This window comes from Paenibacillus phytorum (genome assembly GCF_013141715.1).
Taxonomy (GTDB): Bacteria; Bacillota; Bacilli; order Paenibacillales; family NBRC-103111; genus Paenibacillus_E; species Paenibacillus_E phytorum.
Window position 1 is genome coordinate 1 of the sequence record NZ_WHOA01000005.1, and the last position, 57,671, is coordinate 57,671.

The 57,671-nt window shown below is 47.3% G+C and carries 46 protein-coding genes (1 of these 46 running past the window's edge); 11 read left to right on the forward strand and 35 right to left on the reverse strand.

Annotated elements, in window-relative coordinates; translation table 11 throughout:
- Nucleotides 1-219 precede the first annotated feature (219 nt).
- The 13 genes from GC098_RS00605 to GC098_RS00665 all read right to left on the reverse strand — a co-directional run bounded on the left by GC098_RS00605 (nucleotide 220) and on the right by GC098_RS00665 (nucleotide 17,517).
- Nucleotides 220-1,203 (reverse strand): DUF1835 domain-containing protein, encoded by a 984-nt coding sequence (locus GC098_RS00605; RefSeq protein ID WP_171640002.1) that lies wholly within the window; start codon nucleotides 1,201-1,203, stop codon nucleotides 220-222.
- A 48-nt stretch (nucleotides 1,204-1,251) separates the two neighbouring features.
- Nucleotides 1,252-3,273, reverse strand: coding sequence for an NAD-dependent DNA ligase LigA (gene ligA, locus GC098_RS00610; protein ID WP_171640003.1), 2,022 nt, complete (start codon nucleotides 3,271-3,273; stop codon nucleotides 1,252-1,254).
- A gap of 62 nt (nucleotides 3,274-3,335) precedes the next feature.
- A complete protein-coding gene (gene pcrA, locus GC098_RS00615; protein WP_171640005.1) occupies nucleotides 3,336-5,687 on the reverse strand; it encodes a DNA helicase PcrA in 2,352 nt (783 codons plus the stop codon).
- Nucleotides 5,688-5,690: 3 nt separating this feature from the next.
- Nucleotides 5,691-6,386, reverse strand: coding sequence for a heptaprenylglyceryl phosphate synthase (pcrB, locus tag GC098_RS00620; protein ID WP_171640007.1), 696 nt, complete (start codon nucleotides 6,384-6,386; stop codon nucleotides 5,691-5,693).
- 180 nt (nucleotides 6,387-6,566) lie between these two features.
- Nucleotides 6,567-7,043: a DUF6130 family protein gene (locus GC098_RS00625; RefSeq protein WP_171640009.1), complete on the reverse strand. Its 477-nt coding sequence runs from the start codon at nucleotides 7,041-7,043 to the stop codon at nucleotides 6,567-6,569.
- Nucleotides 7,044-7,213: 170 nt separating this feature from the next.
- Nucleotides 7,214-8,044 (reverse strand): spore coat protein, encoded by an 831-nt coding sequence (locus GC098_RS00630; RefSeq protein WP_171640011.1) that lies wholly within the window; start codon nucleotides 8,042-8,044, stop codon nucleotides 7,214-7,216.
- A gap of 28 nt (nucleotides 8,045-8,072) precedes the next feature.
- Complete coding sequence (locus tag GC098_RS00635; RefSeq protein ID WP_171640013.1) at nucleotides 8,073-8,297, reverse strand: hypothetical protein; 225 nt, start codon at nucleotides 8,295-8,297, stop codon at nucleotides 8,073-8,075.
- Nucleotides 8,298-8,436: 139 nt separating this feature from the next.
- A complete protein-coding gene (locus GC098_RS00640; RefSeq protein ID WP_171640015.1) occupies nucleotides 8,437-9,369 on the reverse strand; it encodes a DUF4340 domain-containing protein in 933 nt (310 codons plus the stop codon).
- Nucleotides 9,366-10,754: a GldG family protein gene (locus tag GC098_RS00645; RefSeq protein ID WP_171640017.1), complete on the reverse strand. Its 1,389-nt coding sequence runs from the start codon at nucleotides 10,752-10,754 to the stop codon at nucleotides 9,366-9,368. Before GC098_RS00645 ends, GC098_RS00640 begins: the two co-directional genes overlap by 4 nt.
- Before the next feature lie 5 nt (nucleotides 10,755-10,759).
- A complete protein-coding gene (locus tag GC098_RS00650; protein WP_171640019.1) occupies nucleotides 10,760-11,476 on the reverse strand; it encodes an ABC transporter permease subunit in 717 nt (238 codons plus the stop codon).
- Complete coding sequence (locus tag GC098_RS00655; protein ID WP_171640021.1) at nucleotides 11,469-12,545, reverse strand: ABC transporter ATP-binding protein; 1,077 nt, start codon at nucleotides 12,543-12,545, stop codon at nucleotides 11,469-11,471. Before GC098_RS00655 ends, GC098_RS00650 begins: the two co-directional genes overlap by 8 nt.
- A 254-nt stretch (nucleotides 12,546-12,799) precedes the next feature.
- Entirely contained in the window at nucleotides 12,800-14,770 is a 1,971-nt protein-coding gene (locus tag GC098_RS00660) for a coiled-coil domain-containing protein (protein WP_171640023.1), read from the reverse strand.
- A gap of 194 nt (nucleotides 14,771-14,964) precedes the next feature.
- Nucleotides 14,965-17,517 carry a U32 family peptidase gene (locus tag GC098_RS00665; RefSeq protein ID WP_171640117.1) on the reverse strand — a complete coding sequence of 851 codons (2,553 nt, stop codon included), beginning with the start codon at nucleotides 17,515-17,517 and terminating at the stop codon, nucleotides 14,965-14,967.
- Between the two features lie 249 nt (nucleotides 17,518-17,766).
- Here GC098_RS00665 and GC098_RS00670 point away from each other — a divergent pair, with 249 nt between their 5' ends.
- From GC098_RS00670 to GC098_RS00695, 6 genes are all read left to right on the forward strand, one after another.
- Nucleotides 17,767-20,997, forward strand: coding sequence for an FG-GAP repeat domain-containing protein (locus GC098_RS00670; RefSeq protein ID WP_171640024.1), 3,231 nt, complete (start codon nucleotides 17,767-17,769; stop codon nucleotides 20,995-20,997).
- A 55-nt stretch (nucleotides 20,998-21,052) separates the two neighbouring features.
- Nucleotides 21,053-21,310 (forward strand): acyl carrier protein, encoded by a 258-nt coding sequence (locus tag GC098_RS00675; RefSeq protein WP_029194863.1) that lies wholly within the window; start codon nucleotides 21,053-21,055, stop codon nucleotides 21,308-21,310.
- Between the two features lie 7 nt (nucleotides 21,311-21,317).
- Nucleotides 21,318-22,517 (forward strand): hypothetical protein, encoded by a 1,200-nt coding sequence (locus GC098_RS00680; RefSeq protein WP_246358349.1) that lies wholly within the window; start codon nucleotides 21,318-21,320, stop codon nucleotides 22,515-22,517.
- A 400-nt stretch (nucleotides 22,518-22,917) separates the two neighbouring features.
- Nucleotides 22,918-23,829, forward strand: a complete 912-nt coding sequence (locus GC098_RS00685; RefSeq protein WP_312879967.1) for a hypothetical protein — start codon at nucleotides 22,918-22,920, stop codon at nucleotides 23,827-23,829.
- 157 nt (nucleotides 23,830-23,986) lie between these two features.
- Complete coding sequence (locus GC098_RS00690) at nucleotides 23,987-25,126, forward strand: MBOAT family O-acyltransferase (RefSeq protein ID WP_246358350.1); 1,140 nt, start codon at nucleotides 23,987-23,989, stop codon at nucleotides 25,124-25,126.
- Nucleotides 25,127-25,174: 48 nt separating this feature from the next.
- Nucleotides 25,175-26,143: a sugar phosphate isomerase/epimerase family protein gene (locus GC098_RS00695; RefSeq protein WP_171640027.1), complete on the forward strand. Its 969-nt coding sequence runs from the start codon at nucleotides 25,175-25,177 to the stop codon at nucleotides 26,141-26,143.
- A 183-nt stretch (nucleotides 26,144-26,326) separates the two neighbouring features.
- Here GC098_RS00695 and GC098_RS00700 read toward each other — a convergent pair whose 3' ends face one another.
- The 4 genes from GC098_RS00700 to uvrB form a co-directional block, all read right to left on the reverse strand.
- Entirely contained in the window at nucleotides 26,327-26,527 is a 201-nt protein-coding gene (locus tag GC098_RS00700) for a hypothetical protein (RefSeq protein WP_171640028.1), read from the reverse strand.
- A 390-nt stretch (nucleotides 26,528-26,917) separates the two neighbouring features.
- Nucleotides 26,918-27,076 carry a hypothetical protein gene (locus GC098_RS00705; RefSeq protein WP_171640029.1) on the reverse strand — a complete coding sequence of 53 codons (159 nt, stop codon included), beginning with the start codon at nucleotides 27,074-27,076 and terminating at the stop codon, nucleotides 26,918-26,920.
- A 271-nt stretch (nucleotides 27,077-27,347) separates the two neighbouring features.
- The gene (gene uvrA, locus GC098_RS00710) at nucleotides 27,348-30,230 is read right to left on the reverse strand and encodes an excinuclease ABC subunit UvrA (RefSeq protein WP_171640031.1); all 2,883 of its coding nucleotides are present in this window, start codon (nucleotides 30,228-30,230) and stop codon (nucleotides 27,348-27,350) included.
- 37 nt (nucleotides 30,231-30,267) lie between these two features.
- Nucleotides 30,268-32,265, reverse strand: a complete 1,998-nt coding sequence (gene uvrB / locus GC098_RS00715; RefSeq protein ID WP_171640033.1) for an excinuclease ABC subunit UvrB — start codon at nucleotides 32,263-32,265, stop codon at nucleotides 30,268-30,270.
- A 336-nt stretch (nucleotides 32,266-32,601) separates the two neighbouring features.
- Here uvrB and GC098_RS00720 point away from each other — a divergent pair, with 336 nt between their 5' ends.
- Both GC098_RS00720 and GC098_RS00725 read left to right on the forward strand, forming a co-directional pair.
- The gene (locus GC098_RS00720; RefSeq protein ID WP_171640035.1) at nucleotides 32,602-33,396 is read left to right on the forward strand and encodes a flagellar motor protein; all 795 of its coding nucleotides are present in this window, start codon (nucleotides 32,602-32,604) and stop codon (nucleotides 33,394-33,396) included.
- Entirely contained in the window at nucleotides 33,380-34,195 is an 816-nt protein-coding gene (locus GC098_RS00725; protein WP_171640037.1) for an OmpA/MotB family protein, read from the forward strand. Before GC098_RS00720 ends, GC098_RS00725 begins: the two co-directional genes overlap by 17 nt.
- A gap of 165 nt (nucleotides 34,196-34,360) precedes the next feature.
- On the opposite strand, the gene GC098_RS00730 is transcribed toward GC098_RS00725, so the two are convergent.
- The 6 genes from GC098_RS00730 to GC098_RS00755 all read right to left on the reverse strand — a co-directional run bounded on the left by GC098_RS00730 (nucleotide 34,361) and on the right by GC098_RS00755 (nucleotide 40,930).
- Nucleotides 34,361-35,644 carry a PDZ domain-containing protein gene (locus GC098_RS00730; RefSeq protein ID WP_171640039.1) on the reverse strand — a complete coding sequence of 428 codons (1,284 nt, stop codon included), beginning with the start codon at nucleotides 35,642-35,644 and terminating at the stop codon, nucleotides 34,361-34,363.
- Between the two features lie 123 nt (nucleotides 35,645-35,767).
- Nucleotides 35,768-37,231 (reverse strand): S41 family peptidase, encoded by a 1,464-nt coding sequence (locus tag GC098_RS00735; protein ID WP_171640120.1) that lies wholly within the window; start codon nucleotides 37,229-37,231, stop codon nucleotides 35,768-35,770.
- Nucleotides 37,232-37,322: 91 nt separating this feature from the next.
- A complete protein-coding gene (locus GC098_RS00740) occupies nucleotides 37,323-38,513 on the reverse strand; it encodes a murein hydrolase activator EnvC family protein (RefSeq protein WP_171640041.1) in 1,191 nt (396 codons plus the stop codon).
- A gap of 299 nt (nucleotides 38,514-38,812) precedes the next feature.
- Nucleotides 38,813-39,730, reverse strand: coding sequence for a permease-like cell division protein FtsX (ftsX, locus tag GC098_RS00745; RefSeq protein ID WP_171640043.1), 918 nt, complete (start codon nucleotides 39,728-39,730; stop codon nucleotides 38,813-38,815).
- Nucleotides 39,720-40,406 carry a cell division ATP-binding protein FtsE gene (gene ftsE / locus GC098_RS00750; RefSeq protein ID WP_047682153.1) on the reverse strand — a complete coding sequence of 229 codons (687 nt, stop codon included), beginning with the start codon at nucleotides 40,404-40,406 and terminating at the stop codon, nucleotides 39,720-39,722. Before ftsE ends, ftsX begins: the two co-directional genes overlap by 11 nt.
- A gap of 269 nt (nucleotides 40,407-40,675) precedes the next feature.
- The gene (locus GC098_RS00755; RefSeq protein ID WP_171640045.1) at nucleotides 40,676-40,930 is read right to left on the reverse strand and encodes a substrate-binding domain-containing protein; all 255 of its coding nucleotides are present in this window, start codon (nucleotides 40,928-40,930) and stop codon (nucleotides 40,676-40,678) included.
- Nucleotides 40,931-41,164: 234 nt separating this feature from the next.
- On the opposite strand from GC098_RS00755, the gene GC098_RS00760 reads away from it, so the two are divergent.
- The 3 genes from GC098_RS00760 to GC098_RS00770 all read left to right on the forward strand — a co-directional run bounded on the left by GC098_RS00760 (nucleotide 41,165) and on the right by GC098_RS00770 (nucleotide 44,323).
- Nucleotides 41,165-42,607: a VanW family protein gene (locus tag GC098_RS00760; RefSeq protein ID WP_171640047.1), complete on the forward strand. Its 1,443-nt coding sequence runs from the start codon at nucleotides 41,165-41,167 to the stop codon at nucleotides 42,605-42,607.
- A 120-nt stretch (nucleotides 42,608-42,727) separates the two neighbouring features.
- Nucleotides 42,728-43,432, forward strand: coding sequence for an HAAS signaling domain-containing protein (locus GC098_RS00765; protein ID WP_171640048.1), 705 nt, complete (start codon nucleotides 42,728-42,730; stop codon nucleotides 43,430-43,432).
- Between the two features lie 3 nt (nucleotides 43,433-43,435).
- Nucleotides 43,436-44,323: a DUF4097 family beta strand repeat-containing protein gene (locus GC098_RS00770; protein WP_171640050.1), complete on the forward strand. Its 888-nt coding sequence runs from the start codon at nucleotides 43,436-43,438 to the stop codon at nucleotides 44,321-44,323.
- 55 nt (nucleotides 44,324-44,378) lie between these two features.
- On the opposite strand, the gene argH is transcribed toward GC098_RS00770, so the two are convergent.
- The 12 genes from argH to secA all read right to left on the reverse strand — a co-directional run.
- The gene (argH, locus tag GC098_RS00775; RefSeq protein WP_171640052.1) at nucleotides 44,379-45,794 is read right to left on the reverse strand and encodes an argininosuccinate lyase; all 1,416 of its coding nucleotides are present in this window, start codon (nucleotides 45,792-45,794) and stop codon (nucleotides 44,379-44,381) included.
- A gap of 148 nt (nucleotides 45,795-45,942) precedes the next feature.
- Entirely contained in the window at nucleotides 45,943-47,181 is a 1,239-nt protein-coding gene (locus tag GC098_RS00780) for an argininosuccinate synthase (RefSeq protein WP_171640054.1), read from the reverse strand.
- A 39-nt stretch (nucleotides 47,182-47,220) separates the two neighbouring features.
- Nucleotides 47,221-48,180: an ornithine carbamoyltransferase gene (gene argF / locus GC098_RS00785; RefSeq protein ID WP_171640056.1), complete on the reverse strand. Its 960-nt coding sequence runs from the start codon at nucleotides 48,178-48,180 to the stop codon at nucleotides 47,221-47,223.
- Nucleotides 48,181-48,210: 30 nt separating this feature from the next.
- Nucleotides 48,211-49,407, reverse strand: a complete 1,197-nt coding sequence (gene argD / locus GC098_RS00790; RefSeq protein ID WP_171640059.1) for an acetylornithine transaminase — start codon at nucleotides 49,405-49,407, stop codon at nucleotides 48,211-48,213.
- Between the two features lie 27 nt (nucleotides 49,408-49,434).
- The gene (locus GC098_RS00795; RefSeq protein ID WP_171640061.1) at nucleotides 49,435-49,710 is read right to left on the reverse strand and encodes a hypothetical protein; all 276 of its coding nucleotides are present in this window, start codon (nucleotides 49,708-49,710) and stop codon (nucleotides 49,435-49,437) included.
- A gap of 43 nt (nucleotides 49,711-49,753) precedes the next feature.
- Nucleotides 49,754-50,524 carry an acetylglutamate kinase gene (gene argB, locus GC098_RS00800; RefSeq protein ID WP_171640122.1) on the reverse strand — a complete coding sequence of 257 codons (771 nt, stop codon included), beginning with the start codon at nucleotides 50,522-50,524 and terminating at the stop codon, nucleotides 49,754-49,756.
- A gap of 68 nt (nucleotides 50,525-50,592) precedes the next feature.
- Nucleotides 50,593-51,819, reverse strand: a complete 1,227-nt coding sequence (argJ, locus tag GC098_RS00805) for a bifunctional glutamate N-acetyltransferase/amino-acid acetyltransferase ArgJ (RefSeq protein ID WP_171640062.1) — start codon at nucleotides 51,817-51,819, stop codon at nucleotides 50,593-50,595.
- A 30-nt stretch (nucleotides 51,820-51,849) separates the two neighbouring features.
- Complete coding sequence (gene argC / locus GC098_RS00810; protein WP_171640065.1) at nucleotides 51,850-52,899, reverse strand: N-acetyl-gamma-glutamyl-phosphate reductase; 1,050 nt, start codon at nucleotides 52,897-52,899, stop codon at nucleotides 51,850-51,852.
- A gap of 457 nt (nucleotides 52,900-53,356) precedes the next feature.
- Nucleotides 53,357-54,226 carry a YitT family protein gene (locus tag GC098_RS00815; protein WP_312879968.1) on the reverse strand — a complete coding sequence of 290 codons (870 nt, stop codon included), beginning with the start codon at nucleotides 54,224-54,226 and terminating at the stop codon, nucleotides 53,357-53,359.
- A 40-nt stretch (nucleotides 54,227-54,266) separates the two neighbouring features.
- A complete protein-coding gene (gene speD / locus GC098_RS00820; protein ID WP_171640067.1) occupies nucleotides 54,267-55,085 on the reverse strand; it encodes an adenosylmethionine decarboxylase in 819 nt (272 codons plus the stop codon).
- Nucleotides 55,086-55,273: 188 nt separating this feature from the next.
- A protein-coding gene (prfB, locus tag GC098_RS00825) for a peptide chain release factor 2 (protein WP_171640069.1) occupies nucleotides 55,274-56,387 on the reverse strand; the annotation gives its coding sequence in 2 pieces (ribosomal slippage) (nucleotides 55,274-56,314 and nucleotides 56,316-56,387; 1,113 coding nt in all).
- Nucleotides 56,388-56,451: 64 nt separating this feature from the next.
- Nucleotides 56,452-57,671 carry the end of a preprotein translocase subunit SecA gene (gene secA, locus GC098_RS00830; protein WP_171640071.1) on the reverse strand. 1,300 nt of this gene lie beyond the right edge of the window, so the window shows 1,220 of its 2,520 coding nt (coding positions 1,301-2,520); the start codon falls outside the window, past its right edge; the stop codon is at nucleotides 56,452-56,454.

The window sequence follows — 57,671 nt, forward strand, 5'->3', positions numbered from 1 at the left end:
AAAGCTGAAATGCTCATTGACTTGCTAGCGAGATTTTGCAATCTCAATTGTAGTCACTTGCGTGACTGAATTTGCTGATTTGCTTCATTCATTTGTTCAGTTTTCAAGGAGCTTTATTGCGTTACCGTTTAAAGCGTTAATGCATCGCTCTTGCGGTGACAAGAAGTAATATTATCAGGTTTCAAAACGAATTGCAAGCAATTTTCTACATCCATTATCTTACATCTTCACAAACCCCGTAGAGATGCCGTTTCGGCGCCATATATCCTTTTTCCCAAGCAGATGAACGCCGCCAATCCAATCATCCATGCCATTCAGGTGTATATGATCCAGCTCACAAGTATGAACTAGTTTACCCATGTCCGTCCTATATAATCGCCATTTTTCAAATTGAGGCGGCAGTGCTTCGCTGTAACTAGGCAGCTTGTCTCCTCCAGTAAGACGGACCAGCGGAATCTCACATTTGCGAATACTATCTATAATAGCCCAGAACTGCAAATCACCGAGGCCGTAATGACTGGCCGTTTGGCCTACACTTTTAAACAATGACAGAATCGGCATTTCCTCCTCCCCTATCAGCTCCAGAATGAGCTGCTGGTTGGCTGACAAGCCATTTTGAGAGGATGGATAGCGTTCTGAATTGGCTTGAAGGGCCTTTTTAAGAAAAGGCAGTGCAGATAGATCCTCTTCCAATAAAGTCGCCATAAGAAGGGGCTCAGAAGCTGCGTAAGCTGTCCAGACCTTGCAGGCCAAAAGAAGCTCTTCTTCATTAACAGGCAACCACTTGTAGTGGAGCTGAGTAATTTGATCGACGTTTAATTGTCCTAATCCATAAAAGTACTCCACGCCAGGGAATTGGTTGATACTTAACAAAGATAGTTTAAAGGATCGATTAGGGAGCGAGAATAATCTCGATAGCAAATAACAAAGCATCAATTGGTCATATAAATCATGCTCAAACCACAGGACAATTCCATCTACATCCTCTGCGAGCTTGTCCAGCGCTTTTTCCTGCTGTAGGGTAATGGACTTGAACATTTCCTCAGGAATGCCGTGCTGGCGATTCATATAAGCCGCCCTCATAGATAAAAGGACACTATCAGACATCTGCATGCCGATAGGTCCTTCATATAGTGACTCGCGCCACACCAATATGTCTCCATCGATACCCGAAGCACGCAGCATCTCCAAATGCGTCTCCATTCACGATATGAAGTTTATTCGGCATGGCACTGTCCCCTTATTTGTCATTTAGCCTTCACCTAATAGCTGCAAAAGCTCCTGTTCATCCTCAATGATCCGAATTCCAAGTTCTTGTGCTTTCGTCAGCTTGCTTCCGGCGCTTTCCCCAGCGATCACGATATCCGTTTTCTTAGAAACACTGCCGGTAATCTTAGCACCTAACGCTTCCAACTTCTTGGCACATTCATCACGCCCCATGGTGGATAGCGTACCTGTGAGGACAACGGTTTTACCAAAGAACGGATTATCAGGACTAGCCAAAACAACCGCCGGCTCTTCGGCTATTGGGTTGACACCTGCAGCGAGCATACGCTCAATACTGGACACCATCACAGGGTCACGGAAGAATGAATAAATACTCTCAGCTACTATTCCGCCTACATCAGGAAGCCCGATTAGCTCCTCAGGCGTAGCCGCCATAATCTTCGTTAAGCTGCGATAGTAGTCTGCCAGTACCTTGGTCGTGGTTTTACCCGAGTTAGGAATGCCTAGGGCATAAAGGAACGAAGCTAGATCGCGCGATTTGCTTTTTTCTAGGGCATCAAGCAGGTTGCGGGCCTTCTTCTCGCCAAAGCGATCGAGCTTGACGAGGTCCTCGAATTGCAGGGTGTACAGATCCGCTGGATCACGGACATCCAGTTCTTGATGCAGCTGTGAGGCAGTCATTTCGCTGAAAAACTCAATATCCATCGCATCACGCGAAGCAAAATGCGCCATACGCCCAACCAGCTGCGGACTGCAGCCGAGACGGTTCAAACAGAATAGATGCGCACCACGCATCTCAAGCTCGCTTCCGCAGGAAGGACACTGCGTCGGAGCAACAATCTCCTCACCGTCATTCTCCTCGGTTACTTTACCGAGAATCTCAGGAATGACGTCATTGGAGCGACGGATGTAGACGAGGCTGCCTAAGGCGTGCTTGAGGTTTTTGCGCTCGATGTCACCGACATTATTGAGTGTGCAGTTCTGTACGGTTACGCCAGCGAGGTCCACGGCTTCAACGCGGGCTAACGGTGTGATTTTGCCTGTGCGGCCGACTTCCCAAGATACACTTTGCAGGATCGTCGTGGCTTCCTCGGCTTCGAACTTATAGGCAATCGCCCAACGGGGGAATTTCTCGGTGTAGCCGAGCACTTCTCTTGTGCGCATGTCCGTAATCTTGATGACACTTCCGTCAATCAGAAAATCAAAGCCAAGGCGCTCTTCGGCTATCTGCTCCAGCTCTGCACTTACTTCTTCAATCGTGCTGAAATAACGTGTGCGGTTGCTCACTTTAAAGTGGTTGTCACGAAGAAACTGAACCATATCGAAATGATTATCGAACTGGATGCCGTCTGAGTAACCCACATTATAGAAGAAAGCATTCAGCTTACGCTCTGCCGTCACTTTGGGATTCAGATTGCGCAGCGCTCCTGCTGCTGCGTTGCGGGCATTTTTGAGCGGATCCGTGGCTGTCTGATTATAGGCCTCCAGAACGGAGAGGAACATCATACCCTCACCTTGCACTTCAATGGTTCCCTCATTGTACGGGATTTCCAGCGGGATGGATTTGATCGTCTTGATTTGGGCTAAAATCCCCTCACCAACCGTACCGTTTCCTCGCGTGGAGGCTTGAACAAGCTCTCCTTGCTTATAGGTAAGGTTCAGGGTGAGCCCGTCGAACTTCAATTCCACCACATACGTCGGGTCTGGCAACGGGTTCTCTGGATTCTTGCTGTTGTAATCTGCAATTAGCTTAAGCACACGTGTGTGCCAAGTCTGCAGGTCTTCGGCATGTTGCGCTTTGTCCAGGCTCCAAAGCCTTGCCAGATGCTTGTGTGGATCAAAACCTTTGAGAATGTCGCCGCCCACACGCTGGGTTGGAGAAGAAGGCAGGGTAATCCCTGTCTCCTTCTCTAGCGCGGTCAATTTATTGTATAGAGCATCCCACTCGGCATCGGAAATCGCCGGTTGATCAAGCGTGTAATAGTTATGGTTATGCTTGTTGATTTCTTGGATGAGGGTTTTCATTGCCGCGATGGCATCTGTCATTACGGGCTCTTCCTCTCTAATGGGTAATAGGGTGGTGCGGTAAGTAAAGGAACTAGCGGCTCCTATTCTTTCGTAATAGGAGCGAACTTCGCGAGCAGGCGCTTCAAACCAACAGGCGCCGGGAAAGCAATTTGCAGCTCGGTGTCGTCACCCGAGCCTTTCACTGACACGACGGTGCCGATGCCCCACTTGCCATGCGACACTTTGTCGCTGGCTTTGTAGTCCGGCACCGCGCCGCCTGCGGCAGGCTGCGGAGCCCGGAACGCAGCCGGCTTCGCCCCAGCTGCAGGGCTTGGCGCAGCCGCGCCCGTACTAGGCCGTCCGAACGAGGACGGCGTGCCCCAAGCGGACGAGCCGGCGGAGCCGCGGCCCGCTTGTGAGGCAGTGGCGCTGCTGCCACTGCTGCCCCACGAGCTGGTCCGGCCAGCTCGCGAGAAGCCTCCACCGATGGAGCCGCCCATCGAGACATTCTCCAGGAGTTCCTTCGGAATCTCCTGAAGGAATCTCGATGGCGCGTTCGCCGCGGTGCGGCCGAAGAGCGTGCGCATACGGGCGCACGTGAGGAAAAGCTCTTGCTCGGCGCGCGTGATGCCGACATAGGCCAAACGGCGCTCCTCTTCGAGCTCTTCGTTATCGGCGAAGGCACGGCTGTGCGGGAAGACGCCTTCTTCCATCCCGATGATGAATACAACCGGGAACTCTAGACCTTTGGCGCTGTGCATCGTCATGAGGACAACGGCGTCTTGCTCTTCCTCACTTTTTTCTTTATCCATCGTATCGATATCGGCGATAAGCGCCAAATCGGTTAGGAACGAAATGAGTGACTTGTCCTCGTTACGTTTCTCGAAGTCCATCGTAACGGACAGGAACTCCTCAATATTTTCGAGACGAGCCTTGGATTCAATTGTATTCTCACGCTGCATCTCCACGCGGTACTGCGACATCTCCAGTATTTTCTCCGTCAGTTCAGTTACAGATAAGTATTCAACCATTCGGTTCAGGTTATCAATCATTTCGCGGAAATCAGCTAAAGCGTGCTTTGCCTTCGACGTGATCTCGAGTGAATCGACTTCCTCTAGCATGGCATATAAGGAAATACCTCTTCGTCCCGCCATTTCGGCCACTCTGTCCATCGAGGTGTCACCAATACCCCGCTTCGGCACGTTTACGATCCGGCTCAAGCTGATATCGTCGTCCGGATTGGAGATAAGGCGCAGATACGCCAAAATATCCTTGATCTCTTTCCGATCGTAGAACTTTACGCCGCCAACGATGGTGTATTGGATATCCGATTTAATGAGAATTTCCTCAATTACCCGAGATTGTGCGTTCGTCCGGTACAAAATGGCGTGATGACCGAACTTTTTACCATTGGACTTATTTTTATTAATTTCATTCGTAACGAAATAGCCTTCTTCGTGCTCGGAATCAGCTTGAAACAGCTTAATCCTTACGCCGCCCTCTTTATCTGTCCATAAGTTTTTGGGCTTACGGCCTGTATTATTGGCGATGACCTTATTGGCAGCCTGCAAAATATTAGATGTGGAGCGATAATTTTGCTCCAAAAGAATAGCTGTTGCATTTGGATAATCTTTTTCAAAATTAAGGATATTAGAAATGTCAGCCCCACGCCAGCGATAAATGGACTGGTCACTGTCCCCCACAACGCAAATGCGCTTATGTTTGGCCGCAATCATTTGACACAGCATATACTGCGCCCTGTTCGTATCCTGATACTCATCGACATGGATATATTGAAATTTATTTTGATAAAACTCCAGAACCTCTGGAACTTCATTAAACAAATGAATGGTTGCCATAATTAAATCATCAAAATCAAGGGAGTTGTTGCTTCTAAGCTTCTTCTGATAAAGCGTATAGATTTTCGAGGTCAATCCGTCGAAGTAGTCACCGATTTTATCTTCAAATTGTTTAGGAGAGATGAGTTCATTTTTGGCTGTAGAAATGGCCGCTTGAAAGGTCTTGGGTTCGAACTTCTTGGTATCAATGTTCAGTTCTTTGCAGCACGTTTTGATGACTGACAACTGATCACCGGAATCTAGAATGGTAAAATTCGAGGTGAAACCGATGCGTGAAATGTCTCTGCGCAGCATGCGTACACACATGGAGTGAAACGTGGAAACCCAAATATCACTCCCACTGCCGCCAACCAGCTTGCCAACACGGTCCTGCATCTCACGAGCCGCTTTATTCGTAAACGTAAGGGCCAAAATGCTCCATGGCGCCGCTTTGCGCGTGCCGATCAAGTAAGCAATACGATGCGTCAGCACTCGTGTCTTCCCACTTCCCGCTCCAGCCATAATCAGAAGTGGGCCGTCGACAGCTTCGACTGCTTTGCGCTGCTCGGGGTTCAACCTTTTTATCGCATCTAAAATATTGACTGTCTCGTTCATAAGTTACCTTCCTGTTCTATCAAAGTTCACGGTCTGAAGCGCCTGCTCCAGATCACTATAAATAATGTTGCCGACGACGATGGTATCTGCGACCTCCGCTGCTTGTTGCGCTTTATCTAGGCTGTCAATGCCACCGCCATAGAATAAACGGGCATTCTCCAGCACTTGTCGCGTCCGCCGTACCAGCTCCATATCTCCAAACACACCGCTATATTCCAAGTAAACAATAGACATGTGAAAAAGCTTGTCCGCCATGCGTGCGTATGCCGCAACATCCTTGGCATCTAAGTTCGTACGAGCCGATGTTAATTGTGCGGCCGTAGCTTCACCATTCAGAATAATGTAGCCTTCCGCTATAATTTCGTCCCAATTGAGCATAGAACCATATTCCTTCAACGCCTCGTGATGCTGCCCAACGATCCAATTCGGATCATCCGCATTCAGAACAATCGGAATTAGGAATAAATCGAACCCTGGGACGATGGCCTCTTGATTGGATATCTCAAGCACACAGGGCACCTCATACTGACGAATGCGAGATAGAAGATCTACCGTGTTATCAAAAGTTACCCCCGTTGAGCCACCCACCATGATCGCATCCGTCCCAGACTGGCATAGCCGATCGAGCGCTTCATCTGAGATGTCCCGATCTGGGTCAAGCTTAAATACATGCTTCCACTTACGTATATCGACGATCAATTGTTTCCCTCCGATTAGGCGGCAATACTGCCATACTATCAACAGTCTATGCTACGTATTCAGGTGTGTCAAATGCCAAAAGACGGGCTAAGCGCCCGCCTTTTCAAGGAATATGTACATAATGTTATCTGATCTACGCCCAAGCTTGATTTCCGGCTAAATACGCACAAATGTTCCCAATTATTTTACTTCAATATTAAGAATTTTCTCTACATTGATATCCGTATGATCATTCTGCTGAAGCTCGAATCTAATTTCATGTTTACCTGCCGCTAGATTATTTAGTGTTAACGGACCTGTTTTGGCAATCATCGTTTTCATCTTACCATCCACGTACAAGTGTAAATGTCCTTCTCCTTGTACTGCTTTTTGATCCATATGATCAGCTAATTGGAAATTACTTGTCTGATACGTGATCGTTACGTTTCTTCCCTCGACTTTAGTTACCTGTGCATCAATGGCTGGCTTGGCGCCTGCGGCCACCGTCTTCACACTGCTTTCCGTCTTCCCTTGAGCCACTGTAGTCGCTGCCTTGGTGTCCTTCAAGCCTGTTGAACCGCTACTAGCAACTTCCTCTTTGGAACCGCATGCTGTTGTTAATGCTCCTAGTACAATTAAAGTAGCTGCGCCGTAAATCCACGTTTTTCTCATCAGCATTAGCACCCTTCTCCCATAAGTTTGGACATCCTATGTTCCTTATATATGAGTGACAAGCTGGTTCCATACCATGATTATGAGAAAAGTGGGACAAAATAAATATTTAATAATAAAAAAGACGCCCTATAGCTAGAAGCTAGGACGTCTTGGTCTTGATGGATCAATGCGATTTAGAAGCTGTATTTACTTCCCTCATGTTGTTGCTTACTGAGATAAGAGCTTTCTCCTGCCGTCGAGGTCTGAGCACCTGTGTGACTGCGGGAAGCGTTGGTAGAACTTGCTGATTTACTTGTAATGCCAGTAATGCCAGCATTTTCAGCTGCGCTATATCCGGATGATGCGGCATAACCCTGAGATTGACCGTAGCCGGTTTGTCCATAATTCTGATCTTGAAAATTTTGTCCTTGCTGGTTGCTAATATAGGCTTGCTGTTGACTTGTCTGGTTTGGTGAAGACTGTGTATGGGTTGAATATCCTTGCCCTTGATTATTGTGAACCGCATTAGGATATTGAGAGGCACTAATCATGGGTTGGATAGGTGTCTGTGTTTGATATAAAGCTGCAATCTGGTTCTGTTGTTGACTCTGCTGCGGTTGTTGCTGTTGCTGGGCGATAGTCATCTGGTCTTGCTGCTGATAGCTCGCCGTGTTCGTTTGACTCAAATTTTGTTGTACAAAGGACTGCAGCTGAGCTGCGATCTGGCTTTGTTTCTGCAGTTCTTGTTGAATGTGCTGCTGAGGAGCAGCTTGAATCTCATATTGGCCAAGCTTCTGGATTTCCTGAAATACAGTAGCTTGATCCTGCAGTGTCTTTTGCAATAAGGACTGGAAGGCCTGCCTGATCTGCGGATTAGCAGCCTCCAAAGCTGCAGTCGTATATTCACGAGCACTACGTTTCAACTCGGAAAGGACAAAGTTCGCGAAATCCTCATCTTTTAATTGTCCTTGTTGCTGCTGGTTAGACTGTTGCTGCTGTTGTTGATACGGGTTCTGCTGATACATGCTTCTTGCACCTCCTATTATGTACGAATTAATGGGTAATGCCTGATTGCTGCTGTAGGGTGTTGATGAGGACGCTAATGTTTTGCAACCGCTCCTGAGAAAGATGAGACAAGGTTTGTTTCAAGGATTGACTTTGGCTATTCACCGCTCCTTGTACACAAAGCTTTGCTAACAAATCCTCATTTTTCAGCGTATCCGCTAGGTATAAAAGCTCTTTGGTGGAAATGTTTTGGTTCCCTTGATTGCTGTACATGTGAATGTTACCTCCTTTCCTTTCCTTTTTTGTAGGTTTCCCAAATTATTCCGTTTTATGTGTCATTGGAAAAAAAAGTTAATCAAAATAGAAAAAACTGCCCCAACACAGCACGTTGCTGTACGGAGCAGTTTTCCTGTTAAGAGGCGGGCTGAGCCGGTTTGCCGGCATAGGCATCCGCTAATTTCTGTATATCTGCGACGGTAAGCAGGTACGCCCACTGTCCGCCTTGCTTCGTTAACCAGACTTGATCTTGGCTTAGCTTGCCTTCATAGATCTCAGTGACATCTTTGCCATCTACAGACAATACAAGCTCCACTTTGAGCTCACCGCCCGCAGTTGGCTTCTGAGCCGCTGGCTGTGGAAGTTCAGCGCTGTGCAGGAAGATCAGCTCATCCAACAGCGGATTCGCCTCCGCACCTTTCAGCTCTTTATCGCCAAGCTTCCAGTTCGCCTCAGCAGCTACCTTGTCTTTGTCTGTTTTGGCAAGCGTCCAGCTTTGACCTTTCCACGTCAGCTTTATGCTCTGGACCTTGTCATTCTCGAATTTGAACGGGCTAGTCTCAGCAAAGTCTACCGGAGCTTTTCCTAGCGCAGAGAGCGACTGATCACTCACCTGATACACAGCAGGAGATCCCTCCACCTGAACATAGGAGAAGCCTTCAATAGGAAGAGCCGTACCTACCAGCAGTCCTTTCTTCGAGCCGTCTTTTAACGTAACTTCATAAGTTCCAAGCGGCTTATCTAACCCATAGTTGGATAGATTACTTACCTGATCTTCAACTAGTTTCGTTGATGTCACCAGACCAAGGGCATCCAACCACGAACCCACTTGATTCGTATTAATCGGCGCTGCTGCCGGGCTTTTCATTTCCCATCCGCTGCCGCTTCGGGCTAATTCGATCTGCTGTACCTCTGTTTTTACATGAATGGACTGCACGTCTTCTTGCTTGAGTGTGATGAGCGATTTCGGTTCATCTTTTTTCTCTTGAAAGAAGTCTTTGCTCGAAGCGTACCAAAAACCGCCGATACAAATAACGACTAACAGAATTGTAGGAATAAACCGTTTCATCCTCGTCTCCTCCTCCACCAGATCAAGCCGCCAATGACTAGGAACAAGAGCGGTAAGAACACGATCGTTACGAGGAAAATGGTATTCGCTTGGCTAGGCGTAATCATCGCTTGTTGGAATGCATCCCCTTGACGCGGACGAATTGTGATCTGATCCTTCTGTTCCTGCAGCCAGCCGATACTGTTCAGAGCAAAATCCTTATTGCCTTGATTCTGAATATCTTCATCCAGTACGAACGTAGATCCCCCTAGAATGACAGCTTTAGGCTTATTATCCTTGTTAGCAATCGCGTAACCCAGATTCAGCGGTCCTTTGACATCTGCCGCATCCTGCTTGGTTTTGGATTGTGCAAGAAGGTTGATATCTGTTTCCCCGTAAGCTTTATCTGTTGTTTTCAAAAGCAGAGACTGGGTGTAATCTGGTGCACTGTTATCCGCATTCAAACTTACAGCCAGCGACAACATCGTAATCAAATTATTGCTGGACAGCTTGTTGGTAATGTCATGCGGGCCATACTCCGGAATAATCGTCAGCGGATCATAGAGCGACGTTTGTTTGGCTTCAATCGCAATCGCATGTTGATCCTGAATGCCGTATGTTTTCATGATCGCATCGATATTTTTCCACTTGGTTGCCATATCTTTATTGAAACCTAATGCCATATAAATCTTGCCTTTATCCTTCAAATAAGCTTCAATCAGCGCCGCTTCTTTATCATTCAGGTCATTTTGCGGGCCAAGAAGCATCAGCATCTGCGCATCGTCCGGTACTTTACCCTCAACGAACAAATTAAGGTCCTTCACGACATAATTAGCGGCTTCCAGACTGCTTTTCAAAATGGTCATGGCATTCAGTGGATATTCCTGATGACCGGAAAGCAGATAAACCGTGTGCTTCTCTGTGGACGTGAGGCTCTTAATGGCCTGGGTAAACTTCTCTTCCCCTGAGAACGTGTAGGAGCCATCCTGTTGACCGACAAACAATTCATAGAAATTGATATTCTGCTTTTTAGAACCCATTTCAAAAATAATCGTTCCGCCTTGATCGACTCCATATTGTTTGGCCATCGAAGGCTGTTTCAGCATATCGTACTCATCATACGTAATCTTACCGCTTTGCTTCTTATATTCGGTCACCATATCGGTGACTTGTCGCGTCACAAAACCGTTGTTGTCCCCGCTATTCGTAAAGGCAACGATGTGAATATCTTGATTTAAGTTTTTGAGTGTGGCAACTGTTTGCTCGGAGAGCGTAAAGCTCTTATTTTTCGTCAAATCGACCTGAAAGCCTTTCAGCGAGTGAAGGAAGATGGTCAAAATGATGAAAATGCCGATAACGGCGATCGATAAAACAGTCGCATTAGTTCCCCGTATCCACTTATTCATCCCGCTCACCTCCAACGCTTTCTTTCAAGGACTTGTATGCAAAGAACCAGGAACACAGCTGTTAATGTGATATAAAAGAGGATGTCTCCGCCGTGCAGTACGCCCTTTTGCAAGTTCGTCAGATGGCTCGTCAATGAGAATTGAGCGACATAATCCTTCAGCTTGCCTGTCATGCTGCCACTTACCCAATCAAGCAGCCACAGCAAAAGCAATATAACAAAACCTGAAATACCGGCAACCATCTGATTGTTGGACAAACTGGACGCGAACAAGCCAATGGCCATCATCGCGCAGCCTAATAGGAACATACTTAGATAAGACAGCCACATAACAGGCTTATCCAGCGTTCCGAAGGCAGACATAATGAGCGGGTAGATCAAGCTGATCCCTACTAGCCCCACTTGTACAATAAAAGCGGACAAATATTTACCCAGCACGATTTCACCAATACCTGCAGGTGAAGTCAGAAGCAGCTCATCGGTGCCTTGACGGAACTCATCTGCGATGAGACGCATCGTTAAAAGCGGGATGATAAATAGGTACACGAATGTGGTATTTCCAACAACGGAACGCGCATCCACAATCGGTGGCTGACCGTTAACGAAGTTGATGTAGAAGAAAAAGCTCGATAGCAGCACATAGAAAGCGAACGCCACGTAAGCAACAGGCGAAAAGAAATACATTTGCAGCTCTTTCGAGCAAATGGCCCAGATTCTACGCATCGGTGTCTACCTCCTCCTTCGGAGTGCTGTCGGCTTCGGCAGGTTCATCCGTTGTCAACTTGAGGAAGATATCCTCTAGGCTGAGGCTTTCCCGCTTCATCTCGAGGATTGGATAGCCTGCGCCTGCCAAGCGGAAGAACAACGTCTCGCGAATATCGGAGCGATCCGCTGAGGTAACGAGCAGCTTCACAGTTTCGGCTGCTGCTGGTGGTTCTGTGGTCGCTGCTTCTTTCGATGCCTCGTCGTTGATGAACACATCCTGCGCAGCAGGGGCAGCGATAGTTGTTACGTCGCTCGGCGCGTCGACTTCTTTCACTTCTGCGACCGCCTCAAGGCTGCGCAGCTCGGTTAAGATCCGCTCGCGAGGTCCCTTGACCTCGAGCGACACCTCGAACGTCTCGCCCATCGTGCGTCCGAGATGCTCTGGGCGCTCGTCGAGAACGACGCGGCCTTGGTTAATAATGAGAACGCGGTTGCAAATCGCGTTAATTTCCGGGAGAATGTGCGTGCTCAGCAGCACCGTATGGTTCTCGCCCAGCTCATGAATCAACTGGCGGATCTCGATGATCTGCTTCGGATCGAGACCAGACGTGGGCTCGTCCAGGATAAGCAGATCCGGTTGGTGCAGAATCGCTTGCGCGAGGCCCAAGCGCTGCTTGTAGCCCTTAGACAAGGAGCGGATGATTTGCTTCTCGCGGCCTTGCAGACCTAGCTTGTCGATCGCTTCGCCGACACGCAGCTTCTGCTCCCGTGCAGGCACATCGCGAAGATTTGCGATAAATCGTAAGTAAGCTTGCACCGTCATCTCTGGATAAAGAGGCGGCGTTTCAGGTAAGTAGCCGATTTTGCGGCGTGCTTTCTTCGGATTATCAGCCATGGAGTGACCATCCACCCATATTTGACCATGCGTAGGGTTCAAATAACCCGTAATCATGCGCATCGTCGTTGTTTTGCCAGCACCATTCGGCCCTAAGAAGCCGACGATCTCACCGCGCTGCATCGAGAAATCGATGTTGTGTACGCCGCGATCGTTTTCGTACAGCTTGCTGACTTGTTTGACCTCAAGCATCCAAGATCCCCCATTTCTACTCGTTCATATAACCATCATCACTATACCCGTGCAACAATAAACCAACCTTAAGCAAATCTGAAAAATAGATTAAAATATTGTGTCTAAATTGTGAACAAGCGAGATGAAAGGGGATGACGAGGCTAAATCGTCGATTGCTAGATAGCTAGCTGATATTTGTATAAATAATAGAACTCCCTAGCTGTTAGGGAGTTCCATTATTTATGGCATCATGATGAGGATTAAATGAGAGCCTAAAAACCTAGCATTTTAGAGATTTTTTCAAGCAGTCGTTGCTGTGATGTCAATTGTTGAGATATGTCATCATATCGTTTGTTTAGTGATTCTGCAGTAGCAAGCATTTCACTTCGGATTTCTTGTTCCAACATTTCACTTACCTTTTGCGTGTGAAGATGAAGCAAATTGCGCAGGTCCTTTACATCCTCCGAAACGCCTTCATATCTTTGGTTCAGCAACTCCGTTGAGGCAGTAAGTATTTCACCTGTGGGATTTTCCTCCGAAACTTCAGTTACCTTTTGCTGAACGGTTTCGATCGTATGATGCAATCCTGATACTTCTGTAGAAATACCCTCAATTTGTCTATTCAGTAATTCTAGTGTAGCAGCAACTTCACTTCTAATGCCCTGTTCGAACACATTAACTACATTTTGCGTTTGGAGATGAATCTCATTTCGCAGGTTCTTTACATCCTTTGAAACACCTTCATATCGTTGGTTCAGTAACTCCGTCGTGGCAGTAAGTATTTCACCTTTGAGATCTTGATCCGAAACTTCAGTTACCTTTTGCTGAACGGTTTCAATCACGTTTCGCAGTACCGTTACTTCTTCAGATATGGTGCCGTAGCGTTTGTCTAGCGATTCTGCAGTAGCATTTACTTCACTTCGAATTTCTTGTTCCAACTTTTCACTTACCTTTTGCGTGTGGAGATGAATCTCATTACGCAGGTACTTTACATCCTTTGAAACACCTTCATATCGTTGGTTCAGTAACTCCGTTGTGGCAGTAAGTATTTCACCTTTGAGATCTTGCTCCGAAACCTCAGTTACCTTTTGCTGAACGGTTTGGATCACGTTTTGCAGTTCCGTCACCTTTTGTGTATGGAAACGAATCCCATTCTGCAGGTTCTTTACATCCTCCGAAACGCCTTCATATCGTTGGTTCAGTAATTCCGTTGTGGCAGCAAGTATTTCACCTTTGAGATCTTGCTCCGAAACTTCCGTTACCTTTTGCTGAACGGTTTCGATCACGTTTTGCAGTTCCGTCACCTTTTGTGTATGGAAACGAATCCCATTCTGCAGGTTCTTTACATCCTCCGAAACGCCTTCATATCGTTGGTTCAGTAATTCCGTTGCGGCAGCAAGTATTTCACCTTTGGGATCTTGCTCCGAAACTTCCGTTACCTTTTGCTGAACGGTTTCGATCACATTCTTCAGCCCTATTACTTCTACAGATACACCCTCAATTTGTCTGTGTAGTAATTCTAGCGTAGTAGCAACTTCACTTCTAATGTCCTGTTCGAACAAATCGGTTACATGTTGGGTGAGAATCTGGATCATGTTTCGCAGTTCCGTTACTTCTTCAGAAACGTTCGAAACTTCGATAACCTTTTGCTTGACCGCATGGATAATGTTACTAAGTTCCGCGACTTCATTACTTAATTGAACGAACTGAGAGTTTGAGTGATCCATCATAGGTGACAAAAGCCTGCCGCCTGCTTTAGACGATATACCAACCTTTTGATTCAGATCGTCTATATGGTCCTTTAAATTCCTTGGAGATTTATTCGCTTCTATCTTTCGCGTGAGGAGCTGTACCATGTTACTTAATTCCATTGTATCTTTACTTAATTGCAAGTTGGTGTTGTTCATAACCGGAGGTGAAATTGATTTGTCTACTGTAGGAAGTAAATTGGAGTCAGGAACAATAGTAGGTGTAGGAGGTAATGGCTTTTCATCATTGAGTGCGATAATTGCTTTCTGACGCATTTCCTGTAAATGTTCTTTTATAAATTTAGGCGGTTTATTATCATTGCTCAACTTGGAAATAATCTCAAATATTTCGATGGCTTCTTCTGTGTACCTTTGGGATCCGCCAAATGCTTTAGTTGGAAGAAATTCGCGATAATAATTTGTCCAACCCCTTACAACTTCTCGCGTTTTTCCGATTTTACCAGCGATTTCGGTGAACTTATATGTCCTTTTCATTGTTATCTATCGTCATCCTTTCTTCTTATGTCCATTAGGCTTAGGCATTAGTTGTAACATATTATTCAGGACATCGAACAAGTGACAACAAATGAAGGAAACATTTAAGAGTCCGCATATCCTTTTCTTCCAGAAAACAACAAAAACCCAGTGCCTATGCGGCACTGAGTCTGTTTTTTCACACTATAGATCCTCTACTTCACTAGCTGACCGCGAGTAACACCTAATTGGTTCGTCGCCTTCAACGAACGCCATACTTGCGTACCGCTAATATCACCATCAATCGCGCGACGGTACAAGTCGAGAATTTCGCGTACTTTGTCTGGCGTCTCTTCAAGGAACTCCACACGGAAGGATCGGATGCCTAAATCCATGAAATGACTCAAGTACTCGGCACCAGATTGATCCACCGCGTTATACACCGTATTACGACAACCTTCATCGACACGCACCGGGTGAGACATACCGACACGGTCTTGCAAAGAAACGCTGTGATCCTCACAAGGACGACCGCAGTTTGTAAAGTCAGTGCCTTCGCTCAGGAACGTACAGTACACGCAGTGCTCTGTATGGAACATCGGCATGTGCTGATGAATAACAACCTCAAGCTTCGAGGTCTCAGCACGGCGAAGTAAATCGACCATTTGCTGAATGTTCAAATCGTAGGAAGGCGTAATCTTCGAAAGACCCGCTTCTAGGAACAAGGCAGCTGTTTTATGGTTGGCCACATTGAGCGAGAAATCCCCGATTAACTGCGGTTTCGGCGCGTCCGGATTTTCCATCCGATGCTTCAAGAAGAAGTAGGCCGCGCCCGTATTGCGGATCAATACCGCATCCGGATTTAGCTTTAATATATGGTTAAAATAGCCCGTTTCCCCTGGCATATGAATACGCGGTGTCACCAAAGCGATTTTGCGCCCGGCTGCACGTACGGCTTCCACGGCCGCGGGGAACTGCTTAATAAATTCGAAATCCGCGTAAATAAACTCGATATCCGTTGTCTCGAGCACGGCCTTCACCTGATCCAGGTTACGGCAAAGTGCAGTAAGCTCCACAGCCTTGCGTTCCGCTAGGGAAAGCGCAGGGGCATTCGCGGCAGCGTTGGTGATAGCTGCCTCAGCAGCTGACTGAATCACGTCGTCATACACGCCGATTTCACGCTTCATGTAAGCCGGTGGTTTCTGCCGCTCGTCTTCCATCAGCTCCACAGCCATGCGGCGCATGCTGTTAAGTTCACGCATCGGCACGATCAGCTCGCCGGTCAGCTGCACATCCAGCTGACTGAGCGCATAAATCGTACCGCCAAGGCGTCCGAACTGCTCCGTAAAGAGCTGTTCGTCCATCGGTCTTTTCTCCGCGCGAACCAACGGAAGCTCGGATTGTACGAAGACGGTATGTCCGCCTTGAATATCTGTCCACCAGCTTTTGAGCGGCTCGCCTTCTACACCGCTGACCTTCACGCTTACCGGGAAAGTTCGGTAAGGCTTGTCGGTCTCAAACGTCTGGCGCAGACGCTTGTCCAGCTGAGGATCATTCGTCTTCCAGATACGGTCCCCGACATGCAGACGGCCGAGCTCCACATCATTGCGCCCCATAATGATCTCGATGAGTCCGCCCTCAGCTTCACCTTCGAGCTTCTCTCCCTTGCGGCGCAAATCGTAGATGCGCCCGCCTTCTTCCTTCTTCGTCGGATCCCCGGCGTCGAAAACAAGCCCGTCGCCGCGCTTGAGCGGCGCCTCCAGCTCACAGATCACGCCATCGCGCAAAATCTGCTTGATGCGGCCCACGAACACCCCACGGCTCTTCGGAAACGTACCGTCTACGAGCTGCTTATTGTTGGTTCCATTCAAGAAACCAACCGTAAATCCACGCGAGAAGCTTTGCTGAAGCTCACGAACCTCTTCTTTGGTCGGACGAGCATCCTCCCCATCGAAATAACGGTCAATCGCACGGCGATACTTGCTCACGACATTGGCCACATATTCAGGGGTCTTCAGACGCCCTTCAATTTTGAAAGAGCGTACGCCGGCTTCAATAAGCTCTGGCACGATCTCTATCGCTGCCAAATCCTTTGGCGACAGCAAATACGTGACATCACCCATCGGCTTTTGCACGCCATCGACCATCAGATCATACGGCAAGCGGCACGCTTGTGCACATTCTCCGCGGTTAGCGGAACGCCCGCCCCACATTTCAGAAGTCAGACACTGACCGGAATAAGAGACACAAAGCGCACCATGCACGAAAACTTCCATCGGAAGCTTCGCTTGATCGCCGATTTGTTTAATCTGCTTCAAGTTATTTTCGCGCCCTAAAACAACGCGTTCAATATCGAACGGCTTCGTAAATTCAACAGCCTCAGGAGATGTAATCGTCATCTGTGTGGATCCGTGAATCGGGAAATCCGGGGAGATTTGGCGAATCATTTTAACCAAACCAAGATCCTGTACAATAACCGCATCCACACCGGCGTCCACACAAGCATCTATCAATTGCTTCGCATCATTCAGTTCTTCCTCAAACACAAGGATGTTGAAGGTCAGGAAGCCCTTTACTCCATATAGATGAAGAAACGACATAATATCTGGCAGTTCAGCCATCGTAAAGTTATGTGCGCGTGCTCTAGCATTAAATTTCTCCACACCAAAAAACACGGCATCCGCCCCATTGGCAACAGCCGCTCTCAAACAATCCCAATCCCCCGCAGGGGCCAACAATTCTATATCTTCTCTGCGTATCGTACGCATGGCAGCAAATCCTTTCAATAGTAGATCCTCGGGTCATCCTCAAAGTCTTCTCTTTAGTGTAACAGAAAGGGTAGGTAGTAATCTAGGGTGGGGGGGTAATTACAAGCTTAGCCAATATCCGACAGTTACGCCTCATTGTCAAACGTTTCCTCCTCAAGCTGAAACCCTTTAGAAGTTAACAAAGTTTCCTATGAATGCTATAATGGCAAGGATAGTGACCTTTTTAGTAATTGAGGGATACCTTTGGTTTTGTCGAAAATTCGCGTTCTTAAACTATTGATCGGACTAGGCGTCATCAGTATCCTATTTATATTCATCCTTCTACTATTTTTACCAAAAGTAGATGAAACTAAGCTCCTCTATGCGACGAGCGGGGATCATTATGATGCGGCAGCCTATGGAGATTTTCAGCAAACCTTGCAGGCAGGCGTTCACATTGACAAACAAAACCTGCTTTCCCTATCAACAAGCCAGCTTCGTAAATACGATGCGATTTATCTGGATCCTGCCCTTGCGCAAGATGCCGGGTGGGCGGAACAAGCTTCAAAACTAGTAACATTCGTGAAACAGGGCGGACATTTATTAGTGGAAAATGGGTTCTCGACCAGCTTTACACCGGAATTCATAGGTGCTAAAGAGGTTGTGGACTTAAAAAAAGTGCCGCTCACGAGCTTGGGTGGACCCCAATTGGCAGCTTCAACACAGAGTCTGAGCTACCCGCAGGTGCCAGTTAATCTGCAAGGTATACAGCAAACTTTTCAATTGTTTAGCCAGAGCTACCTCAAACATAATTCACTGGAAGACTTGCCCGGCTTTAACTTGGGATATGGCTTCGTTCCTTCTACTGGTCAAACGATAGTTGCCATGAACATGGCTGGGAAGCCTGTTTCGCTAGTTATGCAGAACCGCATTGGAAAAGGCACCGTGCTGATCAGCAGTAACTTTCTGCCGAACCGGTACTTCCTGACAGGCTATGACATGATGAGCGGCATGGATCCGAAGCTAGGCTTCTCTCAGCTGGCTGAAAAGTATCAAGCAGCAATGAAACGGGTCCCGGGAACGACTTATTTCAATAAAAAAACACTACCGATTGAGCCTTACTTTAACTTTGCTTTTGCTGCAGCGAACATGCAGTATCGCAGTGAGCTGCTGGCTTATGTATCGAAAGAAACACTTGGCTACAGTGTGAAAAAAATCCTTGGCCCTTACGGAAGGCCTGCTATGGCGTTTCAGAATCATTTTGAGGCGATGCCGGCAATTCAGCAGAAAGACGGCATTGCTTGGGCAGAGAAGCTGAAGGAATATAACGAGATTCCCTCGTTTACACTCGTACGCAATGCCTTCTACTGGGGGCAATGGCGCGAGAGTGTGACGGTGCAGCTCAACATGGGGACGAACGCACAGCCAACGTTCTACGGTGAGCTGCCCGGCTCGGGTTACGCGAGCGGGCTGCACGTGATGGCTGCCGGCAAGCCCCTGCGGCAGGCTTTGTTTCCGCAATATCGCGATCTGTCGAGCGCGATTGAGCTGCCTTACCGCGCGTACCCGACGGCCGCGGATATGAACGGCGACGGCCGCACGGACCTCGTGGTCGGCAGCTCGGATGGATTCGTGTATGTGTACACGAATCAAGGTGTTGACGCGGCGGCCTATACGAGTGAGCCGCCGCCTGAGGGCTTGGCGCTGCCCGACACGTTCGGCGCGCCGATGCCTTTGCTGCTGGAGTCCGGCTTGCCGCTCCAGCTTGGCCCTTACAGTGCCGTTCACGCCGCAGACGTGAACGGGGATGGCCGCACGGACCTCGTCGTCTCCGACGAGTCCGGGGCGGTACTGCTCCTGCCGCAGCTCGCTAGCGGCAGGTTCGCGAAGCCCGCGGCGCTGCTCGCGGGCGGGAAGCCGCTGCAGCTGCCCGGAGGGCCTGCAGCGCCGTTCGTCGCCGACGTCGATGGCGACGGCAAGCTCGACCTTGTCCTAGGCGGAGCCGATGGACAAGTATGGCTCTACAAGGGCCGCAGCGCAGCGGCCCTCATGCTCGAGCAGGGCAGCGCGCTGTTCCCGCTGCCGCAGCATGCCACGCACGCCGCACCATCCGTGCGTGACATCAACGGCGACGGCCGACTCGATATCGTGGTCGGCAGCAGCGATGGGGACCTACAAGTGTATCTTCAAGGCGCCGATGGCGCTTGGGCGGATGCGGGTCCCCTACAAAGCACAACCCTGAACCAAGTCGGCGATCACGCCTTGGTTGCCGGCCACTACTCCGTCCCGCTTTGGATAGATCTTAATCACGACGGCAAAGACGACCTGGTCGTCGGCGGTATCGAATTCGGGTCCCCCGTTTCGATCGACGACCCGCAATTTCCTTATCAAGCGGAGCTTCAGGAGTTCATTCAATACGCGCGTGACAATCATTTACAAATCGATCCGCACGTGTTCGTGCATAATTTCAAAAGCGCTGAGCAAGAACGCACCGAGCTTTCCCTTCACAAGAAAGCATTCGATAAGCTCGGCATCCCTTGGCTGAACCTTGGAACGAACCAACACACATGGCGCATCAATAACATAGACCACCAGCAAACACTGGAGAATGAACAGCAGCAAGGATTATGGTACAATTTCGGTTTCTTATCGCCCGATTCGCCCGTGATTCCACGTCCCGAAGAGATTTGGTCGCTTCCCTTCCTATTACAGGATAAACAAGGGAATACAGATCATACGATGCTGATCCATACACCAACGCCGGTACTGCGGACAGGAGATTATGCAACGACGGACGTTTTCGAATCGATGGTTAAATTGGACATGCCGATTGATTATTTCGAGCACATCGAGTACCATTTTCCCGTACCATCCAAAGTTGCTGATTTAACCGAATTCGCCGACTACTTTGACAAGCTTCGTACGAAGCATAATTATAATTTTATGACCGAAACCCAGATGGCGAAGTCATTCTTAACTGCTTTGAAAAGCGAAGTTCGTATCAGTCAGTCATGGACTTCTTATTTATGGGACAAACTGAAAGATCGTTTAGCTGGAGGCAATCCACACTTTCATGCCACTTTGACACCGAATACCGACAAGGTGCCAGGCTTGGCTGGTGAGTATTCTACAACACTGGGTGTAGTAATAGAAAAGGGCGAAAAACTTGCCCTATACTCCCTACAAAGTGATTCGGATATTTACACGACAATTGATAACCGATTCTATCTAGGTTTGACTAAGCCATCCTCCATCGGTATTGGAGCGACCAAGGAAAAATTCCATGTCGTGCGTTCTAATGTTCCTTTTGAGCTGACACAGCAAGGGAATACTCATCAATTAGTCCTAAAATCAGCAGGTCTGCAGCAAGTGAAGGTATTCAGTCCTACAGAGCTACTCTTTGATGGATCCGATGCCAAGATCGAGCATGACGCTCAAACACATATGTATACCATCACCCGATACGGTGATTTGACGACACTTTCTTTTACCGCAAAGTGAACTAACGTTCCTTTATCTTATTACCACTTTTATGTTAACCAGGAGGCTTTCCAACATGTCTAATGAAGAATTATTAGCGCAGCTTGAACAGCATATTCGCGAGCGTTATGAAATTGCTGAGGATGACGATGATTTTGATGTTGATGTTCATCTCTTTGATTATGGCTTCATTGACTCCATCGGCGCCACAGCGCTTATCGCCCATATCGAAAAAACATACAGCATTCAAGTGACGAATCAAGATTTAATGCTGTACTCCATGAACACGGTAAGCGAAATTGCCGATTTTATTTCCAAGAAGACTGCGAGGTAACCCACTCATGATGACATGTAAAATTTCTTTAGAAGGCCTGGCTGAAAGTCAGCATGGACAAGTCAAATACGCGTCCGCCTTTGCCAATGAGCATATTCAGGATATTTCCCTTGTGGATGGTCACATTATCATTACCCATAACTCTCCGAATGGAAACGAGGGTATTACCGAGCGCGTTCAGCGTCTCATTGAACGTTTCTCCCATGGCGATTTCGGCTTCAAAGAAAACATTCTATTCGAGAACAAAGTCGATACCCCTTACGAAGGCGATATTATCGCTGAGCTTGTAGAACGTAAAGCAATTAAAGTTTTGGAGCCCGGCCTTTTTATTTTCCGTGAGCCTTTCTCCAGCTTAATGCGTTTCTTCGATTATTCCTTCGTAACGAAGATCGCCAAGCGTTTCGAAGGCATGCAGGAAGAGTCTTATCCTGCTGTTATTCATAGTCACACTTTGAATAAAACGAATCATTTCACTTCTTTCCCTGAGCACATTCATTTCGTGACTCATCTACGTGAAGATCTGGATGTCATTGAATCCTTCTCCCAATCCATCCGTGAAGCTGGCGGTTGGAGCCAAGAGCAGCCTCTCGCGCTTGATAACAACATGGTGAAACCGAACTTCATGATGAATCCTTCTACTTGTTATCACTGCTATGAAGGCCTAGAGAATGAAACGCTTGAGGGTGACGGCATCGTCGTTACAGCCATTGCGAAATGTCACCGCTTCGAGTCCAAAAACCACACCGATTTCGGTCGTTTGCTCGACTTCTCGATGCGCGAAATTATTTTCGTCGGTAAACCCGACTTCGTCAAAGAAAATCGCCTAAAATCGATCGAATATCTGAAAGAGCTTGCCGTTGAATGGAACGTGGACAGCATGATGGAGATCGCCAACGACCCGTTCTTCACGAACGATTTCCAAGTGAAAGCGTCCTTCCAACGCAATCAAGAGATGAAATATGAGCTGCGCTTGAGCATTCCTCATGTGAAGAAATCAATCGCCTGCTCCTCTGTAAATTTCCATAGCAACACGTTCGGGAATGCTTTTAATATTAAAATGGGCAAGCGCAACGCCGTTACAGGCTGTGTAGGCTTTGGAATCGAACGCTGGGCGTTCGCGTTCTTGGCGCAGTACGGTCTCGACGAGCAGCAGTGGCCTGCCACATTCCGTGAGCAGTACCATGCTTGGCAGGAGAAGGCGCTGTAAGTGCCTTCTCTGTTCTATCCCTAACTGCTTTGCTTGGCTGACCTTAGGCAGATACGGCCTCGGCCGTCTAAGTTGTATGTTGTGCAACAATATCTCGCAAAATGGTCTTTACCAGCAGCAAAGTTGCATTTCGTACAACAATTCTGGTCCAAACCGACTAGTATGATAAAAATCTCTCTGAATTGTTGTATTTTCTACAACATATCGCCAATATGCTGAAGGAATTAAAAGTATTGTTGCACAAAATGCAACTTCACCCAAAGTAACATCACATGGCCCACACGCCGACATTAGCTGTACGATATACAGTTCCTTGTCAGCTGTGGGCCAACTAATGCTTCATGCGTTATCTATAGCAAGCCAAACGTTATGAAGCGTCCATCCTATACAAAGATAATGAGTGATACCGTTGAAAGTAGCTGCATTTCTCAAAAAAAATAGCTTCGTACTCGGCCTGCTGCTGGCAATCGTCGTCTCCGACATGCTCATTTCCTGGTGGAACCCGATGGTTAGCTCGCGCCGTTTTTACAAAAACGACTTTACCAAAACGCTCTACCACCACGGCTGGTCCCAATCGGGTCCGGTTTTCTTCGGTAATTCGTCCGTTACGGGTGCGTATATCGAAGATAAATCCGAAGCCCATTTGGTTGAAATGGGGCTTTCCTACGGAAAGCTAACCGACCTGAAAGCCATCCTATCGAATAGCCTTTACCAGGTAAAGGATGAGCTTGTAATCGGCATCGATGTTCACACCATGCTGGACTCACTTGAAACCGATCCAACCTACCAATGGTTCAAACCCTGGTATCAGCCTTATGTTTACACGTACCGAGACTACTTCCGGGATTCTGGTGAAGAATTTGCTCGTAATTTGCGTAAAGGCAACCTAGCCTACGAGCCCCGCTGGATTGATAAAGAGCTGTACCCCGGTCGCAAAGACGATGCTTTCCTAAAGACGAAATGGACCGATTATGACAAACGCTTCGGATCCATGCTACTAAAGGATTTTCAGGCTAATTTGGATGCTTTGCAGTGGGTTATCCAGTATGCGAATAAGCATCAACTTGCTCTGCGTGTGATTTGGATGCCGTGGAACAAAGGCTATGCGGATCCGCCTTACGTCGCCTCCTTGATGCAAGAGGCAAACCGCCAGCTGCAAGCTGCGAATGTGCCTACGCTGGATTTGCTGCACAAATACGATCCACGCTATTTCCATGACCTTGTCCACTTGAACCGCGAAGAGGGCGCGCCGCTATTTACGAAGGAGGTAGACACATGGTTAAAATCCTTAGGAAAACCATCGAAGTCCTGATCTATCTCGTGATGCTCTATTTGGTTTTCATCTATTTCACTGGCAAGGGCTTGTTTATCTACGAGAAATTCTAGTATTTCTAATTCTTCTAGAAGTCTAAGATGAGACTGATCAAGCTTTCGAAGCGAGGAGTTCTATAGCTATGTTTTATATGCACATGAACGCAATTATAGCTATGATTGGCATGGTTGCCGTTCTGATGCTCACCCGCAAGTGGGCTAATAACAAACGCATTCTGATGATTATTTTCAGCCTCTGCTTCCTGCTGCTGTTCAGCCAGAAGCTGCTCATTTTCTATGCTGCTTTTACGGTCATTAATTATGCTGGCTTTGTTTATCTTTGCCGAACGACGTTGTGGCGTAAAGCAACTTTTATTTTCGCAATTGCCGCTAATGTTGTCGGTGTATTTCTGGGTGTCCGGCTTTTCGTCATGGACATTTTTCACAATCCGTTGTTCGATGCTATCATCTATTTAGGCCTCATTTATAACGTTCTTAAAGTAATCGATGCTTATTATTTCGCTTATTTCTTCGGTAAAGAAGGCCAAGTTCCAGCCATTGATTATGCGAATTACCTGCTATTCATTCCAACTTTTACATCGGGACCGATTTTAAAATTCCGTGATTTCATGGCCGATAGCAAAAAGCCTTACAGCGTAGATGCCGCTCTTTTTGAAGACAGTGTGAAACGGATCATTTTAGGATTATTCAAGAAAATTGTTGTGGTCACCTGGATGACCAGCGTTTTCGATCAAGTGCTAAAGCAGGATCTGCACACCCATCAATCGTTATTTCTATTGATCTGGTTCTATGCACTCATTTACTTTGATTTCTCCGGTTATTCCGATATGGCGATCGGCTTTGGGCGATTGATGGGCTATACGATGCCTGAGAACTTTAAGCGTCCACTCTTCTCGCCTTCCATGACGCAGTTTTGGCGAAATTGGCACGCGACGTTAGGTGATTTTTTCCGAGATCATATCTTCATGTTCTTCTCCCGTACAGCTCCATCCCGCTGGGTAGCCTCCAGCTTGTCCGTTCTGATTATGGTCTTGATTGGTTTGTGGCATGGTTTTACATGGCTTTATTTCTTTTACGGGCTCTACCATGGGATCATTCTTGCCATCGAAAATATGTTTAAAATCACTACCGTTAATAAAAAGAAAGTATCCAAAACCTATTTCTACTTCCGTTGTTTCGTGACACAAGCGTTAGTTACGTTCTCGGTTATTATCTACAGCTCCAATTATGAGACGGTACTTCGGATCTATAAAGGCTTGCTTCATTTTACTGGATGATAGTGGTATAATTTGTGTGGTTGTTTACCATTTATGGAGGTGTACCTAATGAAGTTAGGCGTTTTTATGGTTCTGTTCGGTGGAAAACCTTTCGAGGAAGCGTTGGATTACATTGCTGCGAAAGGCTTAGATGCTGTTGAAATTGGTACAGGGGGCTATCCCGGTACAGCTCATTGCAACCCAAGCGAACTTCTCGCAGACGCAGGGAAACTAAAAGCATTTAAACATGCGGTGGAATCCCGCGGTTTGACAATCAGCGCACTTAGCGCTCACGGTAACCCGCTGCACCCGCAAAAACACATTGCTAAAGAGTTTCATGATGCTATCATACAAACGATTGATCTTGCTGAGCGCCTAGAGGTACCTGTAGTTAATACGTTCTCTGGCTGTCCTGGCGACCATGAGGATGCGAAGTATCCGAACTGGCCGGTAGCGCCTTGGCCGAATGATTTCCAAGAGATTCTGGACTGGCAGTGGGGGAACAAAATTATTCCTTACTGGACAGAGACAGGCAAGTACGCTTCCGACCGTAATATTAAAATTGGTCTGGAACTGCACGGTGGTTTCTCCGTACATACGCCAGCTACCCTCCTTCGTCTTCGTGAAGCAGCAGGCGATGCGATCGGAGCAAATCTTGACCCGAGTCATATGTGGTGGCAAGGTATCGATCCTGTTCAAGCTGTGCAAATTCTTGGCCGTGCCGGAGCGATTCACCATTTCCACGCTAAAGATACATCGGTCGATGTTAACAATGTGAACCGCTATGGTGTTACTGACATGCAATCCTATGCTAACATGCTTGACCGCGCTTGGCAGTTCCGTTCCGTTGGTTATGGTCACGATATGAAAGTTTGGGCTGACATCATTAGCGCTCTGCGCCTTGTTGGTTATGACTATGTCGTGAGCATCGAGCACGAAGACGGTTTGATGTCCGTAGAAGAAGGATTCTCTAAAGCGGTGCAAAATCTCCAACAAGTGCTCATCAAGGAACCTCTTGGTGAAATGTGGTGGGTATAAGCATTCGCTCAAGGATAAACGACTCCGTCGTCCTTCTGGGACGAGCGCGTTTGTCAAGGTAGATGCGAAGCAAAAGTATAAAACTTATACTTTCTTATCTACTTAAATAAAACAAAAAAGCCCACAGGCACCGTTGATCTTACGATCTTGGTCCTGTGGGCTTTTATCTTGTTTTGCTCGGAATTACCAGCCTCTGATCATAACGACATCCATGAAGGCGAATACGAACAAGGCAACCCCCGCAAACCCTAAGGCAAACAAATTTCTTCTAGGGTTGATCAGCTCTCTGATGAAACCAATGGCGATGACCACCGTGAAGATCAAAACATAAATATCAAAGCTTGTATACGTACTTGTTGTTGCTGCTGCTTCCGCTAATAACATGGTGAAACCTCCTTATAGTAACTCGGTGCAAGGCACACGTCCTGCTATTTTAATTCTATGTTAGCTTGATTGGGCACTAGATGCAAGTGATTACACTGATGTGTAACAAGTTTGTCACCTTTTGCATGACTTGACCACACTTGACCACATCACAAGGCCGTGAATTGATGGGTTCATCGGAAGCCGTACATCAAATCAATGATTGCTTCTTGATGAATCGGGATTTCTCAAACCTGCCTTGTAAGTATAAAATGTCCATCTTTTCGAGTATTTATAACTCTGGGCATGCTAAAATTCAATGCTTACCTTTACACACAAGCTACAAAAAAATAAACCCGAAATCCCTATCAGGGACTCTACGGGTTCTATGATTTCATAGATTTGCACTTCTTAAACGACTAGTCCGTACAGGGAGTCGAATTCTTTATGCTCCTCAATGTATGCGTTTTGTAGTTTTTCTGCTAATTCTTTTTCCTGCCAAGCTAAGAATCGAAAAGGATCAATACCTAAAGCAGAAACAATCTCTTGTAACTCTAACGTCGGTTTCATAACAAGCCTCCATAAAGTAGATAGATTAAACTGCTTATATCCTCGATCATGGATAGTTAGTAAGAGGGATATTTGTCGTATGCAACTTATAACCTAATTATAGGTCTATTCTCCCTCATTGTGATAGAGGGTTAAATTGTCGAAGCTTGTATCATTCAATTAAGTCTTAACAAAATTCAAGGAATGTTCGTCGGAATTGTGACAAAAAAACAAAATAAGCTTGGCGTCACGATCTCTTGTATCGTGGGCCAAGCTTATTCGAGTAACTTTACTAGCCGACTGATTCTTCTAGCACTTCAAGTCGCTTTGCGTAGTTCTCAGAGCGCTCCCGATCCCTTTCGAGGATCGGTTTCAAATACTGGCCGGTGTAGGACCCGGCCACCTTCACGACATCCTCCGGCGTACCGGCAGCCACGATCAGTCCTCCGCGGGTACCACCCTCGGGACCTAGATCGATGACATGGTCCGCCGTCTTGATCACATCGAGGTTATGCTCGATGACAAGCACCGTTTCACCGTTCTCGACGAGACGGTGAAGCACCTTCAGCAGACGATCGATATCGTGGATGTGGAGCCCCGTAGTGGGCTCATCCAGGATGTAGATCGTCTTGCCTGTGCTGCGGCGGTACAACTCCGCCGCGAGCTTCACACGCTGGGCTTCGCCGCCGGACAGCGTGGTCGCTGGCTGGCCGAGGGTCATGTAGCCCAGCCCCACATCCAGAAGTGTCGTCAGCTTACGATGAATACGCGGCAAGTTCTTGAAGAACTCGCAGCCGTCCTCAATCGTCATCTCTAACACTTCGGAAATGCTCTTGCCTTTGTACTTCACTTCCATCGTCTCGCGGTTGTACCGCTTGCCTTTACAGACTTCACAAGGCACGTACACATCCGGTAAGAAGTGCATCTCGATCTTGATGATGCCGTCTCCACGACAAGCCTCACAACGGCCGCCCTTCACGTTAAAGCTGAAGCGACCCTTCTTGTAACCGCGAACCTTGGCTTCGTTCGTATTCGCATAAACATCACGGATATCGTCGAACACACCGGTATACGTCGCTGGATTCGAGCGTGGCGTACGACCAATCGGTGATTGGTCAATATCGATGACTTTATCAATGTGTTCAAGGCCCACAATTTCCTTGTGCTCACCAGGACGCACCTTAGCTCCGTTTAAATCACGCGACAAGGTTTTGAACAAAATCTCGTTAATCAACGTACTTTTGCCTGAACCGGATACCCCAGTTACACAGGTGAATACACCGAGTGGCACTTTCGCCGAGACGTTGCGTAAATTATTTTCTTTGGCGCCTTTGACCTCGATCCATTTGCCATTCGGCTTGCGTCGCGCTGCTGGAATAGGAATGAAACGTTTGCCGCTAAGGTATTGTCCTGTAAGAGAGTTATCGTCTTTCATCAACTCTACAGGCGTACCTTGCGCAATGACTTGTCCGCCATGAATACCGGCACCAGGACCGATATCGATAATGTAATCCGCAGCCATCATCGTATCTTCATCATGTTCCACGACGATTAATGTGTTACCAAGATCACGCATATGTTCGAGCGTCTGAATCAGACGCGTATTATCTCTCTGATGCAGTCCAATGCTGGGCTCATCCAAAATATAAAGGACACCCATCAAACTAGAACCGATCTGAGTAGCCAAGCGTATCCGCTGTGCTTCTCCACCCGATAACGTACCTGCAGCACGATGCATCGTTAAGTAATCAAGACCTACGTTGACTAGGAACCCTAGACGAGATCTGATTTCTTTGAGAATCAAATTGGAAATTGTCAGCTCCCGTTCATTCAAGTCCAACCCTTTGAACCATTCCTCAGCGTCACCAATCGAGAGGGAAGTTGCATGAGCAATGTTTTTGCCATTGATCGTCACTGCCAACGTTTCGGGCTTCAGACGCTGTCCTTTACACTTCGGACAAGGCTTCGTGCTCATATACGTCTGAATGTGCTCCCTGATCCCCTCAGAGAACGTATCTTTGAATCGGCGTTCTAAGTTGCGAATAATACCCTCGAAAGGAACTAACGCTTCCTTGCTCGCTCCCATATCATTCTCGTAGCGGAAGCGAATCTTCTCCCCGCCTGTTCCATAAAGGATAACCTTCATCTGATCACTGTTTATCTCAGATACAGGTACATTGCGCGGAATGGAATAATGTTCACAAACCGCCGCAAGAAACTGCGGATAATAGTTGGAAGTGCTGCCGGCCCAAGCTTCGAACGCTCCCTCTTCAATCGTTAGCTTCGCATCAGGAACAAGTAAATCAGGATCAACGATCATCTGACTCCCTAGTCCGTCACAGTCGGGACAAGCACCGAATGGACTGTTAAACGAAAACATTCTTGGCGCTAATTCCTCAACACTGAAGCCGCACTCCGGACAAGCTAAGTTCTGGCTAAAGAGCAACTCTTCTTTGTCAATAATATCAACAATTACCCGGCCATTTGCTAACTTGAGCGCTGTCTCCAGGGAATCTGCAAGACGAGTTTGAACATCCTCTTTGATCACGATACGGTCAACAACGACCTCAATCGTGTGCTTTTTATTTTTGTCGAGTTCTATCTTCTCAGCAAGATCGACCGTTTCACCATTGACACGCACCCTAACGAATCCCTGCTTTTGAATATCAGCAAGCAGCTTTGTATGTTCGCCTTTGCGTCCTGAAATAAGGGGAGCTAGAATCTGGAGCTTCGTTCGTTCAGGATACTCCATAATGCGATCCACCATTTGTTCCACGGTTTGCGATGTAATCTCGATGCCATGGGTCGGACAATGCGGACGTCCGATTCGAGCATATAGCAAGCGCAAATAGTCGTAAATCTCCGTTACGGTCCCAACCGTGGAACGCGGATTACGGCTTGTTGTCTTCTGATCAATGGAAATAGCCGGTGATAGACCTTCAATTGAATCTACATCAGGCTTATCCATTTGCCCTAGAAATTGTCTGGCATAGGCAGATAGAGATTCAACGTATCTGCGCTGCCCCTCCGCATAAATCGTATCAAAGGCAAGCGACGATTTCCCTGATCCACTTAAGCCTGTGAGAACAACAAACTTATCACGTGGAATCGTGACATCGATATTTTTCAGATTATGAGCTCTCGCTCCTTTAATGACGATTTGATCTCTAGACACAGTACCCTTCCTCTCCTATGTGAAGCTGAAGCCCCTTCTAGGCGTCAGCTTTCATTTCCATAATTGCATCACGCAGCTGCGCGGCTCGCTCGAACTGTAGGTTCTTCGCAGCCTCTTTCATCTCGCCTTCCAAACGCTCGATCAGCGATGCGCGATCTTTCTTCGACATCTTCGCACCCTTCACGTCAGCCAGATAATCCGCTTTCTGTTCAGCCACTTTCGTAGCTTCAATGACATCGCGAATTTTCTTGGCAATCGTTTGCGGTGTGATCCCCAGCTTCTCATTATGCGCTTCTTGAAGACTTCGACGGCGACTCGTCTCATAAATCGCTTTCTGCATGGAATCTGTTATTTTATCTCCATACATAATCACACGACCGTCTGAGTTTCTCGCTGCACGACCGATGGTTTGAATCAACGATCGTTCCGAGCGTAGGAAGCCTTCTTTGTCCGCATCGAGAATAGCGACCAGCGAAACCTCAGGTAAATCAAGCCCTTCCCTAAGGAGGTTAATCCCTACGAGAACATGGAAAACACCTAACCGCAAATCACGTAAAATCTGCATACGTTCAAATGTTTTGATATCCGAGTGCAAATAGCGCACTTTAATGCCAATTTCCTTAAAATAATCAGTTAAATCTTCTGACATTTTCTTGGTTAATGTCGTCACGAGCACACGCTCATCTTTACGAATCCGATCATGAATTTCGGCTATTAAATCATCGATTTGCCCCTTGGTTGGTCTTACTTCAATAATTGGATCCAACAACCCTGTAGGACGAATAATTTGCTGCGTCATTACTGGACAATGTTCCAACTCGTAAGGTCCGGGTGTTGCTGATATATATAAAACTTGACTGACTTTCTCCTCAAACTCCTCGAAGCGTAGAGGACGGTTATCGAGTGCAGAAGGCAAACGGAAACCATGGTCAACCAATACTTCTTTTCTCGCTCTGTCTCCATTGTACATCGCGCGAATCTGCGGCAAACTCACATGAGATTCATCGACCATGAAGAGCATATCGTCTGGAAAATAATCCAAAAGCGTATAAGGCGTAGCCCCCCGCTCACGGAAAGTCAGCGGTCCTGAGTAATTCTCAATCCCATTGCAGAAACCCATCTCTTGCATCATTTCCATATCATAACGCGTCCGTTGTTCCAGCCTCTGTGCTTCGAGCAGCTTCCCTTGCTCTTTCAGCTCGGCAAGACGATCCTCAAGTTCACGCTCAATATTCACGAGCGCGCGCTTCATCGTATCTTCGTGCGTCACAAAGTGAGACGCTGGGAAGATAGCGATATGATCGCGCTCGCCGATAATCTCGCCGGTGAGCACATTGATTTCCGTAATCCGTTCGATTTCGTCACCAAACAACTCAACTCTCACCGCTTGTTCGCCATGCGACGCTGGAAAAATCTCAACGACATCTCCGCGCACGCGAAAAGTCCCGCGGACAAAATTCAAATCATTCCGCTGATATTGAATATCCACGAGCTTGTGTAAAATCTCATTGCGCGATTTCTCCATACCTACACGTAAAGAAAGAAGCATATTGCCATATTCAATTGGCGAACCCAAGCCGTAAATACACGACACGCTCGCTACGACAATAACGTCACGGCGTTCAAATAACGAGCTTGTCGCTGAGTGACGAAGCTTATCAATCTCTTCATTGATGCTGGAATCTTTCTCGATGTAAGTGTCAGAGGAGGCAATGTAGGCTTCTGGTTGGTAGTAATCATAGTAACTAACGAAATAGGAGACGGCATTATGAGGGAAAAATTCTTTAAATTCACTGCACAACTGTGCGGCTAACGTTTTGTTATGCGCAATAATCAGGGTAGGACGGTTCAACTTGGCAATGACTTGCGCCGCTGTGAACGTTTTTCCCGTTCCCGTCGCACCTAAGAGCGTCTGATGCTTATTACCTGCTTGTATACTTTGAACAATTTCCTCAATCGCTTTAGGCTGATCGCCTTGCGGAGAAAAATCGGATACAAGCTCAAACTTCTTGGAGCTAATGACCAGTTCACTCATCAATAATCACCTACACTTATAGTGGTTGTTTAAAAAGTTCACTTTTAGAACCTATTTTATCGAAATAAATCGAACTTTTATCCTATTAACTTTCCTTATGCTATTTCCGATATAGAAGTTTATGGAACTTATTCGCACAAATATGAAGGAATCTCTAAAATCATCCATCATAAGAATGTTTGTTCTGGTTTTTCCATTATACCCTTTTTGAATCATGGATGCAAACGGCAATATCTGTTACGGCCTGTATAAATTTTATGGAGAACGGCTCCAACGAATTTATCTGGTTGCTTTATGGTTCCTATTCTTTTTATGCTAATTAGGAGTGGTACAGTCATGGATTTGACAACAGTTTTAGGATTAGTATTGGGTCTTGTTGGTTTAGTCGGCGGGTATATGTGGGATGGCGGTCATATTAGTTCATTGATCATCCCGAGTGCCATGCTAATCGTTTTCGGCGGAACCTTTGGTGCAGTGGCCATCAGCTTCCCGCTTTCTATTTTAGCCAAAATCCCTAAAGCTCTAGGCATTGCCTTCAAGGAAGTAAAAAGAGATCCGGGGGCAACGATTGATGAACTGGTGGATATGGCTACGATCGCTCGTCGAGAAGGAGTACTAGCCCTTGAGCAACGCGCACAGGAGCATACAAATCCTTTCCTTAAAGATGGCTTGCTTATGGTGGTGGATGGAACTGATCCCGAGCTGACCAGACAAATTCTAGAGCTTGAGATGGACGCTATTGAGCACCAGGTTAACAATATGTCAAAGGTGTTCGAGGCCGGAGGCGGATATGCACCAACCATGGGAATTATCGGTACCGTTATGGGGCTCATTCACGTTCTCGGCAATCTCGACGACCCCTCCAGTCTCGGACCTGCTATTGCTGTTGCTTTCACAGCTACCTTATACGGTGTTATGAGCGCCAACTTGGTCTATCTTCCGATTGCTAATAAAATTAAGGTTCGCGGCAAAGAAATGGTTTCCGAAATGGAACTGATGTTAGAAGGAATTCTTGCCCTTCAAGCCGGTGAGAATCCACAATTAATTAAGAAAAAACTGAATTCCTTCCTCCACGATAAACCAACGAAGAAAGTCGTAGAGGAGGATGTCGATAATGGCACGGAGAGGTAAGAAGCACGAGGAACATGTCAATCATGAGAGATGGCTCATTACTTACGCTGATTTAATCACCCTTCTGCTCGTTTTCTTCATTATTATGTATGCAATGAGTAAAGTCGATGTTCAAAAGTATTCCGTTCTTGCCCAAGCCTTAAACATGCAATTCCAGAAAGCCGACTCGGTTTTGGATAAAGGCTTTGGCGTAAGTGGTCAAATGACCCCTAAGCAAGGCGATGCCCAGACACCTCAGAACCAGAATCAGAGCCAAGATAACAATAAAGAAGTGAAAGATAAAACAAAGCCTGAAGAAAATGAAAAAGAGAAGCGCGAAAAGGAACTTCAAGATCTTTTAAAACAAGTCCAAGCTTATATCAAGGATCAAAATCTGGAGGCACAAGTGTCCGCTAGCGATACAGAACGCGGTGTGGCTATCACCCTTAATGACTTATTCCTATTCGACCTAGGAAAAGCGGATCTGAAAGCGGCCTCCTTTCCTATTCTACAGAAGCTTGCTTCACTCATCCCTACGCTGAACAGCAAGGTGAGCATTGAAGGTCATACCGACAACTTGCCGCTAGCTACAGGCAATCCTTTCAAAGATAACTGGGGATTATCATTCGCCCGTTCCCTTTCGGTGCTTCGCTATTTTAGTGATACGGCCAAATTGGATAATAATAAATTTATTGCTACCGCTTATGCCGATACGATGCCAAAAGTAGCCAACACCAGCGATGAGAACCGCAGCAAAAATCGCCGCGTCGAAATCATTGTACTGCGTGATGGGCTTTCTCCAACAACAACTGTTAAATGAGAAAACCTCTATCGATGCATTTCGAAGATGAGCGACCGCGTTTAAATGTAGGTTTTATCGCCAATAAGAAAGTCAAGTTTCTCTGTTAGAAATAAACTTATACTTTCTTATGTGGTAAGCAAAGACCCTTCCTCTTTCAAACAAGAGGATAGGGTCTTTTTTATATCACATAGATTTCGTCGAATCATTGGATAACAAGCCGGTCAGTTTACTTCGCAAATAGGAAAACAGATGCAGGGGTCTTTGCTCTAGGAAGTACAGTGCATCCTGATCCGGAGCTAAAATAATACCTAATTGATGATGATCGCCAGAGTAAATCGCTCGCTGTAAGAAGCGTACCTCACCTTGCTCATTCAGCACTTCCAGCCTGCAGAAAGCGGAATTCAACCGCATGGCAACGTGCAGATCGGTTTTAGTCTTGATTTTGTGACCGTTCACCTTGTGAATGAGTTCGCCAGTTTGAATACCTAGCTCGTGGGCAGGACTGTTTGGCACTACTGACAACACCATAAGACCTTGCTGTGAGTGAACGTAGAACGGCACCAGCTTATCTTCAACCCATTGGTTATACCGAATCAATCCTTCATGTAAAGCAATGCTTAATACGGCCCCTAAAAGCAGAATCGGCGACCAGAAATGAGCGGCAATCGCTGTAACTAATAGGATGATGCCATATAAGTAGAGCAAGCTTGCACTGAATCGGGCTTGTTTGCGGGGAAGCTTCGATATCGTCAGCTCCGTAAAGCCAATCATTGCCGGGAAGGCAAGAAGTGTCCATCCTGATACGAGGTTCGAACCGAACAGCGTTTCCCACGGAAGACCTTGTATACTTCCCCCTGTCATAGGAACGAGCAAGAATAAAGGGACAGGCCAGAAGCCTTGCAACTGTTGCCCGCCGATAATTTGCCCTCGTCTTCCTTCTAGGAACAGCGGTGTTGCCATGCGTGCCCCTTGAAAACCGACGAGCGTCCCTTCTAGAAGATGAAGTACTGCGACAATGACCAGCAAGGAAGGAATATCCGCGCCAACTACAATGTTCAGAACCGGTACCGCCTCCTGGAGACTGGCTGCATTCGGTATCCACGAAAGAATCACTTGCGCGATTCCCAAAATACCTACCGCATAAGCCAAACACAAGAATCTAACACGCATCATAACTAGGATAATCGATAGGACCCATAACAGAATTACCGTGTTCGCTTCAATATTAACACCTACGAAGAGCATAAGTACGGAGGCACTGATACCGCCTAGCCAACCCCAGAGTACGGTTCGCCATGTCTCATTCAATAAAGAATGCAAGCGCGTGTGAAACAGTTTACGTTCCATCTGAATCTGCTTCCGATAATGAAGCACGATAAATAGAATACCTATATAGTAAAAAGGATTCGCAAACAACTGCCCTACAGCCTGCAGCAGTCTGTCCAAGAGTTGAATCAATACATCCATACGAATCTGGGCTCCTTGATGAAAAAGAAATAGGAAGGCAGCCGTAGCAACCTTCCTACACTAATTCGACTATTAGAGCTTATCTCCTGCCCATCTCGACGAATTTCCAATATCTGATCCTTATTATTTCCCGATTTGCTTCTGGATTTGCCCAATTGCTGCCTTCAACTGCAAATCATTCTTCGGCTCACGGATTTGCGCCAAAATTGATTTTTCAATTTTAGCAGCTGTTTCCGTGTCTACCTCGCCAGTCATTGGTAAACCGTTAGTCCTTTGGAAAGCTTTAACAGCTGTAACTGTCTTATCATTGAAATAACCGTCCGAACGCTCTGGGTTAAAACCAAGACCTGTCAGCATAAGCTGTAGATTCTTCACATCATCGCTTGTCATATCCTGTTTAAGCACACTTTTCTTAGACAGCGGAGCTGCTTTGAAATAACCTGGCTGCTCAACTGGGATATCCGGCTGGATCCCCGTTTTGTGAATCCAGTTGCCGTTAGGCGTTAACCATTTATACACCGTCATTTTAATATTGCTGCCGTCGCCCATTTCCTTCTCGAAAGTAACCTGAACGGTTCCTTTCCCGTAGGAAGTTTCGCCAATAATCTTGCTGCCAACCGCTTCTTGGAAAGCTCCTGCCAATATCTCCGAAGCACTCGCACTGCCCTTGTTCACAAGAACAGTAACCGGATAGTTCTTGCCTGAACCCGTTGAAGGTGTCGGCTCCCGCTTCCCATCCCGATTCTCGACCTGGACGATCGGTTTGCCGCTCTTGACGAAAGGATTCACGATGTCTACGACCACGTTCAACAGACCGCCCGGGTCATTACGCACGTCGATAACTAGCCCTTTCATCCCTTTGGCTTCAAGGCTTTTCAACTCTTCAGCGAAACGGACGGCTGTATTCGAGGAGAATTGGCGAATCTCAATCTTCCCGATTTGGTCCTGCAGCATTTCGCCATAAACCGTTTCAACGTCAATATTATCCCTGACCACGATGACTTGCACCGGATCACCGGCACCTTGACGAAGTAAATCCAGCTTCGCCTGTGTCCCTTTAGGACCGCGGATTTTCATGACCGCTTGGTTGAGTGTAAGCCCGTCCAACTTCTCTCCGTTGACCGAGACAATCACGTCTTTGGATTGAATACCCGCTTTCTCAGCAGGAGAGCCCTTGATTGGAGAAACGATAACGAATTTACCTTCCTCAATCGAAACCTCTGCCCCTATGCCTTGAAAAGAGGACGTAATACTCTCGTCGAACTGCTTCGCTTCCTTCTGATCCATATACACGGTAAATGGATCTTCCAGAGATTCCAGCATGCCATTGATTGCACCGTTGACCAGCTTATCATGATCCGGCTGCTTCAAATACTTGCTCTCGATCAATTGAAACGTTGTAGAGATTTTGCTCAAATCCTTACTCGATAGCCCGGATGAAGAGGCAGTGGATGCGGCTGTACTGCCCGCTGGCTGCTCTTTCCGCCCCCAAGAAAAGGATGAATCCACAATCGTCAGTGTCACGATACTGCTTGCAAACATAGCTAACAAAACAAAAACTATGACCGTGCGTCCTTTGAATTGCAAAGCGCGTTTCACCACCTTTTTCCTAAAACCCATTTGGGTTCGCCTGTTTGTAGTATATGACAAGCTATTCCCGTTTTATAACCAAGTTCCCCTATCGCAAGAACGGTTTAGGATCGGTTGGAACTTCATTCTTCCTAACTTCAAAATGCAAATGGTTCCCTGTCGATTGCCCTGTCGAGCCAACACCGGCAATCTTCTGTCCACGTTTCACCACATCGCCAACTTTGACGTAGAGTCCATCATTCATAATATGTCCATATACCGTCCATAACCCATTCCCATGATCCACGATGACGCAATTCCCGTAGCCGTTCATCCATGATGCATAGATGACTGAGCCGTTCTCAGCCGCAAGGATTTCCGTTCCTTTGGGTGCTCCCAAATCAATCCCTTTATGGCTCTCTGATCTGCCTGTAACTGGATTGATTCTATTCGTGAAATCGGAAGTAAGCGGTGCTTGAACGGCCAATGGGTAACCCAGCTTCCCACCAGAATATGTGAAAGGCGACTTCGCTTTACTAGCTGCCCGTTTCTTCGCCTGTAGGTCAGCTTCTTGCTTCGCTAATTGTGTAATCTGATTATCGCTTTCTTCTGAAATATCCTCAAGCACCTTCTCTTGCTTCGTAAGGGAAGCAATCTTGACTTCCTTGGCCTTCTCCTTCGCTTGCAGATCGTCTCTAAGGGCGTCGGCATCAGCGTACAGAGCTTTAACCTTCTCAAGCTGTTGCTCGGTATCTACCTTTTTCTGGGCAACCGTTTCTTTATCTTTCTTATTCGCCACTAGTATCTCTTTATCTTGATTAACAATAGATTTCAAAGCTTCAATACGGTTCAAAAAATCAGAAAAACTGGTCGCGCTAAGCAGCACATCCATGTAGGAAACAAAACCGTTCATATACATCAAGCGCACTCGGGATTTCAGCATTTGATCACGAGTTTCCACACGCGCTTCCGCTTCATCCAATTGTTTAGCGTTATCTGCTAATGTATCCGACACTTGGTCGATTTCTTCATTCAGCTTCGTGAGCTTCTTACTAGCCTCGTTGACCTGATTGACAAGCGTGTTCATATCCTTGGTCGCCTGGTCCTTCTCCGTATGAACCTTCGTGATTTGATTCTGCGCGTCATTCGCCTTCTGCTGCGCTTGCGCCTTCATCTTCTTGAGCTGAGTCAACTGCTGATCGATCTTTTCCGTTGTTGAAGCGGCATACCCCGCATAAGGAACCGCCAATGAAGCCGCAATCCCAAGAGTCAACACCACAGGTAGAATCTTCTTCTTCAAGCACGTAGCCTCCCCATCATCAAAACCTGGTTCTTCTCGAGTCTTATACTTTGAATCTCTTAGTCTCTTATCTTTTAATCTATGAATCTTTGAAAATGAAAAAATCAGTAGAAACTTAAATAACGCTTTTGTAATCGGCTTTCAGAACCAAGAAGGTTGAACGAAATCCGGAGAAGGAGGAACGGAGCTTAGTGTTTTGCTAAGTGAGTACCGCACTTCCCGGATTTCGTTCAAGATTCGACGCCGAATAAGCTACCTGAAACATCATCGTTATCAAAGTCGGTTATAAAAGCTTCCGCTTAGACGCGGAGGAATTTGCGGACGGAGATTAGGGACCCCCAGATGCCAATAACCATACCAATACCTAACAACAAAGCCGTCATCGTAGGAGCAATCTCCCCGAAAGGTGTTAATTCAACCATAAGCAGATTCAAGTTCAGTGAACTCGTGTTAAGCAGCTTCCAGTACCCGCCTAGAATAATAGCTGTCGGGATCACAGAGCCGATGAATCCGAGTAGAGCACCTTCTATAAAGAACGGCCAACGAATAAAGGAATTCGTCGCACCCACCAGTTTCATAATTGATATTTCTTTGCGTCTAGCCAAAATCGTAATTTTGATCGTATTCGCGATCAGGAACACAGCGGTAAATGAAAGTAAAATAACGATACCAATCCCGACCCAACGAACAATTTGTGTCACCTTAAATAGAGCTTCAACCGTACCTTTGCCATAATTCACCTTATAGATAGGCTTTGGATCTTTGCCGATGTTAAGCGCGCTGATTTGATCAGCAACGACTGCCACATTGCGTGGGTCATCGACTTCGATGGTGAACGCATCGTTTAACGGATTATTTTCCCCTTCAAATCCATCTAACAAAGCTTTACCGCTCTCACCAAGCTTTTGCCTTAAATAAACAAGGCCCTCTTCTTTCGAAACAAACTTAATGGTTTTTACCTCATGAATAGCTTGAATTTGAGATTCGAGCGCATTAATCTGAACCTGCGAAGTGTTAACCTCTAGATACACATTAATCTCAACCTGTTTCTCAATCTGACCTGCAATATCATTCACATTAAGTGTAATAAGGACAAAAATACCTAAAATAAATAACGAAATGGCAATCGAACTAATCGACGCGAACGTCATCCAACCATTCCGAACGACATTCTTCGTACCTTCTCGCAAATGACGAGAAATTGTACTAATCTTCATAGCCGTATTCCCCCCGTACCTGGTCACGAGCAATGAGTCCATGCTCAATCGCAATGACTCGTTTACGCATCGTATTTACGATTTCTTTGTTATGCGTAGCCATGACTATGGTGGTTCCCCGGAAGTTAATTTCCTCCATCAATTTCATGATTCCCCAGGAGGTCTCAGGGTCGAGATTTCCTGTCGGTTCATCGGCGATAATGACAGCTGGGTTGTTAATTATTGCCCGGGCAATCGCTACCCGCTGCTGCTCGCCTCCAGAAAGCTGAGAGGGCAGCGAATTTGCTTTATCCTTCAACTTAACAAGCTCGAGCACTTCCATGGTGCGTTTCTTAATCTGCTTCTTAGGTGCCTCGATAACTTCCATAGCGAAAGCCACATTTTCAAAAATATTAAGCTTTGGAAGCAGTCGATAATCCTGGAAAATAACGCCAATATTACGACGCACGTAAGGAATCTTACGCTGTTTCAGCTTTTCCAAATTAAAACCATTCACGAAGATTTGACCCTTAGTAGGCCGCTCTTCTCTATACATCAACTTCATAAATGTAGATTTACCTGCGCCGGAAGGTCCAACAACGTAAACGAACTCATTGCTGTCCACTTTTACATTAATTCCTCGCAATGCATGAGTGCCGTTGGAGTACGTTTTCCATACGTCCTGCATTTCGATCACAATATCACATCCTAATATATGGATCTTTGCGTAGCAAAGTCTCTCTGCTGTGGGATCTTTGAGTTTACTCAAAGTCTCTCTGCTTGTAAAGATAGCTTTTAACCATTCGACACAATTGCTGAAATTCCTTCTAAAATAGCTTTGAAAATCCTGTTGAATACCGTCATTATATCATTTTCTTAGTGAATATGAGAAATCCAACGCTAGTAATGTCGAACAAGAAAACTATAATATACGCAAAAACCGCCCTACATAGGACGGTCATGTCATTAATTTTGTTTATTTTTAGGTGCGGCTACACTAGAACGGACGAGAAGTTCCGTTGGAAGCACCAATTGTTTGGTTACCTGACGGCCCTCAAGCATGTCAATAATCATCTGGGCAGATTGATAACCGATTTCATACGGATTTTGGCTAACGGTTGTTAAAGTAGGAGAACAATAGGCGGAGATACTAATGTTGTCGAATCCGCCGACTGAGACATCGCCAGGAATAGTAAGTCCAAGCCCACAAAGCGCTTGCATCGCTTGTTTATGTATTCGGAAATAAATTTTTCATCAAAGGAATTACATTTACAGGGACGAAATAACACTATATTTGAAAAACCGTTGGACCATGTCCGACGGTTTTTTTGTTCTCCTGGGCTGCTGGATAATCCCCTAGCAAGTACTAAAACCCCTTAGCTAACGATACATATAGTAGTACAGGCATCCTTGTGCCTGAACCGCTTGTATCTGAGCGCAAAGGAGCCGCTGTACATGCCAAGCCAAATTAGAAAAGTTATACTCTATACGTCTATCGTCTTAGGCATGCTAAGTGCGCTTAGCATTGCTCTATACGTCTATGGTTCTAAGCCTACATTCCCTGCAGATTTCACAGTTGCTGGCTGGCGGGTTGGAGGAATGCCCTATGATAAATTTCAACAAGAATACGAACAGCGCCTACAGCTGCTCTCATCCTATCCCGTTCAATTGCAATCCTCCCGTTTGAACCTTCCCCATAAACAACTGTCGCTTGGACAACTAGGTGTTCAGTACCAAAAGGAAACCCTAGCTCGTTCGCTTGGGCAGCTATTCGGAGGCTCTCCGATAGAGCGTATAAAAGCTCGATGGACCCTACGTCACGCGAATATACCGCTCGAGGTCACTGTCAATCAAGCTCAGCTAAACACCGTAGTCAAAGAAGCTTGGAAGGACCTCTATAGTCTTCAGCCTGTTGCCGCAAAACGCATCGTAACCAATGAAGATTTACTAGCTTTCGAGCCCGAACGCAAAGTGCTGAGAATTGATACGGCCCATTTGCTTGAACACTTGAAAGAAATTGCCCCATCCATAGGCTATATTCACAATGCCGCTCCTATTACACTATCCTTGCCTTTATATGAGCAGGGCCCCGCGGTAACGATGGAGACATTGAAGCGTCAGGGCATCGATCGTAAAATCTCGGAATTTACGACCTCATTCCCCCCATCAGGTGAAGGAAGAATTCATAATATACGCTCCACAGCCGCCTCTATTCAGGATTTGCTAATGGCGCCGGGAGAGACGTTCGACTATAGCAAGATTATTGAACAAACCGAAGCCCAATTCGGATATAAGGAAGCACCCGTCATCCTAAACGGCAAGCTCGTGCCAGGCATTGGAGGCGGCATTTGCCAAGTTTCTACAACGCTTTACAATGCTGTATTGCGGAGTGGCCTAGACATTGTTGAACGGCGCAATCATTCACTCCCTGTTAGCTATGTTACACTCGGACAAGATGCAACTTTCGCCAGCGGTTATATTAACTTCAAATTCCGCAACAACACAGATGCCTATCTATTGATACGGACCATAACAACAGAACAAGCCGTCACCGTGAAGCTTTTCGGTCATATGTCGCCATCCATTACCTATGACATCAATTCCAACATTGTAGAAACAATTCAACCACCGGTTAAATACATACAAAATTCAAGCCTGAAACCTGGCATTACCCGCCCTATCAGCACCGGCAAGGTCGGCTACAAGGTAGAGACATATCGGATCAAAAGAGAAAATGGTACGATCGTCAGTAAAGAATTAATCTCGAAGGATCAGTATTCTCCAGTGCCTACTATCATCGCCGCCAACCGGAGTGACATCAAGTCTGAAGAAATGAATCCCTCAACGCCAGAGCAGCCCATCCTTGAAGATGGCGTGAAAGGACCGGTTAATCGGTAATATATAGAGGCTTCTGCCTCTTTTGCGAATAGGAAAGGTCATGTGACTGTAGTTACTAGGTCATTATGACTTTTTTCTATTATGATAGGAATATGAAATAGCACACAAGGAGGCTAGGCGATGAGCAAAATCGATTATTTCAAAGAATTAAACTATCGACTGCGTGGACTTCCCGAGAAGGAGCGCCAAAATATATTGTCTGTTTATGAAGAATTGTTTCAGAAAGCCATTGAAAATGGGAAGCAAGAAGATGATGTGGCACAATCGCTCGGTTATCCTCGAGTACCTAACTGGGATGCTCAGAAGGAAACACCAAGTATTGGGCAAGAGCCTTCGAAAAGCACGCCTAGCGATGCGGTAGAGAAATCTTATTCCAGACCTGAACTGACTGCGGCGCCTAAGCAAGCTCCTGAAACTAAGGGCTTTCCACCTTATACGCCTCCACAGGGCACGAATCCTTATATGAGTCCCAATCCATACCCTTATCCTGTTAAACAGGAGTCGAGCATTAAGGCGATCATCGTAAGTATTATGCTTGGATTTTTTAACCTTATTTTCGTTGTTGGTCCTTGGTTCGGTATTCTCGCTACGTTAATTGCCCTATTTGTTTCGGGCTTTGCGCTTATCATCTCGCCAATTGTCGGCATTCTCGGCAGTTATATGGGTACGGTAGGCAGCGATATGCAGTTCATTGGATTCGCAATGCTTGCTTGTTTCGGCTTGGGCATTATATTGACGACGCTAAGCACATGGTTGTTCAAAGTATTTTTCAAACTCAGCTGGATGTACATCCAATTTAATGCCAAATTGATTAAGGGGGCTTAAGCTATGAAACGTGGAGTCAAATTTTTCTTACTGCTCGGCTTTGCCTGCCTTGGGGTCGGCCTTATTGGAGCAGCTGTTTCTTTTAAAGCGGTTGATTGGAGCGCAGGTGTCACGAATATTGATATCGAAAAGAAGATTCCTGCCGCAAATATTGATACATTAATCATTCAAAATGACATCTCCGGGGTAACCTTTATCCCAAGTAATTCCGATGAAATTAAAGTGCATCTGGTAGGAACGGTTGGAGAGCTTACTGCTAAAAGCTGCACCATTGAGGCGGCGACAGAAGGAAGCAATGTTTGGCGAGTAGACGTATGTACGCAGAAGAAACCACAAATTAATATCGGTTTCGATTTGACAGAATTGAAAGCTCTGATCAATAACCAAAGGTTCCGATTGCGAACAGAAGTAACACTTCCAGAAAAAATGTACAAAGCTATCACCGTTTCCTCGGATACAGGGGGCATTAACTTCAAAGAAGTAAAAGCCGACAAGCTTACAGCCAGCACGGACACAGGCGGTATAACGATTGAACGTTACGAAGGTAAGCAGCTGAGCCTTCAAACGGATACAGGGCATATCAACGTGGAGAATGGCCAAGGAGATGTAAAGCTGAAAACAGATACAGGCAGCATTACAGCTAAACTGCACGATATCGGAGATTCCGTATCGTTAGAAACCGACACGGGTACGATTCGGCTTCAGCTCGATCCTGCTCCAAAGAATGCAAGCTTCGATCTGAACACCGACACAGGCAGTGTCAATCTGGAAGTACCAGGTGTAAATGTACAACGGACTGATCATCATTCCGCAAAGGGCACCATCGGTGATGGCAGCAAAAAAGTGACGGTACGCGCTGATACAGGGTTTATCTCCGTTACTGGTAGATGAGAAAAAGCCTTCAAGACCATCAGATCGATGGTTTTGAAGGTTTTTGTCTATTCGTTTACTTGCTTTTTTCTAAAAATACTTGTAACCACTCGTTCGACTGCGTCAGTACTTGCTCAGCACGAGCAATCGCCTCTGTCACTTGGTTGCTGGCCGTTCCGCCATAGACATTACGCGCGTTAACCACTTGCTCAGGTTGCAGAACCTGATAAATATCGGACTCGAAAAGCGAAGAGAACGTTTTGAACTCTTCGATACTCATATCGAGCAGGTATTTTTGGTTTTGGATGCAGTACAGAACGGTTTTACCAATCACTTCGTGCGCCTGACGGAAAGGCAATCCTTTGTTCACCAGGTAATCGGCGATATCCGTTGCGTTCGAGAAATCTTGGTTCACTGCTTGTCTCATGCGATCCGTGTTTACCTTCATCGTAGCAACCATAGGAGCGAATAATTGAAGAGCGCCCTGAAGGGTACGAACCGTATCGAACATGCCTTCTTTGTCTTCCTGCATGTCCTTATTGTAAGCCAGCGGCAGCGACTTGAGCACGGTCATCAGACCGAACAAGTTGCCGTAGACGCGGCCTGTTTTGCCGCGGACAAGCTCAGCCACGTCCGGGTTCTTCTTCTGCGGCATGATCGAGCTACCGGTGCAGAAAGCATCATCGAGTTCGATGAACGCGAACTCGGTCGAGGACCAGAGCACCATTTCCTCGCTGAAGCGAGAAAGGTGCATCATGATCATGGACGCGTTAGAGAGGAACTCCAGGATGAAATCGCGGTCGCTGACCGCATCCAGGGAGTTCTCGTACACGCGTCCGAACCCGAGCTGCTCCGCCACGAAATGGCGGTCGATCGGGAAGGTCGTGCCGGCGAGCGCGCCAGCGCCGAGCGGCAGCATGTCTACGCGCTTGTAGCTGTCCTGCAAGCGCTCAAGGTCACGCTGGAACATGCTGACGTAAGCCATCATGTGATGCGCGAACAGAATCGGCTGCGCACGCTGCAGATGCGTATACCCTGGGATAATCGTATCCAGATTCTCCTTCGCTTTCTCAAGCAAAGCCTCTTGCAGCTTGATCAGCAGGCCTACGAACTCAACCACCCGCTTGCGCAGGTAGAGATGCATGTCCGTCGCCACTTGATCGTTACGGCTGCGGCCCGTATGAAGCTTGCCGCCGACAGGGCCGATCAAATCGATCAAGGTTTTCTCGATATTCATATGAATATCTTCATTCTGAATCGTGTACTCCAGCTCGCCGCGGCGAATCATGCCTTGCACAGCATGCAATCCATCCTTGATTTTCTCGACATCATCCGCAGGCAGAATGCCGCACTTGCCAAGCATCGTCACATGCGCCAAGCTGCCTTCAATATCTTCCTCAGCTAACTCTTTATCAAATGTAATCGACGCGGTATATTCTTCGACCAATTGGTCGGTTTTCTTCGTGAATCGTCCACCCCAAAGCTTAGACACCGTGCATGGCTCCTCTCGTATTAACACCTAATATAGGGATCTTTGAGCGGAGCTCAAAGTCTCTCTGCTGGACAAACTTATTGACAGCCTTATTGACAACCCAAAGGCTTTCCACGAGGGAAAGCCAGCGGACCGTGCTGCTATATAATTACTTCTTTGCGTTTTGTTCTACGCCAGAAGATACTTTCAAACGAAGTGCGTTCAAATGAATGAATCCTGTTGCATCGCCTTGGTCGTATGCTTTCGTCGGATCTGCTTCCATTGTAGCAATTTCCGGATTGTACAAGGATACTGGACTTTTCACCCCAGCGCCCATCACGTTGCCCTTGTACAATTTCAAGCGTACTGTTCCTGATACGTTCTTTTGGCTTTCTCCCACAAGTGCTTGAATTGCCAAACGCTCAGGTGCGAACCAGAAGCCGTTGTAGACCAGTGTCGCATATTTCGTAATAAGGGAATCACGAAGGTGCATAACATCGCGGTCCATCGTGAGGGATTCCATTTTGCGGTGAGCAGTGAAAAGGATCGTACCGCCCGGAGTCTCGTACACGCCGCGGCTCTTCATGCCGACGAAACGGTTCTCAACCATGTCCACACGGCCAATACCGTGCTTGCCGCCGATTTCATTCAAGGTTTCCATGACTTGCAGTGGAGACAACTTATTGCCATTGATGGCTACGCAGTCACCTTTGTCGAACTCAAGCTCGATGTACTCTGCTTGATCTGGCGCATCTTCTGGAGCTACGCTCAGGACGTACATGCCTTTGTTCTCGTCGGATGCAGCATCGAACCAAGGATCTTCCAACATGCCGCTCTCGAAAGAGATATGCAGCAAGTTACGATCCGTCGAATACGGCTTCGCCGCCGATGCAGTAACCGGAATGCCGTGTTTCTCGGCATATGCGATCATCTCTGCGCGACCCGGGAACTCCTCGCGGAACTGCTCAAGACGCCAAGGCGCGATAACGGACAGCTCAGGCGCCAACGCCGCTGCTGTCAGCTCGAAGCGCACTTGGTCATTCCCTTTGCCGGTTGCTCCGTGAGCAATCGCTGTTGCGCCTTCAGCACGAGCGATTTCTACCATGCGCTTCGCGATCAACGGACGAGCAATCGAAGTGCCGAGCAGGTATTGCCCTTCATACAGAGCACCCGCTTGGAACATCGGGTTGATGAAATCCTTCGCGAACTCTTCGCGCAGGTCGTCGATGTAGATCTTGGATGCGCCGGTTTGGAGCGCTTTTTCCTCCAGTCCGTCCAGCTCATCCTTTTGCCCAATATCCGCTGTAAAAGCAATAATTTCCGCGTCGTAAGTCTCCTTGAGCCATTTCAAAATAACCGATGTATCCAATCCGCCGGAATAGGCGAGAACGATTTTTTCCTTAGCCATGTCTACTAATCTCTCCATTTCTATGTCTGTTACGAATTATTATATCATTGTCGCGGCCATAATAGCCTTTTGCGCATGAAGACGATTCTCTGCTTGATCAAAAATGATCGAATTCGGGCCATCGATAACGCCCTCGCTCACTTCTTCCCCGCGGTGTGCAGGCAAGCAGTGCATGAACAAGTAGTCTTGCTTAGCATGCTTCACAAGCGCCTCGTTAATTTGGAAGTTCTTGAAAGCAATCTCCCGCTCCTGCTGCTCCGCCTCAAATCCCATGCTTGCCCAAACGTCCGTGTAGACGACGTCCGCATTTTCAATCGCTTCGCGTGGATCACGAGTAAGGAGGACACTGCCTCCGGTTTGCGCTGCGTTCTCTTTAGAAATCTGAATGACTTCCTTGTCAGGATCGTAGCCTTCCGGCGAGGCAATCGCGAAGTTCATCCCTAATTTACTTGCACCCATCATGAGGGAATGCACCATATTGTTGCCATCTCCGATATAGGCGACTTTGAGACCTTTCAAACGGCCTTTTTTCTCCAAAACCGTCTGATAATCAGCCATAACCTGACAAGGATGAGCATAGTCCGTCAATCCATTGATAACTGGTACCGTTGATCCACGAGCAAGGTCAATCACTTTGCGGTGTTCATACGTACGAATCATGATGCCATCCAGATAACGGGACAGTGTTTGTGCAGTATCCCAAACGGTTTCGCCGCGTCCAAGCTGCAGATCATTTTTGCTGAGGAAAAGAGCCTGACCTCCAAGTTGGTACATTCCTACTTCAAAGGAAACACGCGTACGCGTTGAGGATTTCTCAAAAATCATTCCCAGCGTCTTACCAGCCAAAACAGCATGCGGCTCTCTAGCTTTCTGTTTGCGTTTAAGCTCAATCGCATAGTGAATCAAATATTCAATTTCTTCTGATGTATAATCAACTAAAGCAAGAAAATCCTTGCCCTTCAACTGGGCAGCCAGTTCTTCCTTTACAGCCATATTCATGTTATCCAACCTCTCTAAACGGAACTTTTACTAAACGCTGCTGATGGTTGATGCCTTCTGGGAGAGGACACTGCACACCACGTCTAGGGCTTGATCTAAATCTTCTTGCGGTATAGTCAAAGCGGGCACCAAACGAATAACATTCGGCCCTGCCGGAATTACGAGAACACCTTGCTTATGAATTTCGCTAATGATTTCACCTGCTGGCTGTGTACATTCGATCCCGATGAGGAGACCAATGCCGCGAATATTGCTGATAAGCGGGTTGCCTGCAAGCTTGCTCTCCAGCTTCTTCACCGTATATGCGCCTAATTCCGCAGCACGTTCTGGCAGTTTATTGGTGATAATCGTGTCAACAGCCGCATATCCTGCTGCCGTAGCTATCGGCGTTCCACCAAAGGTTGAACCGTGGCTTCCAGCGCTGAATGCTTCAGCCAAGAACGCTTTGCCTAACATTGCACCGATCGGAAACCCTCCACCAAGGCCTTTGGCCAACGTGAAAATATCCGGCTCCACCCCATAATGCTCATAGGCAAAAAGCTTACCCGTACGTCCTACGCCCGTCTGGATTTCATCCACAATCAGAAGCAAATTCTCTTGCTTGCACAGCTCTGCAATTTGTTTCACGAACTCCGGATCAGCCGGCAGTACGCCGCCTTCCCCTTGCACCATCTCCAGCATGATGGCACATGTTTGCTCATTGACGAGACTGCGGACAGCCTCGAAATCGTTATAAGGCGCATAGACGAAGCCGCCAGGAAGCGGATGAAAGCCTTCCTTTACTTTATCTTGCCCTGTAGCTGTTAATGTCGCCAGCGTGCGTCCGTGGAACGACATGTTGAACGTGATAATCTCGTACCGACCATTGTTCAAAACCTTCTGGTTATAGCGACGTGCCAGTTTAATTGCAGCCTCATTCGCTTCCGCACCAGTAGAACAGAAGAATACCGCGTCTGCACAGCTATTATCTGTGAGTAGGGTTGCCAATTTCTCCTGATTCGGAATATGGAAAAGATTGCTCACATGCCATACTTGATCGAGCTGTTCAATCAACTTCTCCTTCACCGCTTGAGGCGCGTGCCCGAGGTTCGTTACCGCGATCCCGCTCATCAAGTCGATGTATTCCTTGCCTGTATCATCCCAAAGACGGCTGCCTTCCCCCTTCACTAGCGTGATTGGATATCTTGCGTAGGTTGGAAATAGCGAGCTTTTTCCTGTTTCAGTCATGTACATTCCCTCCTTAAAGTTTGTGGTTCAACCCATGAGTTCGAACTTGTTCCAAGCTAGATAAAGACATATTGCTGCAGCTGCAAATAAAATAATAGCTGTTGTTCGATTTCTTCGCATTTTCATCCCGTAAGCAATAAAAAAGATGGCTGCCACTAATTTCGAGAAGCCTTGATAAGCTGGATGATTTGCAAAGTAAGAATCGCTAAAAATGAGTGCAAATAGCAAGGTTGTCGAAATAAGTATTTTAAACCATAGAGGCTCTCTTAGGAATTGTTTGAACATAAAAGCAATCCGCTTCATAACGGTTAACTCCATTCAAGAAGCCATTGATTTTTAACGTCTATTAACGAACAATCCGTGTGCCAATACCCGTGCCCTTCAGCACTTTGCTCAACACATTCGGCTCAGAGCCGTTCACGATGACAACCTCTTGGACCCTGCCTTGGATACAAGCAATCGCTGCTCGAACCTTCGGAATCATGCCCCCGTAGATATCACCGCTCGCGATCATTTCTTCAATCTCAGCCACACTCACAACGGGAAGTACCCGCTTCTCGCCATCCACCGTTTTCATAATGCCGGGAACGTCCGTCACTACAACCATCTGCTCCACACCAAGGTGAGAAGCAACAGCTCCTGCTGCTGTATCGGCATTAATGTTGTAACGTTGGCCGCCATCGGCGCCAAGTCCAACTGGTGCGATCACCGGAATGTAGCCCATGTTCACGATTCCTTGAATCAGCTCAGCGTTCACTTTCGTGACATCACCAACAAGGCCAACCTCGTGGCTATTCGCCACCGGCTTCGCTTCAATCAAATGTCCATCCACACCGGACAATCCAAGCGCCATTGCGCCTGTTAACTGAATTCGGCGTACGATCTCTTTGTTGATCTGGCCGGAAAGCACCATCTCCACAACGTCGAGCACCGCTTCATTCGTCACCCGTAGGCCGTTCACGAAACCAGACTCTATCCCCAGCTTCCCGAGCGTTTCCGAAATAGCAGGACCGCCGCCATGAACGATGACCGTTACAATACCCTCATCCTGAAGCTGACGCATATCTTCAAAGAAACTAATCGGTAATGCAGCCAGCGTGCTGCCGCCGCATTTCATCACAAAGCAATTGTTCTTCACTAGCTTTCGTTCCCCTTTGCTTCCTTATGTGCTAGCTAAAACCAAACCTAAGTCCGATAAGCCGCATTGATCCGCACATAATCATATGTTAAATCGCAGCCCCAGCCCGTTGCCTTGCCAGCGCCCATATGTAAATTCACATGAATTTGAATCGTGTCTGTTTTCAAATAGGCAAGCGCCGCTTCCTCGTCGAACTTCACAGGACGAGACTGCTCTAACACTGCGATATCGCCTAGGCGAATATCGACGGTGTTCACGTTCACCGGCTGTCCAGAGTAACCTACAGCTGCAATGATCCGACCCCAGTTCGCGTCCGCGCCATAAACAGCGGATTTGACCAAGCTCGAGCCGATGATCGACTTCACGATCTTGCGTGCCGCATCGTCGCTCTCCGCGCCGACTACCGTCGTCTCGATCAGCTTCGTTGCGCCTTCGCCGTCGCGCGCAATCGCCTTGGCGAGGTACTCGCCAACGTACTGGAATCCTGCCGCGAACGCTTCCCAATCCGGATGCTCCGGATTCAAAGCTTCGCCACCGGCCAGCCCACTTGCCATCGCCACGACCATGTCGTTGGTGCTAGTATCCCCGTCAACGGTGATCATGTTGAACGTAGTATCCGTAATCCTGCTCAGCAGCAGCTGCAGGTATTCGCTCTCAATCGGCGCGTCGGTTGTCATGAAACCGAGCATCGTCGCCATGTTCGGGTGAATCATCCCCGAACCCTTCGCCGCACCGGCAATGTGAACCTCCTTGCCGCCAACGACAACACGGACGCACGTCATCTTCTGCGTGAGATCCGTGGTCAGGATCGCTTGGCAGAAGTCGTTTCCGCCTTCTGCCTTCACTTTAAGCGGCAGCTGCTCGATGCCGCTCAGCACTTTCCCCATCGGCAATAACTCGCCGATGACACCCGTGCTCGTCACGCCGACGTGGTGCTCCGCCACGCCTAGCGCCTTCGCACTAGCAGCGCGCATCGCGTACGCGTCGTCCTCGCCCTGCTGGCCGGTACACGCATTCGCGTTGCCGCTGTTGACGATCATCGCCTGCAGCTTGCCGCCTTGGGCGATGCTCTCCTGCGTCACGCGCAGCGGTGCCGCTTGGAATGCGTTCAGCGTGTAAACGCCCGCCGCTGCCGCCGGTACATCACAGACGATTGCGCCTAGATCATAGCGCTCCGTCTTCTTTAATCCACAGTGCAGACCACCTGCACGAAAGCCTTTCGGCGTCGTTACTGTGCCCTCTGGCACGACAGTAAAGCTCACTAGATCTAGCATGTTCGTCCTTCACCTGTCCTCATCTTCTCGTTATGGATACACCGGTGCGAACAACAGCCCTGTCGTTTCGTCCCAGCCTTGCATCATATTCAAATTCTGAATGGCCTGACCTGCAGCGCCTTTAACCACATTGTCGATGACAGAAACGATGGTCACACGCCCCGTGCGCTCATCCACCGCAAAGCCGATGTCGCAGTAGTTTGAGCCGAACACTTCCTTCGTAGAAGGGAGCTTACCGTTTTGACGAATCCGTACAAATCTCCGACCTTCATAATACTGGCGGTACAATTCGATGAATTCCTCGGCGGTGTGTTCACCTTGTATAGTTGCATACATGGTAGCCATAATTCCGCGCGTCATAGGAACAAGATGTGTCGTGAACGTCGTAACAACCGGTTTACCTGCAACACGGCTGAGCGCCTGCTCGATTTCCGGAATATGCTGATGCTTATTCACTTTATAGGCTGTTAAATTCTCATTCACTTCCGCGTAGTGCACGCCCAGATTAACCCCACGACCCGCGCCGGACACGCCAGATTTGGCATCAATAATAATCGTAGATGGATCGATCCAACCCGCTTTGACTGCAGGAATCAGACCAAGCAGCGTCGCTGTCGGATAGCAGCCTGGGTTAGCGATTAAATCACTGCCTTTCACTTCATCCCCGAACACCTCAGACAAACCATAAATCGATTGCGCCAATGTTTCCTCAGAAGCCGCTGGCTTTTTATACCATTTTTCATAGTCAGCACTAGATTTCAATCTTAAATCCCCAGAAATATCAATAACCTTCAGGCCAGCTGCCAGAAGCTTTGGTGAAAGTTCTGCACTCACACCAGCTGGTGTCGCCAAAAACACAACGTCTGCTTTACCCGCAATCAAGTCAACATCAAGCACATCTAGAATATCCACAACCACTTCCTGCAAGTGTGGAAAATGCTCCGCGATCGGCGCTCCTGCATTAGAAGTCGAAATGACCGAAGTGATCTGTACCAAAGGATGCGCCTGCAACAGACGAATCAACTCCGCACCACCATAACCCGTGGCTCCAATAATAGCCGCCCTAACTCCATGACTCATTCGAATTTCCCTCCCGATGTTCCGAAAATATATGTATTATTATACAGTCGTATACATAATAATTCAATGAATTTTTTTATGCGGATTTTGACAATTTAATTGTGCCTATGCAAGGAATTTCAAGGCTTTTTTGCATTGAAATCGACAAACCTTTTATTCTTTGAGTTCCTACCTTCCGACAAGAAGTATACATAATATGCATCGTTTAAACGCAACATGTGCATAAAAACATCTTTTTCTCATCGATACCCATTTGCTTAACAAATCAATTATCCCAAATTATACGGCATACAGGCAAATCTTGTATGTGATTATTTCAAATTATTCAAGAAGTGTGGGTAAGTAGTATGGTTATCCACAGATTATGCACACTTTATCCACAAGCGACTCTTCTCCCAACAAAGTTATGCACAAAAAGACGCACCTTAAGTGCGCCAATCTATCACAAAGCTTCTCGCTATGCATGTCGTTTGAAACCTTCCCCTAGTACCTCATTCGTTTCGCTCAAAATGACAAAAGCCTGCGGATCCACCGACTGGACTAGTGTTTTCAATCGACTTACTTCATTTTGTTTCACAACGACCATTAAGACCGTTCGCGATTCGCCCGTAAATCCTCCAGACCCACTAAGCTCCGTAAGTCCACGGTCCAAATCGTATAAAATCGCCTTGCGTATGGCTTCTGTATGATCGGAAATAATGAAGGCCACTTTGGCATAGTTGAAGCCGAGTTGAACGATATCGATCGTTTTCGTGGTGACAAATAACCCAATTAACCCGTACAGCGCATTTTCCGGTGTGAAAACAAGCGCAGAGCTTAGAATGACCAGGCCATCAAAAATCGCTACCGAGAATCCTAGACTTAAGCCTGTGTATTTATGCAGCATTTGCGCGGCCAGCCCAAGTCCCCCAGTGGAACCGCGTCCTCGAAAGACGATTCCGAGTCCAAGTCCAACACCAATGCCTCCATAGACAGACGCAAGCAAAGGATTTTGCGTAGGCACCCCTAAATGGCTCGTTACGAGTACGCACAGCGGAAATATGACCGACCCGACTGCTGCCTTAACCCCGAATTGTCCACCTAGCAGCCATAAGGCTAATAAGAAAATCGGTATATTCAGGGCCCACTGCGTAATCGCCGGGTTCAAACCCGTCAAATGCTGAACAATCGTAGAAATACCCGAAACCCCACCAGTAGCAATTTGATTAGGGTTCAAAAAACAGTTAAAACTAGCCGCCATAATCAGCGAGCCGATCAACATCAATATATACTCAAATACGGTATGTGCTGGACTTCCTATCCGTATTCGCGGTTCTTTTCTGGGCACGAACGGCCCTCCTCTCGGTACCAATTAAACAGGCCCATAACTACAACAGGGGTGCACTCATATTTTTACCATAAAATATTTCGTCCATTTCCCACTTTACACTTTCTGTAATGTCCTTCTGTTCCGCTTCGCTCAGCTTGTCTTTCGTATAACCGAACAAATAATTGTTTAAATCGAATTTCTTCAGCTTACATTTTGTATGAAAAATGTTCTCCTGATAAACGTTCACATCGATCATATCGTACATGCTTTTGATTTCCTCAGGAATGTAGTTCTGAATCGAACTAATATCATGATCAATAAACAGCTTATGCCCGTTTATATCCCGAGTGAAGCCCCGAACCCGATAATCCATCGTCATAATATCCGTATCGAAGGAATGGATTAAGTAATTCAGTGCCTTTAGCGGCGAAATTTCCCCACATGTGGATACATCAATATCCGCCCTAAACGTACTGATCCCTTCATCCGGGTGATATTCTGGATAGGTATGAACCGTGATATGGCTGGTGTTCAGGTGCATAAGCACCGTCTCCGGTAAGGGCCCGGGGGATTCCTCAAATGAAGCTTCTGGAGCGCCCTCCACAGGACCTTCAGAAACCAACATCGTTACGCTTGCCCCTTGCGGATCATAATCCTGCTTGGCCACATTGAGCACATGAGCACCGATAATATCCGCTACCGCTTTGAGAATTTTGGTTAGCCGCGCAGCATTGTACTGTTCGTCAATATATTCTATGTAGGCTTCGCGCTCTTCTTTGGTTCTGGTGTAGCAGATATCGTACATATTGAAGCTCAATGATTTCGTAAGGTTGTTAAAGCCGTGCAGTGTAATGCGCTGCTCCGTAGTAAGTGTCATGTTTCTTCTTCCTCCTTGTTGTTCCATCCCTACTATTTCCTTACCCAGATCTTGAATGACATTAAACTTGAAAAAATCCTACACCTTTCAGATGTAGGATAAACGTCTATTGCTCCATATATGCGTCTTGCGTTTAGTAATGGTTCGGTGTACCAAGCTCTTCCAGCACACAGCTCCTATGCACGGTTCTACTCCGGCTTCCGAATCTGATGACGCAGGTAAGCATCGATGAACATATTGAGATCTCCATCCATCACTGCGCCAATATTACCTGTTTCCGCTGAAGTCCTGTGATCTTTGACCATGCTATAAGGATGAAACACATAAGAACGAATCTGGCTGCCCCAGGCAATGTCAGACTGCTCACCGCGAATCTCTGCGAGATGCTTCAGCTGCTCTTCGATCTTCCGCTCGTAGAGCTTAGACCTAAGCATCTTCATCGCTTTCTCGCGGTTCTTGATCTGCGAGCGTTCTTGCTGACAGCTCACCACGACACCCGTTGGTATGTGCGTAATCCGCACAGCCGAATCCGTGGTGTTGATGTGTTGACCGCCGGCACCGCTGGCGCGGTATGTGTCGATTTTGAGATCCTCGGAGCGGATCTCTCCCACGTCCGTGTCGTCCTCGATCTCGGGCATGACGTCACACGACGCAAACGAGGTGTGACGACGACCGGAGGCGTCGAACGGCGAGATCCGGACGAGCCGATGCACGCCCTTCTCTGCCTTCAAATAGCCGTAGGCGTTGAAGCCTGTGATCTGCAGCGTGACACTCTTCACGCCGGCTTCGTCGCCGGGCAAATAGTCGAGTACCTCGACTTTGTAGCCCCGCTTCTCCGCCCAGCGGCGGTACATGCGCAGCAGCATCTCCGCCCAGTCCTGCGACTCGGTGCCGCCAGCTCCCGGATGCAGCTCAAGGATCGCATTCAGCCGGTCATACGGCTGATTGAGCAGTAAGCCAAGCTCGAAGGATTCGAGCTTCTTCTTCAAGCCATCGATGCCTGCTTCAATGTCTTTCGCTAAGCCTGCATCGCTCTCCTCTTCCTCGAGCTCGACCATGACCTGCAGGTCGTCGAACTCGTTCGAGAAGCCTTGGAACTGATCGACAACACTTTTGATGGCGTTGAGATCCGCTATGGTCTTCTGGGCACGATCGTTATCGTCCCAGAAGTCCGGCGCCCCCATTTTTTCCTCAAAATCCCCGATCGCTTCAAGCTTATGATCTAAGTCAAAGAGACCCCCGTAATTCGGTTAGTCGCTTTGCTGTCTCTCTTAAATCCTGTTTTACTTCTGGTTCCAGCATGTCTTACACCTCGTTTATTCTCTTGTGCCTAGGTTATACAGATCATGGTAGCAAGCTAGCATCTTTAGCTGCCTTGTCCGTGGCACTGCTTGAATTTCTTCCCGCTGCCGCATGGGCATGGGTCGTTACGTCCAATACGCTGCTCATCGCCGCGCACGAGCGGTTTCTTCCCGCCAGCTTCGTTCTTTGTATCCACCGCTTGACCTTCGGCTACCGCTTGACGCTCCAGATTGCTTTGTACGTGAGCCTTCATGATGTACATCGCGACTTCTTCGCGGATATTATCGATCATCTCTTGGAACATCTCGAAGCCTTCGAATTGATACTCGCGCAGCGGATCCGTCCCGCCGTAAGCACGAAGATGAATACCTTGACGAAGTTGATCCATCGCATCGATGTGATCCATCCATTTGCTATCTACCGCACGAAGAGCAACGACCTTTTCGAATTCGCGCATGAATTCTTCACCGATCTCCGCTTCACGCTCATCATAACGTTTGCTAACGAGATCTTTGATGTAGTCAATAATCTCTTCTTGTTCTTTGCCCCAAATATTTTGATCCGTAATCTGGCCTTCTTCAGTTAAGAAGTTGTTGTTCACGAAGTTAGCCACTTCCTGAAGCTCCCACTCCTCCGGAATTTGTTCCTCCGGACAGTGCGCTTTCACGATGCGTTCGATAACCGCGTTGATCATACCCTCGATGACTTCACGAATATTTTCGGACTCCAGCAGCTCACGGCGCTGTTTATATATAATTTCCCGTTGTTGATTCATCACATCGTCATACTGAAGAACGACTTTACGAACGTCGAAGTTGTTACCCTCAACGCGTTTTTGGGCCGATTCGACTGCACGCGAGATCAATTTACTTTCGATCGGTTGATCTTCTTCCATACCGAGGCGGTCCATCATCGCCATGATATTATCCGCACCGAAACGTTTCATCAATTCGTCCTCAAGTGAGAGATAGAACTGTGAAGAACCAGGGTCACCTTGACGGCCTGCGCGTCCACGCAGCTGATTATCGATCCGTCTGCTTTCATGACGTTCTGTACCTATGATATGCAGCCCGCCTGCATCATGTACGCCTTCACCGAGCACAATGTCCGTACCGCGGCCTGCCATGTTCGTTGCAATCGTTACAGAGCCTGGTTGACCTGCGCGTGCTACGATTTCAGCTTCTTCTGCATGATACTTCGCATTCAGTACTTTGTGCTGAACGCCTTTCTTTTTGAGCATCTCCGATAATTTCTCAGAGTTCTCAATAGACACCGTACCTACAA

Coding starts and splice junctions, on each gene's coding strand:
- GC098_RS00605 (WP_171640002.1), bottom strand. CDS start 1,203: ATGGAGACGCATTTGGAGATGCTGCGTGCTTCGGGTATCGATGGAGAC.
- ligA (WP_171640003.1), bottom strand. CDS start 3,273: ATGACAGATGCCATCGCGGCAATGAAAACCCTCATCCAAGAAATCAAC.
- pcrA (WP_171640005.1), bottom strand. CDS start 5,687: ATGAACGAGACAGTCAATATTTTAGATGCGATAAAAAGGTTGAACCCC.
- GC098_RS00625 (WP_171640009.1), bottom strand. CDS start 7,043: ATGCTGATGAGAAAAACGTGGATTTACGGCGCAGCTACTTTAATTGTA.
- GC098_RS00630 (WP_171640011.1), bottom strand. CDS start 8,044: ATGTATCAGCAGAACCCGTATCAACAACAGCAGCAACAGTCTAACCAG.
- GC098_RS00635 (WP_171640013.1), bottom strand. CDS start 8,297: ATGTACAGCAATCAAGGGAACCAAAACATTTCCACCAAAGAGCTTTTA.
- GC098_RS00640 (WP_171640015.1), bottom strand. CDS start 9,369: ATGAAACGGTTTATTCCTACAATTCTGTTAGTCGTTATTTGTATCGGC.
- GC098_RS00645 (WP_171640017.1), bottom strand. CDS start 10,754: ATGAATAAGTGGATACGGGGAACTAATGCGACTGTTTTATCGATCGCC.
- GC098_RS00650 (WP_171640019.1), bottom strand. CDS start 11,476: ATGCGTAGAATCTGGGCCATTTGCTCGAAAGAGCTGCAAATGTATTTC.
- GC098_RS00655 (WP_171640021.1), bottom strand. CDS start 12,545: ATGCTTGAGGTCAAACAAGTCAGCAAGCTGTACGAAAACGATCGCGGC.
- GC098_RS00660 (WP_171640023.1), bottom strand. CDS start 14,770: ATGAAAAGGACATATAAGTTCACCGAAATCGCTGGTAAAATCGGAAAA.
- GC098_RS00665 (WP_171640117.1), bottom strand. CDS start 17,517: ATGCGTACGATACGCAGAGAAGATATAGAATTGTTGGCCCCTGCGGGG.
- GC098_RS00675 (WP_029194863.1), top strand. CDS start 21,053: ATGTCTAATGAAGAATTATTAGCGCAGCTTGAACAGCATATTCGCGAG.
- GC098_RS00680 (WP_246358349.1), top strand. CDS start 21,318: ATGATGACATGTAAAATTTCTTTAGAAGGCCTGGCTGAAAGTCAGCAT.
- GC098_RS00690 (WP_246358350.1), top strand. CDS start 23,987: ATGAACGCAATTATAGCTATGATTGGCATGGTTGCCGTTCTGATGCTC.
- GC098_RS00695 (WP_171640027.1), top strand. CDS start 25,175: ATGAAGTTAGGCGTTTTTATGGTTCTGTTCGGTGGAAAACCTTTCGAG.
- GC098_RS00700 (WP_171640028.1), bottom strand. CDS start 26,527: ATGTTATTAGCGGAAGCAGCAGCAACAACAAGTACGTATACAAGCTTT.
- GC098_RS00705 (WP_171640029.1), bottom strand. CDS start 27,076: ATGAAACCGACGTTAGAGTTACAAGAGATTGTTTCTGCTTTAGGTATT.
- uvrB (WP_171640033.1), bottom strand. CDS start 32,265: ATGAGTGAACTGGTCATTAGCTCCAAGAAGTTTGAGCTTGTATCCGAT.
- GC098_RS00720 (WP_171640035.1), top strand. CDS start 32,602: ATGGATTTGACAACAGTTTTAGGATTAGTATTGGGTCTTGTTGGTTTA.
- GC098_RS00725 (WP_171640037.1), top strand. CDS start 33,380: ATGGCACGGAGAGGTAAGAAGCACGAGGAACATGTCAATCATGAGAGA.
- GC098_RS00730 (WP_171640039.1), bottom strand. CDS start 35,644: ATGGATGTATTGATTCAACTCTTGGACAGACTGCTGCAGGCTGTAGGG.
- ftsX (WP_171640043.1), bottom strand. CDS start 39,730: ATGAAGATTAGTACAATTTCTCGTCATTTGCGAGAAGGTACGAAGAAT.
- GC098_RS00755 (WP_171640045.1), bottom strand. CDS start 40,930: ATGCAAGCGCTTTGTGGGCTTGGACTTACTATTCCTGGCGATGTCTCA.
- GC098_RS00760 (WP_171640047.1), top strand. CDS start 41,165: ATGCCAAGCCAAATTAGAAAAGTTATACTCTATACGTCTATCGTCTTA.
- GC098_RS00765 (WP_171640048.1), top strand. CDS start 42,728: ATGAGCAAAATCGATTATTTCAAAGAATTAAACTATCGACTGCGTGGA.
- GC098_RS00770 (WP_171640050.1), top strand. CDS start 43,436: ATGAAACGTGGAGTCAAATTTTTCTTACTGCTCGGCTTTGCCTGCCTT.
- GC098_RS00780 (WP_171640054.1), bottom strand. CDS start 47,181: ATGGCTAAGGAAAAAATCGTTCTCGCCTATTCCGGCGGATTGGATACA.
- argF (WP_171640056.1), bottom strand. CDS start 48,180: ATGAATATGGCTGTAAAGGAAGAACTGGCTGCCCAGTTGAAGGGCAAG.
- argD (WP_171640059.1), bottom strand. CDS start 49,407: ATGACTGAAACAGGAAAAAGCTCGCTATTTCCAACCTACGCAAGATAT.
- GC098_RS00795 (WP_171640061.1), bottom strand. CDS start 49,710: ATGAAGCGGATTGCTTTTATGTTCAAACAATTCCTAAGAGAGCCTCTA.
- argB (WP_171640122.1), bottom strand. CDS start 50,524: ATGAAATGCGGCGGCAGCACGCTGGCTGCATTACCGATTAGTTTCTTT.
- argJ (WP_171640062.1), bottom strand. CDS start 51,819: ATGCTAGATCTAGTGAGCTTTACTGTCGTGCCAGAGGGCACAGTAACG.
- argC (WP_171640065.1), bottom strand. CDS start 52,899: ATGAGTCATGGAGTTAGGGCGGCTATTATTGGAGCCACGGGTTATGGT.
- speD (WP_171640067.1), bottom strand. CDS start 55,085: ATGACACTTACTACGGAGCAGCGCATTACACTGCACGGCTTTAACAAC.